Consider the following 57671-nt stretch of genomic DNA (forward strand, 5'->3'; position numbering starts at 1 on the left):
ATCTCTTACACCTTCTCTATCGTGCCAAACGCACTGGGTAAAGATGACGAAGTGCGTAAAGCTAACCTGGCAGGTCTGATGGATGGTTACTTCCATCACGAGGCGTCCATCGAAGGTGGTCAACATCTGAACGTGAACGTAATGAACCGCGAAATGCTGTTAGATGCGATGGAAAATCCGGAAAAATATCCGCAATTGACTATTCGTGTCTCTGGTTATGCCGTGCGTTTCAACGCGCTGACCAAAGAACAGCAGCAGGATGTCATTACTCGCACATTCACTCAGTCAATATAAGCTCTATGCCTTACAGGTATAACTAAAATAGATTAAACTAAAAGGCCTCACCTTCGTGGGGCCTTTATTTATCCAGTATTGGAGTAACCTGCAATGTCCGTACTTGGCCGCATTCACTCATTCGAATCCTGTGGCACCGTTGACGGCCCTGGTATTCGGTTTATCGTATTCTTCCAGGGGTGCTTAATGCGCTGCCTGTATTGCCACAACCGTGATACTTGGGACACCCACGGCGGTAAGGAAGTTACCGTTGAAGAATTGGTCAAAGAAGCCGTCACTTATCGCCATTTTATGAATGCTTCTGGCGGTGGTGTCACAGCCTCCGGTGGCGAAGCCATCTTACAGGCTGAGTTTGTCCGTGATTGGTTCCGTGCCTGCCACGAAGAAGGCATCCACACTTGCCTCGATACCAATGGTTTTGTGCGCCGTTATGATCCGGTGATTGATGAATTACTGGATGCCACCGATTTAGTGATGCTGGATTTAAAACAGATGGATGACAGCGTGCATCAGAATCTGGTGGGCGTCTCCAACCATCGTACTTTAGAGTTTGCCCGCTATCTGGCAAAACGTAACCAGAAAACCTGGATCCGTTATGTGGTGGTGCCAGGCTGGTCAGATGATAATAAATCCGCCCATATGCTGGGGGAATTTACTCAGAACATGACCAATATCGAGAAAATCGAATTGTTGCCTTACCATGAGTTGGGTAAGCACAAATGGGTGGCGATGGGTGAAGAATACAAACTGGATGGCGTTAAGCCACCCACTGCGGAGATTATGGACCGCGTGAAAGGTATTCTTGAAAGTTATGGTCACAAAGTCATGTATTGATAATCGTCAGTGAATCCGATAAATACCGCCATACTGGGTTACCCACTGGCGGTATTTTTTTGGCTCTTATACCGCCGCAAAGGGCGTTTGCTGTTTGTCGCCTTTGCGCAACAGCATCATCAAATAGACTAACGCCACACCGGCTATCATGATAAACAATAGGTTATCGGAATAACGCTGCATCAGCAGCGATGTCATGGTCGGGCCAGTCAAGCTGCCGATGGTATAACTCATCAACAAAGCCTGATTCATTGCCACCAGCTCATCGGCACTGGCTTTTTCACATGCCCATGCCATCGCGACCGGATAAAGAGTAAAACCGGCGCACCCCAAAATAAACAGTGCCGGTGCCAACGCATAGTTACCCAGAATGGCGATACTACCGAGAATTACCACGAACACCTGAATCCGCAACACTAACAAACGGCCATAGCGATCAGCCATTTTGCCGATCGGCCATTGACCAATAATCCCTGAACTCACCAGTAACGCCATCCACCACCCGACACTGGCATCACTCATTCCTTGATGGGATAAATACAACGGCAGCAGACCATAGAGCGAACCTAATAACACTCCGGAGATAATACAGCCATTAATACCCAAACGCGCACTACGGCGCTTGAGCATCGACCAAACGGCAATATGGGGTACGTCACTGCTCCCTTCATGGGAGAAATGCGCAAACAACAGTGGCAGCATGGCAGTAATCACCAACATGCTAACCCACGGGATAACATTCAGCAGTTGCGTTGATACCATGCCTAATAGCAACTGCCCGGTGACAGTGCCCAAATAGTAAACCATCATATAAGCTGCCAACAGTTGACCACGATTAGTTACCGTACCACTGCGCAGTAGCGCGCTTTCGACAATCACCCAAATTAACGCACAAGCCACACCGGCAAAAAAGCGCCAGCCCAACCAGCTCCAGAAATCAACCGACAGCATCAACCCGCACGTCGCCAACGCGAATAAAATACAGGAATAATGATAACTGCGATTAAAACCAAGCTGCTGGATAAATCGCCCGGCAATCAGCGTCCCGGCCAGATTCCCGCTAAAATACGATGAACTCACCATCCCCACTTGCCAGGTCGGCAATTGTTGATGAGATAACCATAAGGGAACCAAGGTATTTAAAACCGCGATAGAAATCGTAAACAGCAAAAGCCCACAGAGCAAAAGCAGCACCGGGCGAGAATATGCGGACATAATAAGATTGAAGCCGTCGGGACAAGAAAAGTGAGCGCATCATGCCACTGGTGATAAAAAAGTCAATTACATCACGAGAGTCGATAGCACAATATGTTGTTTGGTAAATCTCTGCGCGCTAAATTTTGTGTTTTCGCGGTAAGCCAAAAAAGAAAAAGCGCCCGTAGGCGCTTCAGACTGCTGACAAAACCCAACGACTCGATCTTGCAAGGTGAGGACAGGTAGAGGAGTAAAGCGTCCGCGCCGGGGATGGCGCGGCTCGAGCCTACAAGGATGTATTTACGGCGTCTTTACGATCTGCCTGTTTTCATCGCCACGGGCACTTTGTCATTAACCTCAAACGCCCGTAGGCGCTTTATAACTACTTGATAATCAAGCGAGACATATTGACTCGCTGTGACTAACCAATAAATTCCAAACCACCCATATAAGGGCGCAAAACTTCTGGTACCTGGATACGGCCATCAGCCTGCTGGTAGTTTTCCAGCACCGCTACCAAAGTACGCCCAACAGCCAGACCAGAACCATTCAGGGTATGAACCAAACGGGTTTTTCTGTCCGTTTTGTTGCGGCAGCGAGCTTGCATACGACGCGCCTGGAAATCCCACATGTTGGAACACGAAGAGATTTCACGGTAAGTATTCTGTGCTGGCAGCCACACTTCCAAGTCGTAAGTTTTGCTGGAACCAAAGCCCATATCACCAGTACACAACAGCATTTTACGGTATGGCAAATCCAGCAGTTGCAGCACTTTCTCTGCATGACCAGTTAACTCTTCCAGTGCCGCCATCGAATCTTCAGGGCGGGTTATCTGCACCATCTCAACTTTGTCGAATTGATGCATACGGATCAAGCCACGGGTATCACGGCCATAGGAACCCGCTTCAGAACGAAAGCATGGGGTATGGGCCGTCATTTTCAATGGCAGGGAATCTTCTTCCAGGATCTCGTCGCGCACCAGATTGGTCACCGGCACTTCTGCCGTTGGAATCAACGCGTAGTTGCTGCTGTCAGATTCTTCTTCTAGTGGTTTGGTATGGAAAAGATCGTCACCAAACTTAGGTAATTGACCTGTACCATAAAGGGTTGCATGGTTAACTAAATAAGGAACATAGGTTTCCAGATAACCGTGTTTTTCAGTGTGTAGGTCCAGCATGAACTGGGCCAAGGCGCGGTGCATACGCGCAATTTGCCCTTTCATCACCACAAAACGCGCGCCAGTGAGTTTTACTCCGGCTGCAAAATCAAGCCCTCCGGCCATTTCACCCAAGGAGACGTGATCTCTCACCTCAAAGTCATACTTACGCGGCTCACCCCAGCGACTCACTTCAAGATTATCGTTTTCATCTTTACCCACGGGTACAGAATCATCTGGCAAGTTAGGGATCGACAATGCCAGATCGCGGATTTCGTTTTGTAACTTGTCCAGCTCAGCCTTGGCTGCATCCAGCTTTTCACCCAACACGTTCACTTCCAGGCGTAATGGTTCGATATCTTCGCCACGCGCCTTGGCCGCACCAATCATTTTCGATCGGGCGTTACGTTCTGCTTGCAGACTTTCTGTTTCAACCTGTAAAACTTTGCGGCGCTCTTCTTGTTGGCGCAACATCTCAACATCAAGTTTAAAACCTCTGCGAGCCAGTCTTTCGGCGACTGCGTCTAGCTCATTGCGCAGCATATTGGGATCGAGCATGCTAGTCCTGTGCTTGTAGTTATGGTCATACCCTGTTATTTGAAATTGCAGCGTTGCTGGCAGCTCCAATGACTTGGGGTATAAAGGGTTATTAAAAAGAATTCAGCGACGCAAGCGGTATAATCAGCCACTTAGCAATCAGTATATAGCGCTAACCTTACCGCAACAGCAAGGCTAGCGGTAGCGTTTTATCGGGCTATTTTGATCCTGCTCAGCCAACCATGCCAGCTTTTCACCAATTTTACCTTCCAGACCTCTGGACGACGGTAAATAGTAGCGGGTTGAGGCCATTTCAGGCGGGAAGTAACTCTCACCAGCGGCATAGGCATGTTGTTCATCATGGGCATAGCGGTACTCAGCTCCCAGCCCCATCTCTTTCATTAACTTGGTTGGCGCATTGCGCAGATGTTCGGGGACATCAAAGTCTGGTTTATCACGCGCATCTTGCATTGCTGCTTTAAACGCCGAGTAAACCGCATTACTTTTCGGCGCACAAGCCAGATAAACAATCGCCTGAGCAATCGCTCGTTCACCTTCTGCCGGGCCAACACGGGTAAAACAGTCCCATGCTGATATCGCCACTTGCATCGCACGAGGATCGGCATTGCCAACGTCCTCCGACGCAATGGCTAATAAACGCCGGGCAACATAGAGTGGATCACCGCCTGCGGTGATAATGCGCGCGTACCAATACAGAGCGGCATCGGGTGCCGAGCCACGAATTGATTTATGCACCGCCGAGATGAGGTCGTAGTAGCGATCACCTTTATTATCAAAGCGCGCGCTACGCTCACCTGACACTTCTTTTAGCAAGTCAGAGGTTAAAATACGCACCCCGTTGGCATCTATTTCTGCCATATCAGCCATCATCTCAAGGCTATTCAATGCCCTGCGCGCATCGCCCCCTACCAGTTCTGACATCATGCGGCGGGTTTCATCAGGCAATTTAATATTCTGACCGCCATACCCACGGCTGCTATCAGACATTGCCTGATCAATCACCTTCTCAATATCTTCAGCCGTTAGCGCTTTGAGCAAATAGACGCGGGCTCGGGAGAGCAGAGCTGAGTTCAATTCGAAAGAGGGGTTCTCGGTAGTAGCACCAATAAAGGTTATCGTACCATCCTCAATATGCGGTAAAAATGCATCTTGCTGACTCTTATTGAAGCGATGGACTTCGTCAACAAACAAAATAGTACGCCGACCGGCATCGCGATTTTGCCGTGCGCGCTCAATAGCCTCGCGAATTTCTTTAATACCGGAGGTCACCGCAGAAATACGCTCAACATCAGCTTGACCATAACGACCAATAATTTCTGCCAACGTAGTTTTGCCAGTTCCCGGTGGCCCCCAGAGGATCATGGAGTGTAATTGCCCGGCGATGATTGCCCGCGGTAGCGGTTTACCCGGTGCCAGCAAGTGCTGCTGGCCAATGTATTGATCCAACGTCAAAGGCCGCATACGCGCGGCCAGAGGCTGAAACTCATTTTGGGAAAAGTCGAGGGACATATTACTCACGCAAACCTCACTGCCGCTGGTCGTCCAGCGTCACGCCTTTTGGTGGGGTAAATTTAAACTTGCTGGCATCTGCTGAACTATTCTGCTGCCCCTTCAGGGTGTAAGCACTGCGCTGACCATCTTGTTCAACCGCAGTGAAGCTTTTGATAGTGCCACTTGGCGTCACAGTGATCGCGAATTGTTTCAGATTACCGGTAGCAGTTTTAGGTGTCAGCTCAAAGTCATCGCCTTTCTGCTTAACATTATACTGTTTCCAGTCATCTGGATTATTACGGGTGATGAGCATAAAAGGCGTATTACCGGTGGCATTTTTCAACCAGGTAGCCGTTGCCTGTTCCACAAACGGGTTATAGAACCACAAGGTTTCGCCATCAGAAATTAACACACTCTCATCCGGTGAAGTCATGTGCCAGTTAAACAAGTTTGGCCGTTTCACCCAAAGTTCACCCTCGCCTTCCTGCACTGCCGCACCGTCAGCACTGGTAACATTTTGTGAGAAGCTGGCATGGAAGCTATTCACTTTGCTCAGACGACTTTGCAGGTCTTTACTGGCATCAGCCAGTGCTGATGCAGAAATCAAGCCGGATAACAGACAGCAAGCAACAAGCAGTTTTTTCATTATTCTAAATACCTTATAAGTTTCTGCATAAGGGCCGCAAAGCGGCCCTGTTTATGTTAAGAACTTCAGAGCAAAGTTTTACTCATGAGGCGGTGGTGCTAAAACTTCACGGTTACCATTATGGCCCGGCGTACTGACAATCTGCTGGGCTTCCATCTGCTCAATGATGCGTGCAGCACGGTTATAACCGATACGGAACTGGCGCTGAACACCAGAGATAGACGCACGGCGCTTCTCAAGGACAAAACTCACTGCCTGATCAAATAGCGGGTCCAGTTCTTCATCGCTATCAAGCCCCAAACTGCCACCTTCACCCTCTTCGCTACCACTGAGGATACTCTCGATATATTGTGGACGGCCACGGGCTTTCCAGTCATTGACCACCGCGTGAACTTCCTGATCGCGGACAAAGGCACCGTGGACGCGCACCGGTATTGAGGAGTTAGGTGCCATATACAGCATATCCCCCATACCCAGCAACGACTCTGCACCGCCCTGATCAAGGATGGTGCGTGAGTCAATCTTGCTAGATACCGTAAAAGCGATACGGGTTGGAATGTTAGCTTTAATCAAGCCGGTAATCACATCCACCGACGGTCGCTGTGTTGCCAATACCAGATGAATACCCGCAGCACGAGCCTTCTGCGCCAAACGAGCAATCAGTTCCTCAACTTTTTTGCCCACTGTCATCATCAGATCAGCAAACTCATCCACCATCACTACGATGTATGGCAATTTTACCAACATTGGTGGAGAGATATCCATGCTATCAGAGGGCTTCCAGAACGGATCTGGAATTGGCCGCCCCATCGCTTCAGCTTGTGCCACTCGCTCGTTGTAACCGGCAAGATTGCGCACGCCTAATGCCGACATCAGTTTATAGCGGCGCTCCATCTCACCGACACACCAGCGCAATGCATTCGCGGCATCCTTCATATCAGTAACCACACCGGTTAACAGGTGAGGAATGCCGTCATACACAGATAGCTCCAGCATTTTCGGGTCAATCATGATAAAGCGTACATCTTCCGGGGTGGCTTTATACAAGATACTCAGGATCATCGCATTGACCCCAACCGACTTACCTGAACCCGTAGTACCCGCCACCAGCAAGTGAGGCATTTTGGCTAAATCTGCCACCACTGGCTGCCCGGAAATATCTTTACCCAGTACGATAGCTAATGGTGATGGATTATCACGGAATTTTGCGCAATCAAGCACTTCGCGCAGATAAACTGTCTGGCGATGTTTGTTTGGTAATTCAAGGCCGACATAAGGTTTGCCCGGAATCACTTCCACCACACGAACAGCAATAGCTGACAGCGAGCGCGCCAAATCACGGGAAAGATTAGAAATACGTGAAGCTTTAACACCAGGAGCCAGATCCAATTCAAAACGAGTAATGACCGGCCCCGGAGAAATGCCAACAACTTCCGCTTTTACCCGATAATCACCTAACCGCGCTTCAACCAGACGCGCAGTTTGCTCCAAAGCAAACATATCTACCGGCTCTTCTTCCACTGGCGGAGAAGAAAGCAGATCAAGCGTTGGCAATGGTGTTGTCGGTTTGATTAGCGGTTGGTCATTACGCATCAAGAATGGATGAATCAAACTGTCCATTGCTGGCGTAGGCTGTGCTGGTACTGGTACTGGTACTGGTACTGGTACTGGTACTGGTACTGGTACTACCGATTGCACTGAAGCTGCCTGCTGTTGCGCCACCTGATTATAAGCGGTTGTCGGCGTTACTGGCAGTTGTACAGGTGCAGTCTGAACGGGCAAAGATTGCCCAGTGTGCGCTTGATACGGTGAAGGTTGATGGGTTGGACTCGGCTCAACATAACCCGACCTAAATTCTTCGTCTTCGGCCGCTGAAGGCGTAGTTTCTTCCGGATGCGGTGACAATGTAAACAGCGGCTCACGCACAGGCTCATCCACAAGGTCGGCAACCGGTGAAAAAGTGAATGCATTGCCGGTATCAACTGAACGCCTTTCACTCGCTGCATTTTGATTATCCACAGTACCATAGCGATGTTGCTGCTGTGCAGCAAAGGCTTGCCTCAACGCAGCTTCTTCCAAAGCCTGCTCATCTTCAGCATCGGGAATGCTCGTCGAAGAGAATGTTGTTTCAGCATTAGACTGCTGGTCATAACGTTCTGATTGCTGATCAGCAAAAGCCTGACGCAAAATAGCCTGCTGCAATGCATCATCATCTTCAGATGTAACCCCTGCATCCAGCTCAGATGCCTGGTATTGAGGCTGAACATCGTCCTCACCACGTTCGCGCTGTTCCTGTTCAGCCATACGCTGAGAGGGCAATTTGATACCGTAAGAGGCTAACTCGCGCCGCGTTGGAATACGCACAGGATTAGGGCGAGGTAACTCAGGGCCAATCCCCTGCTTAATCTGAGAACTGTTATCACTGGTCGCGGTAAAGGCTGGCATAAAGGTTGCAGCTACGGTGGTCGCGGCTGCAATACCAGCCCCCGACGACAGGGCGTTGTCAGGAATGGTTAATGGGTTATTTATAGAGCCAGAGGCTGCCAAACCATCAAGGCTGCGGCCAAAACCTGGGGCACTATACGAGGTATTATCAACCTGATCACTATGGCGCTGTGCAGCAGAAAAATCGAACGGTGAATGGTTGGCTGTGGATGGTGGTGTATCCCAACTCCCCATTTGCGGTTCAGGCCGTTCCAGTGTAGCGGCACGCGTCTGACCTGGTGACGGCGTATCTTGCGGAATTTCAAACGAATATAACGGTGGCGTTACCGATGTGTTAGCCGTCATCGGTGCTGCACTGTGACTGATTACCGGTTGTGCTGGCATAGCCGCAGGTGCAGAAGATAACGCGGCCTGATTATCATCATCTGTAGCACGCAAACTGCTCAATAATGGGTCGTAATTATCTTCTGTGTTAGCAGTCAATGATGGACTCTGTTCAATGCCATCGGTAGCCATTTCTGTTGCCGGTGGCGCTGAGAACAACACGTCGTCATCGGCATGAGCCGTTGATGCAGCAAGTGTGACCGCCGCGACAGCTTTATTTGCAGTAATACCCGGCGCTGACTCTTCACTCTCAATGTCACCAACACGATAGTCATCATCCTCATCGTCATAACGTTCTTTACGACGTGAGCGATTAGTCATAAATGTCACGGAACCGAGAACCACGCCTCCTATCTTCTCCGCAATGACCAACCATGACCAACCGGTAAATAGCGTCAGACCAACCGCCCAGATACAGAGCAAAGTCAGGGTTGCTCCCACACCATTAAACCACGGCAACATGGCGTTGCTGAACAAGCTGCCAATCACGCCACCAGAGGCAAAATAATAGAGATCGTCGAGGTTGAGCGCGGCAAGACCACATGAGGTCAAAATCAGGGCTAATGTGCCAATTAGACGCAATGAAAGCGCAAAATAGTCCACATGTTCATTGGCGTCACGCTGACGGAATGCAGCCCAGCACAATATCACCATAATAGGAGGGATCGCGTATGCCAAGACGCCAAAGGTGAAAAACAGCGTATCAGCCATCCACGCCCCAATACCCCCACCAAGATTGTGGATAGGTTCGTGCCATGCCGTCTGAGACCAGCTTGGGTCTGACGGATTAAAACTGAGCAGCGCAGCCATAAGGTATGCTGCCAAAATCGTCACCACAATCAAAACGGCTTCAAGCAAACGTCGCCCGCTGCTAAGTTTTTTCAAGGTAACTTCTTTATCTTCTGTATATTCCTGGCTCAAGAAAGGCTCTCCAGGTTCCTGTTGACTAGTATGAGCGACAACGCCGAGAACCCTCCCGGCGTTGAAACTGTATGAATAAACAGGAGTGTAACCAAATTACTCAGGTTTTGCACCTGCCTGTTTACCGCGTTTTAATTACCAAGCGGTTACTCTGCTTCACTTCTTCCATAACCACATAGGTACGGGTATCGTTGACACCCGGCAGGCGAAGCAAGGTTTCACCGAGTAAAGTACGGTACGCAGACATATCCGGTACACGGGTTTTCAACAAGTAGTCGAAATCGCCAGAAACCAGGTGACACTCTTGAATTTCCTCAAGATTTTTAACAGCGGCATTAAATTGCTCAAACACGTCCGGAGCGCCACGATTCAGAGTAATCTCAACAATAACCAGCAGTGACGCATCCAAATATTGTGGATTTAGCAACGCGGTATAGCCATGAATGAAGCCCTGTCGCTCTAAACGGCGCACACGTTCCAGGCATGGTGTTGGTGACAACCCGACTCGTTTTGAAAGCTCAACGTTAGAGATGCGCCCATCCTTTTGTAATTCATTCAGGATGTTACGATCTATACGGTCAAGCTCTTTCCCCGGGCGTTTTTTATTATCTATCATCTTATTAGTCTCTCTTATTTTCCTTAAGTCCACGACACGCTCTTAGTGATAAATACTTTCAGAACCTGTTGCAGACAACGACCCGCAGCCTTTTTATGCAAATATATCAACACGTTGTTATCTCACACCTTGTCTGTCCAACTGTATGCGAGGCACTCGAAGATTATTAGCGTTAGAAGAAGAGACAAACATCACAACAAACAACCGCAGATACATCCCCCCCTGTGGTTATTCGAGCATTTACTCCACATGCCATCCAGCATTAAGCGAAAACATTCCAGGGTTTTCGTTTGGTATCATTGATACCAAATCTGAAATTATGGCGCGCAGATAATTTCTTCTTCCATAGATGTTTTCGCAAATGCACAGCCGATTGTCAAAGTAAAAGAAGTTAAATCAGTAGAACGTGCCAGAATTAAAATCCCCAGGGTCATTCCTGACCTATTTTACCCCCCCTAAATTGCCATAAAATGGCGCAAAAAGGCTTACGGATAATCAGGCTATATTTTCAGCTATCGGCTCACAAGCCACATATTTTATGGGGTTTAAGTCAATTCGGACAATTTCAGCCATTACTTTAAGATATAATTCCAATAAATTTATTAATTGTTTTAATCCCTTGATTCGCTAACCGCCGATTCTTAATACATTTTGTCTATTAAATAGGCTTCACCTATCAAACTAATCGCTAACAACATTTTTGCCTGCTTTTTTTAATGCCATATTTTCCCTACAATCGTTAACATTGTCCGCCATTGTGGGAAAGAGGTATTCATGAGTACGGCTAAACATAACAAATTAATTATTCTGGGTTCTGGTCCTGCGGGTTATACCGCAGCGGTTTATGCTGCCCGCGCCAATCTAAAACCTGTATTGATTACCGGGATGGAACAAGGCGGTCAGTTGACCACCACAACCGATGTTGAGAACTGGCCCGGTGACGCTGAAGGCTTGACCGGCCCTGCGCTGATGGAACGGATGCGTGAACATGCAGAGAAATTCCAAACAGAGATTGTGTTCGACCATATTAACAGCGTCGACTTACAAAACCGCCCGTTCCGTCTGTTTGGTGACAGCCATGAGTACACCTGTGATGCCTTGATCATCGCAACTGGCGCATCGGCACGCTATCTGGGGATGGATTCAGAAGAAGCCTTTAAAGGGAAAGGGGTTTCAGCCTGTGCAACCTGTGATGGTTTCTTCTATCGCAATCAAAAAGTCGCGGTGGTCGGCGGCGGAAATACCGCAGTTGAAGAAGCATTGTATCTGGCCAATATCGCCGCTGAAGTTCATTTGATTCACCGCCGTGATAGCTTCCGCTCAGAAAAAATCTTGATCGACCGCCTGATGGAAAAAGTGGAAAACGGCAATATCGTATTGCACACTGACCGCACGCTGGACGAAGTTTTGGGTGATAACATGGGTGTCACCGGTGTGCGCCTGAAATCCACCAAAAACAGTGAAACACAAGAAATTGCTGTTGCTGGCGTTTTCATTGCGATTGGCCACAGCCCAAATACCGCCATCTTTGGTGACCAACTGGCGCTGGAAAACGGCTACATCAAAGTTCAGTCTGGTCTGCAAGGTAATGCCACACAGACCTCAATTCCGGGCGTGTTTGCTGCGGGCGATGTCATGGACCATATTTATCGTCAGGCAATCACCTCTGCCGGTACCGGTTGTATGGCTGCCCTGGATGCAGAACGTTATCTGGACGGGTTAGTGAACGATAAATAACATTTCGGCATACTGATTCAAATTTAATATAGCGGGTGGTTTGCGATAAGTGAGCTGCCCGTTTTCATTTCTGCTTTGTACTTAATTTCGTGCAGCGGCATGTCAATGAAAAACAGCAAATTATAGATATCGACTAATGCGGCGGCTATCACAAGCATTATGGTTTCACCTCATGGCATGACGAGGTAATATTGCCCCTCGCTGGTTTACCATCATCAATGATGGCAGACATTCATAGATTTCATACCCAATAGTAAGCAGACAAATTGCCTGATGAATAAAACAAGACAGTATGAGTTGATTCGTTGGCTGAAAAAACAGAGCGCCCCCGCGCAACGTTGGCTCCGCCTGTCCATGTTACTTGGCTTGCTCAGCGGGTTGTTGATTATCGCTCAAGCGTGGTTGTTGGCAACCTTGCTGCAAGCCCTGATTATTGACAAGCTCCCCCGCACAGCACTGACTGCTGATTTCTGGCTGCTGGCCGGAACCTTTGCCGCGCGAGCCGTGGTCAGCTGGCTACGTGAACGGGTAGGCTTCATTTGCGGTATGCGCGTACGTCAACAAATCCGCAAAGTAGTATTAGACCGCTTAGAGCAACTGGGGCCATCGTGGGTGAAGGGCAAACCTGCCGGGAGTTGGGCAACCATCATTCTCGAACAAATTGAAGATATGCAGGACTACTACTCCCGCTATCTGCCACAAATGTATCTGGCGGTCTTTATTCCCATCCTGATTCTGATAGCCATCTTCCCTATCAACTGGGCGGCAGGCTTGATCTTGTTTGTGACTGCACCACTGATACCGGTGTTTATGGCACTGGTCGGTATGGGCGCTGCCGATGCCAATCGCCGTAATTTTGTGGCACTGGCACGCTTAAGCGGTAATTTTCTTGATCGCTTGCGCGGGCTAGACACGCTAAGGTTATTTAATCGCGCCAAAGCTGAAACCGACCAAATTCGCGACTCTTCAGAAGATTTTCGCCGTCGCACTATGGAAGTACTGCGTATGGCGTTTCTCTCTTCGGCAGTATTAGAATTTTTCGCTGCCATATCCATTGCTATCGTTGCGGTCTATTTTGGTTTCTCTTATCTGGGTGAGCTTAATTTTGGCAGCTATGGTTTCGGCGTAACCCTATTTGCTGGCTTTTTGGTGCTGATTCTCGCTCCTGAGTTCTTCCAACCGTTACGTGATTTAGGTACGTTCTATCACGCAAAAGCCCAAGCAGTCGGCGCAGCAGAGTCATTAGTCACATTTTTGAGTAGTGAAAGCGAGTCTATCGGCCTGGGTGAAAAAGTGTTGGATGGTCAAGAGGCGGTGGCCCTTGAAGCTCACGAATTAGAAATTCTGGCACCGAGTGGTATTTGTCTCGCCGGGCCACTGACATTTTCACTACTCGCAGGCAAACGCGTAGCGGTGGTTGGGTTGAGTGGCGCGGGCAAGAGTTCGTTACTCAATTTGCTACTGGGCTTTTTACCTTATCGTGGCTCGCTAAAAGTTAACGGTGTCGAACTACGTGAGTTGGAGCCGCAACGCTGGCGCAGCCAATTAAGCTGGGTGGGCCAAAATCCACATTTGCCAGAACAAACACTGGCCACCAATATTTTACTGGGGCAGCCTGATGCCTCTGAAAGTCAATTACAGCAAGCGGTGGAACGTGCTTATATCAATGAATTCCTCGCTGACTTGCCGCAAGGGTTAAATACAGAGGTTGGTGATCATTCAGCGCGCCTATCTGTTGGCCAGGCGCAGCGCGTTGCTGTCGCCAGAGCGCTATTAAACCCATGTCGCTTATTGCTACTGGATGAACCAACCGCAAGCCTTGATGCCCATAGCGAGCAGTTGGTGATGAACGCGTTGGGGGACGCTTCACGTAGGCAGACGACGCTGCTGGTTACACATCAGTTAGAAGATACGCTGGGTTACGATCAAATCTGGGTTATGGATAAAGGTCTTCTAATTCAGCAAGGCGATTACGCCACCCTCAGCAAGTCTGACGGTTCATTTGCCAATCTGCTGTCCCACCGCAGTGAGGAGCTTTAATCATGCGCGTCCTACTTCCCTTCCTGGCATTGTATCGCCGCCATTGGTTCCTGATTTGTCTGGGTATTGTGCTGGCAATTATCACCTTGCTTTCCAGCATCGGATTGCTGACATTATCCGGGTGGTTTCTTGCAGGGACTGCCATCGTCGGCCCAGCAGGACTATACACGTTTAATTATCTACTACCGGCCGCTGGCGTTAGAGGCGCGGCGATAACTCGTACTGCGGGGCGCTATGCCGAGCGAGTTGTCAGTCACGATGCAACGTTCCGCGTACTGGCTCATCTGCGGGTATTTGCTTTTCAAAAAATCCTGCCGCTTTCACCTGCCGGTATTGCCCGATTTCGCCAAAGTGAATTGCTGAACCGTTTGGTTGCTGACGTCGATACCCTTGACCATCTCTATCTGCGAGTGATATCGCCGTTAGTGGCAGCTATTGTGATTATTGCTGCTGTGACTTTTGGGCTGAGCTATCTGGATGGCAACCTGGCGCTGACGCTGGGCACTATCCTGCTTAGTCTGCTGTTATCGATACCACTGATTTTCTACCGCGCCGGTAAGCCCATCGGCAGTGACCTTACTGACTTACGTGGCCGTTACCGCTCGCAACTGACCTCTTGGCTACAGGGGCAGGCCGAATTATTGGTCTTCGGTGCCCTACAGCGTTTTCGTCATTCGTTGGAAGAAATTGAATCGCGTTGGATGACCCGCCAAAAGCAGCAAGCATCGCTAGCTGGGTTAGCACAGGCGCTGATGATTCTAGCGTCCGGTCTGACCGTCACCCTCATTTTGTGGTTAGCAGCTCAAGGTGTCGGCGGTAATAGCCAGCCGGGTGCATTGCTGGCACTGTTTGTCTTCACTTCGTTGGCGGCATTTGAAGCGCTGCTCCCCGTAGCCGGTGCCTTTCAGCATTTGGGGCAGGTTATCGCCTCGGCGACACGAGTCAGGCAATTGATGGATCAAAGACCTGAAGTGACATTCCCAGTCAGTGGCCCGGCAGTGGCCTCGCAGGTAGCGCTGGAAGTGACAGGGTTGAGTTTTACTTACCCACAGCAACCCTTACCTGTTTTGCAAAACATATCGCTCTCACTGGCAGCAGGAGAGCATATTGCACTACTGGGCCGCACTGGCTGCGGCAAGTCTACTTTCCTGCAATTATTAACCCGTGCCTGGGATGCGACTGAAGGCACTATCACGCTGAATGGGCAACCCGTAGCCAATTATGATGAAACAGCGTTACGCCAGATGATGACCGTGGTCAGCCAGCGGGTGCATATATTCAGCAGTACCTTACGTGAAAATCTATTGATCGCCTGCCCTACCGCTTCAGATGCGCAACTGAAAGCTGTTTTGGAACAAGTAGGATTAGCTAATTTGCTCGATAACAGTGAGGGTCTGAATGCCTGGATGGGGGATGGTGGCCGCCCACTATCCGGTGGAGAACAGCGTCGGGTAGGGATTGCACGCGCCTTACTGCACTCTGCACCGTTACTGCTACTTGATGAACCTACAGAAGGGCTGGACGCCGAAACTGAACAACAGATTCTGGCACTACTGCGACAGCATTGTCAGCACAAGAGCGTGATCATTGTCACTCACCGCTTGTACGGACTGGAATATATGGACCGAATCTGCGTGATGGATGGTGGAAAGATTGTCGAACAAGGCTCTCACCAAAGCTTATTGCAGAGCAAAGGGCGCTATTATCAATTCCATCAGCGGCATTGATGCAGTGATTATATGTGAGCAAAGTAACTGAGCACGGGCTGATAATCAGTAGATTTATAGCTAATGTTAAGTAAACCTGCTGAAAATAAAGCAGTCTTATTTGTTATTGATGATACCCAGAATAATTAGAGTTGCAGCTGGGCAAAATAAACGAGCGATCGTTCCTGTATCGACTTGAACACAGATATAGCCACCCATAGGGTAAACCTCATGGATGAGGGCCATTAATCCCCAGCCGCTTACATCAGTAGGTGGATCGGGTGACTGAAGCCAGTCAACGCACATGCAACTTGAAGTATGACCAATATATGGGCCTGTAAGCATCACCAAGGGGATTTATGCGCATCACACAACTCTCTTCTCAATCATTTGCGTTCCCCTCCCCTGAGCTGGCCCTGCGCGAACCTAATGGTTTGCTGGCACTGGGGGGGGATTTATCGGCTCCACGTCTGCTAGCGGCTTACCAACGGGGGATATTCCCTTGGTTTAGCCCCGGAGAGATGATTCTATGGTGGTCACCGAACCCGCGTGCCGTGTTATTTCCTGAAGATTTGCACATCAGCCGTAGTATGCGACGTTTTCTGCGGCGCTGCCCTTACCGTTTCACCCTCAATCATGCGTTTGCTGATGTGGTCAATGCTTGCGCTTCACTACGTGATGAAGGAACCTGGATTGGCGATGATGTACAGCAAGCTTATTGCCAGTTACATGCGTTGGGCCACGCCCACTCAGTGGAAGTTTGGTTGGGAAATGAGCTAGTTGGTGGTTTGTATGGTATCACCGTCGGTAAGTTGTTTTGCGGAGAATCGATGTTTAGCCGTGCGGACAATGCCTCAAAAAGTGCATTAATGGTTTTTTGTCATCATTTTACCCGTCAGGGTGGAGAACTGATTGACTGTCAGGTCCTCAACGCTCACACTGCGTCGCTGGGTGCGATTGAGATCCCACGCGATTTTTTTATGCAGCAGTTGAGTCAACTCCAGTTTAGTCCACTACCGGCTGAATGCTGGTTACCGCAATCGTTGAATTTTTCATCCGCGATGCAGTAAAGATCAACCGTTGAGAATGTACCCCACATTAGGCTTTATCCCCTCTTACCGGCAGACTCTTTTTGCTGAAATGGTGTGATGACCGCCAACACTTCTTTACATAATGTGGGTTTTTCGGCATTATCTTGCCGGTTAAAAACTAAGGTAGTTACACCTAGAGGATTCGATGGCCAGAGAAGACGATATTGAAATGCAGGGCACCGTTCTTGATACGCTGCCGAACACCATGTTCCGTGTTGAATTGGAAAACGGGCACGTGGTAACCGCTCATATCTCAGGTAAAATGCGTAAAAACTATATCCGCATCCTGACGGGTGACAAAGTCACTGTAGCGCTGACCCCGTATGACCTGAGCAAAGGCCGCATTATCTTCCGTGCCCGTTAATAGGCTAATCTGTCGCCAGTCCATGACTTGCGAACGTTGAGGATATAGCCCCCTCCGACGCCCTTCCAACTTATGGCAAGGGTGTTTTGCGTTTTCTTTTGTTTACCGATTTAGCGCTACTTACTAAGTGTAAAAAACAAAAGTGACATGCAAAAGTCATAATTGTGGGAAATAAAAAGGGCGGTAAGCTTATTAATATTAGCTTACCGCCCTTTACTTTAATTATTATCTAATTAATAACCCACTAACTTAATGCACTGCGCCTTCAGTTTTGCGTTTTTGCGCACTCTGAAACTCATAAGCCAGTTGTTGTTTCTCTTTATCAAGCCCAACAGTCACTGAACCACCGTCGACCAGCGAACCGAACAACAGCTCGTTTGCTAGCGGTTTTTTCAGATTTTCCTGGATAACACGAACCATTGGTCGTGCTCCCATCGCTTTGTCATAACCTTTTTCAGATAACCAATCGCGTGCCTCGTCGCTGACTTCCAGTGACACACCTTTGGCATCCAACTGTGCTTGCAACTCAACAATAAACTTATCGACGACCTGCTGGATAACCGCAGGAGATAAGTGGTTGAACCAAATAATGTTATCCAACCGGTTACGGAATTCCGGTGTGAATATTTTTTTGATCTCCTCCAGCGCATCGGTACTGTTGTCTTGCTGTTTGAAACCAATCGACGTCCGTTGTGTTTCTCGTACACCGGCATTGGTGGTCATGACCAAAATGACATTGCGGAAATCCGCTTTACGGCCATTGTTATCGGTCAGAGTACCATTATCCATCACTTGCAATAACAGGTTGAATACATCCGGATGGGCTTTCTCAATTTCATCGAGCAGCAGTACGGCATGAGGATGTTTGATAACCGCATCCGTCAACAACCCCCCCTGATCGTAACCAACATAGCCCGGAGGCGCACCAATCAAGCGGCTGACTGTGTGACGTTCCATATATTCAGACATATCAAAGCGCAGTAGCTCTATATCCAGAGCCTTGGCCAATTGCACTGTAACTTCGGTTTTCCCGACACCGGTAGGCCCGGCAAACAGGAATGAACCAACAGGTTTATGGTCATGCCCTAACCCTGCACGACTCATTTTGATTGCCTCGGATAGAGCATCGATAGCTTTATCTTGACCAAATACCAACATATTCAGGCGGCTACTTAAGTTTCTCAACACATCACGGTCGCTGGCAGAAACTGTTTTTTCCGGAATACGAGCGATACGAGCAACCACCGACTCAATATCAGACACATTAACGGTTTTCTTGCGTTTGTTGATTGGCATAAGACGGCTACGCGCACCGGCTTCATCAATCACATCAATGGCTTTATCCGGTAAATGGCGGTCATTAATATATTTGACCGATAACTCCACTGCCGCACGGATCGCTTTCGCGGTGTAACGCACGTCATGATGCGCTTCATATTTTGGTTTTAGGCCATTAATAATCTGAACCGTTTCTTCCGGCGTCGGTTCAGTGATATCTATCTTCTGGAAGCGACGTGCCAGGGCGCGATCTTTTTCAAAGATATTGCTGAACTCCTGATACGTGGTTGAACCAATGACTCGAATTTTACCACTGGAAAGTAGCGGCTTAATCAAGTTAGCGGCATCGACTTGCCCACCAGAGGCAGCTCCGGCACCGATAATGGTATGAATTTCATCGATAAACAGAATGCTATCTTTGTCGTTTTCTAACTGTTTCAGCAACGCCTTGAAGCGTTTTTCAAAGTCACCACGGTATTTGGTGCCAGCCAACAGCGAGCCGATATCCAGTGAATATAATGTGCATTCGGACATCACTTCCGGAACGTCACCCTGCACGATACGCCAGGCCAACCCTTCGGCAATAGCCGTTTTACCGACACCGGATTCCCCGACCAACAGTGGGTTATTTTTACGCCGGCGGCACAGAACCTGAATAGCACGTTCCAGCTCTTTATCGCGGCCAATGAGAGGGTCAATGCCACCCACGCGGGCCAGTTGGTTCAGATTGGTGGTGAAGTTCTCCATACGGTCTTCCCCTCCAGCCTGCTCTTCATTCACTGGGTTTTCTGCATTCGGAGCCTGGCCCGGTTCGTCCTTACGAGCACCGTGGGAAATAAAGTTCACCACATCCAAACGGCTGACATCATGCTTACGCAACAGGTAGGCCGCCTGAGACTCTTGTTCACTGAAAATGGCGACCAATACGTTTGCACCCGAGACTTCGTTGCGCCCCGAGGATTGAACGTGGAATACCGCACGTTGCAACACGCGTTGGAAACTGAGCGTAGGCTGGGTGTCACGCTCTTCTTCACTGACAGGTAATGTCGGCGTGGTTTGTTCGATAAAAGCTTCCAATTCCTGGCGTAGGGCTACCAGGTCAACTGTACATGCCTCCAGCGCTTCCCGCGCGGCTGGATTGCTCAGCAATGCCAGCAACAGGTGCTCCACTGTCATAAACTCGTGTCTGTGCTCACGCGCTCTGGCGAAAGCCATGTTGAGACTGAGTTCAAGTTCTTGATTGAGCATAGGCACCTCCCAATAATTGCCTTAATCAGGCTTTTTCCAGCGTACAAAGCAACGGATGCTCGTTCTCCCTGGCGTATTGATTTACATGTGCGACTTTTGTCTCTGCCACTTCGGCAGTAAAGACACCGCAAATCGCCTTTCCTTGATAATGCACATTGAGCATCAATTGTGTTGCACGTTCAATATCATAAGAAAAGAACTTTTGCAGAACGTCAATCACAAATTCCATCGGTGTGTAATCGTCGTTGTTTAATATAACTTTATACATAGATGGCGGTTTTAGCGCCTCTTTATACTTATCTTTGACTAAATATTCAAAATTCAGCCAATCATTGTTGTTACCCATTGCTTGCCCATCGCTATACTGAACCACACAAGAGCAATACCTCACTCCGGTTATAAGACCATTTGATGCAGATATCTATTATTATTTTAACATCACTCATGCCATAACGCCGCCAGAGAAAAAAGTAGGGGTAATAATCGCAATAACGGCGAAATTGTATTCAAGTAAACGTAATAGCGTTAGCTGCATCAAACTTTGAAGAACTCGCTCTACCAGATAAAAGCCGCCCCTTGACGTTAAGGCCATTTCCACTAGAGTGTACTTTCGTGAGCTGTTGGAGTTTTAACCAATTCGCGCTCACTTTAACCAGTTATTACCTCATCTCAAACTAGAATAGCCTTGCGAGGGACGTAGAAGTATGGAGACGGGTACTGTTAAATGGTTCAACAATGCCAAAGGTTTTGGCTTTATTTGCCCTGAGGGCGGCGGCGAAGATATCTTCGCTCACTATTCAACTATCCAGATGGATGGATACCGAACATTAAAAGCCGGTCAGATGGTTAATTTTGATGTTCATCAGGGGCCAAAAGGAAACCACGCCAGCCTGATTGTTCCACTTGTATTGGATGTAATATCACCTGAAGCCGCGCTACAGGAACTCTCTGCTTTAGCCTGACGCCGTGCGTTGTTCCGCCCAGTCATTACTGGCAGGCCACTATCGCAGATATTCTGACGTCAAAGCATTTTCCAGGCAGCTAATTACGATGCAACATCAATTATGTTTCAAAATGCCAGCCATCATTAATGGGCTGGCATTTTTATTTTTCATACCTCTAATATGCGGCCATATAATTCAGGATCAACCTTCTGGCACCTGCCCCCCTTTTATTCACGAGCCAAGGCATCAATAGGGTTAAGCCGCGCTGCGCTGCGAGCGGGTAGGTAGCCAAACACCACACCAATCACAGTTGAACACAAGAACGCACTGAATAAGGCCAGCGGTGGGAAAGCGATCTGCCAGTTAGGTAAGAACATTTCCACAATCAAGCCGATGGCGAAAGATAAACTAATACCAAGCGCCCCGCCCACCAGACAGACCAGAATCGCCTCGATTAAAAACTGCTGCATGACATCACTGGAACGCGCACCAACGGCCATGCGTATCCCTATTTCGCGGGTCCGTTCGGTCACCGATACCAACATGATATTCATAACACCAATCCCCCCCACCACCAGCGAGATAACCGCCACCAAAGTGAGAAACAATTGCATGGTACGAGTGGTCTTTTCGGCGGTTTGCAGCAAACTATCCATATTGTATGTGAATATATCTTTCTTGCCGTGGCGCATGGTTAATAACCGGACCAACTGCTGTTCAGCCTCTTTACTGCTATAACCTTCTTTGATCCGAACAGTGATCGAATCAAAATAAGAGCGCCCCATTAGACGGCTGGCCATTGTGCTATAAGGCACCCATACCCGCAGCGCTTTACTACTACCAAACATAGATTGTTTCTCTTCCACCACCCCTACCACGGTGGCGGGCATATTACCAATCAATATCACCTGCCCGACCACATCTTGCATGTTAGGGAATAGACGACGCTGGGTATTACGGTCAATCACTACTGTCTGCGACTGCCGTTCTACTTGCTCGTGGGTAATGGCGGTTCCTTGTTCAAGCTTCATCCCGTAGACTTTAAAATACTGTTCACTAACGCCTGATACACTGCCGGCCACGTCAATATTGCCGCGACGCAGCCGTATAGTACTGGTAATCGAGGGGGAGACGGCGCTAACGTAAGGCTGAGCCTGCAAAGCCGCCATATCGTCATAGACCAGAGCCTGCCGGGTGCTGGGATCGTCGTCGCCAAAATCCTTACCCGGATAAATATCAATAGTATTAGTACCAATCGCACGGATATCCGCCAGAACAAGCTGTTTGGCCGCATCCCCCACCACCAGGATGGAAACCACCGAGGCGATACCAATAATGATCCCCAACATGGTCAGAGCGGTACGCATTTTGTTAGCTGACATAGCGCGCCAGGCCATTAACAGCGCCTCACGAAAACGGCCAACCAACTGCTGCCATGACGGGGCTGGTGGTGTCAGACTCATCGGTTCAGATGTCACGATATTTGGCACTGTTTTCGAACCGGAATCCGCCATAATACGGCCATCTTTTATTTCGATTATCCGTTCAGCCTGCGCCGCAACGTTAGGGTCATGGGTAACAATAATTACCGTATGTCCCTGCTGCTGAAGTTGCTTGAGGATAGCCATAACCTCAACGCTGGAGTGACTATCTAATGCGCCTGTCGGCTCATCAGCAAGAATCACCTGGCCGCCATTCATCAAGGCTCTGGCGATACTGACTCGTTGCTGCTGACCACCGGATAACTGATTGGGCTGATAACTCACCCGCTCACCCAGCCCCAAGCGGGTTAACAGCATGTTTGCCCGCTCCCGGCGCTCATTTTTGCCTAAACCGGCGTAAACCGCAGGCACTTCCACATTGTGAGCCGCACTGAGATGCGGCAGCAGATGATAACGCTGGAAAATAAAACCAAAATGCTCACGACGCAGGGCGGCCAGTGCATCGCTGTCCAGCTCTGCGACATCTTGCCCTGCGACACGGTAGACACCCGCACTGGGTTTATCCAGACACCCCAAAATGTTCATCAGCGTCGATTTACCCGAGCCGGAGGCTCCGATAATCGCGACCAACTCACCGGCATTAATTGTCAGCGAGACGTCCTGCAACACATCAACGGTTTCTTCGCCGGACTGATAGCTACGACGAATGCCTTTTAACTCAAGCAATACCGTCATTACGCATCCTCCGTGCCACCGCGACTAACGATGACGTCCTCACCGACATTGAGACCGGAAATCACCTGTGCATCAACATTATTACGGATACCAATAGTGACCTCACGTTTCTCTTCTTTTCCGTCCTTCAAAACAGTTACCTGATAGCGATTGGTATCGAGCGCCTCACCTAATGCAGACAATGGGATCACTATCGCCTGCTGAACATTAGCCAATTGAATTGATACTTGCGCAGTCATTTGCAGGCGCAATAACCTGTCAGGATTTGGCACTTCAAAACGGGCCGAGTAGAAAATAGCATCGTTCACTTTTTCTGGTGTCGGCTGAATATCTTTCAACACGCCATCAAAGCGTTTACCGGGGTCACCCAATACCGTGAATGACGCTTTCATCCCCGGTTTCAGGTGGATAACATCCGCTTCCGATACTTTTGCATTCACCAGCATGGTGCTCATATCAGCCAATGTCAGAATATTCGGAGCCTGTTGTGCGGCAATCACCGTCTGGCCTTGCAAAGTGGTAATTTGTACCACATCGCCATCCATCGGCGCAGAAATTTGGGTGTAATCCAGATTGATTTTGGCCGTATCCAGACTGGCTTTGGTCTTGTTGATTTGCGCTTTGATCGTCTCAATCTGCGCATTTTTTACCGCCAGTGTGGTACTGGCCTGGTCCAAGTCCTGACGTGACACCGCCTGCAATTTCGCCAGTTCCTGCTGGCGACGCAGCGTGACCGCAGCCAGTTGCGCTTCGGCTTTTGCCTGCGCTAACTGGGCGTTCAAATCCTGCAATGTCGCCTCCACTTCTTTGATCTGGTTTTGTGCTGCTTGCGGATCGATCATCGCCAGCAATTGCCCCTGTTTAACCTGATCACCGATTTCTACATACAGTTTTTCCAGTTGGCCGCTTACCTGCGCTCCGACATCCACTTTTCGTACCGCATCCAGTTTACCGGTTGCCAGTACATTTTGTTGCAGGTCACGGTTGGCAACTTTAACCGTTTGGTATTGCACCGGTTCGGGTGCCATCAAGTGCCTGATAATGAAAAAACCGCTAATAATCAATACGGCAATTGCACTAAACCATCGGCGTTGGCTTCTACTGAACTGCATCAACTAAGTTACCTTCCTTATTATTTACAAACTTATTAAACAACTAAAAATAGCAGTGACGGCCACTACCAGAAAACATATCAGCTAAAAATAGCATCAGAAACTCTCATTTAATTAAACCAACTATCAATATTCGCCGTACCACTGCAGGGATCTAAGATGCATTTACGTACCGTTTAGTTCCCGTTTGGTTCAATAGCGTTGTAAATAAATAGAACGATGAAAACGGACTTAATCATGCATAAGATCGATAACACCGCGCCAGTCCCTGATAATATTAATCGTTGGGGGTTAATAGCCTTATTATTCCAAGGTCATCAAGCTTTGGGTGGCTCATGGCAAGAATTACGGTTTCGACTTAAATTTCTGCTCAGAACGCTCATCAGCCCCCAACTGACACTTGACTTTCTTGGCACTTTAGCTCAACAGCCCTTTATAAACAGCATGTTACAAGCGCAGCCCGACCTGCCTTGTAAATTGCATCGCCCCTATCTGGCAAATACTTTCAATAACCGACAAAAGCTAGGTGTATTGCAGGATCATTTTGAGCTAATAAATCAATGTATCCCGGAGTCATTACGTCAGGGTTACTTGCACCGGTCACCTTATAAACTGACTGAACTTATCGGCAAGAATGGCGAAAAATATTCGCTTTATTTGGGCGTTATTCCAAAACTCAATAAAGAAGGCGAAATTACGCTGATGCTGACTAATGAGCAACAACAAGATCTGGCACTGCTCACTTTCAGTCTATTTTATTACCAGCAACAAAAAACGTTATTTATTGGTGGGTTACAAGGTGCGGACACTGACACTCCCCATAGCGAGATTCATCTCAGCACCAAAGCTTGTCACGGCCTGTTCCCAAAACGCCTGGTATTGGAGGCAGCCTGCAATCTGGCTGAGTTGATGGGAATTACTCAAATTATTGCCGTAGGGAATGCCACGCATATTTATCAGAACTGGCGCTACCGGGCTAAAAAGAAAGATAAATTACATGCCGATTACGATAGCTTCTGGCTTTCACTTGGCGCAAAACAGTGTGCTGAGGGTCACTTCAACTTGCCGTGCCGGATTGCACGTAAACCTATCGAAGATATTGCGAGTAAAAAACGGGCCGAATATCGTCGCCGCTATCAGCTACTTGAGCAGTTAGACTGTGGGCTAGCCGCGCATTTCCACACGGCTGGAGTCAATCAAGTACACTAATCCGCTCGCCCTCTTGCCAGCCAGACAACACGAGAGAACATTTTTTTCAGCAATGGAGGGATTGACTCCGTTCCCCAGTCTCTGGCCTGATTGGTCACTTCAATGGCTAAATCTGGTTTGGAGGTGCGGTGTATGGCTTTTTCAATCACCCTACGAGGCTGCATTTTGGCATTCGGTGGGATCATTGAAATACGGTGATAGACCTTATCAAAACCCGCGCGGTACAAAAAGTGCTCCATATCCGGCGCGGGTAAGATAGTGAGGCGGTTCCGCTCGTAGTCGCGCTCACTCTCCGCCATATTGCGCACTGTGGCGGCGTATTTTTTACCCGCATCATCACCGTCAGTCAGGACATGCCACTGTATCCCCATCCGGTTGGCAAATTTCAATAACGGGCGTAAACCACTTTGTGCAAACTCAATGACCTTTACCCCTTCGGCCTCAAAATGATAACCACACTGGCGCGCTAATTCATTCAGCAGCCATATTTCTGTCTCACCTTCAACCAGCAGCCAACAGCGGGCAAAGAAGGCTGAGGGGCGGTTGAGGCGGATATGGAAAGCAATTCGGCGGCTGTCTTCAGAACTCATGCCGCGCGGGCCAATACGGTAGGTGGCGACTTTGGCCGATTCACGCACCAGCCGGCAAATGCTTTCAATCGGAACTAACGACACTAGTTCGCCAGAATTAGTGGTGGTGATGCGCTGAAGTGGCAACTGACTGAGTAGCCCCCAAGCGACAGACAACATAATTGGGTGTAGGCGGGTTTCCGGGTCTTCTACCAACAACAGCGGGCGGGCGTGAGGATCAAGGCTTAATGACCCTTTTGCTTGCAGCAACGTAGAAAACATCCCAAGTAGAATCAAACGCATACTCCGACTATTAGGCTCAGCCACCATGCGGTTGATGTTATCTAAAGCCTGCCAGGCTTCACGATCGGGTTGCTGCCGGTAACGGTGGTTATGCAGACCCGGTGATTGCGTTCCAAGCTCGGCAAAGTAGTGCTCCAATAGTTGACGCATCGCCTCCAGCCCCTGGCGCAACTCGGTGTTGGTCAGTTTTTGCGGGTTACGAACCAACTGGCGGCTGAGCTGATCTAACTGCTGGTTCAAGGCGGCTTTATCTGGTTTCTGGCTATTTTCAGCGGTCGAACTGCGTAGGCGACGCATGAAACGGGCATCTCGCAAGCGTAGAACCGGGTGGATGCGAATAACCGCACGCGCCAATTTTTCAATATCATGTAATGCCAGCGGTAGCCCTGCTATATCAAGGAAGGTTCGCCAGGTACACACGGTATCATCATCTGCCAATTCACCTTCAACACGATAATAAATACGATGCAGGCCATCATCACTTTGGCTCCATAACGGGGCCAATTGCCGATAACGCGGAGCACGCCAATGACCGATGTCTTTCTCGCAAAAAGTAAAAATAACCTGTAGATGACGCTCCTTAGCACGCTCATCCCCTGCCGGATAATAAAAATCCTGTGCCGTAAAATGATAAAGCTGAGGTTCGGGGGACAAAAGCAGAGTGAGGGCATCTAATAAACTGGATTTACCCCAAGCGTTCTCACCGATTAATACGGTATTGTCGTCAAGGCTCAATGAAATACGATTAATACCGCGAAAACCGACAATATCTACGCGTTCAAGATACATGTTATGCCTCCAATGCTATACCCAAAGTCATTGAAGTTGCAGGTAGGCTGCCAGCAACGGGTTTAGTGATTCGGTAAGTGCGCGCAGCTAGCAACCCTACAGCTTCAAGGGCGAAGGGTATAATTCATTCATACTGCTACTACAGATAACACTGTTGAGTCAGCAATCATAGTCGATTGTCTTGAAGCCAAAGGGAAAAAACCTTATGGCTCAAGTAGCGTGACACCCGCGAGCTACTTTACTCTTACCTTGATTTTAGATAGCTTATTGCGCCACAGCCCATTATTCATCTGCTTATGATCCCCAACGTTATTGACGTTACAGCCAGGCAGCAAACGCATGACAAATTGGTTATAAACCATTTTTGAACGTTGTTTGCACCGAGTAACAAGTGCCGCTAACACAGCAGCCACGTCAATGACGAAGGGTATAGGACGGTACAACTCGTGTATTCAGGATTGCTGATCATTCTTTTGCCGTTAATTATTGGTTATCTAATTCCACTTAGCCGCAAATCACTCATTCAATTGATCAATCGCTTACTTAGCTGGATGGTCTACGTTATTTTATTTTTTATGGGCATCAGCCTGGCATTTCTGGAAAACCTCAGCGCTAACCTGCTACTTATTTTTCAGTATACCGGCGTCTTTTTTCTGTGTATTTTTTGCGCCAATTTGTTGGCCTTATTTTTACTCGAACGCAAAATTCCGTGGAAGAACACCCATCGTCAGGAAGCATTGCCGTCTCGGGTGCATATGGCGCTGGAATCACTGAAACTGTGCGGCGTAGTCATTGTGGGCTTTCTGTTGGGCTTAACCCAGTGGGAGTGGTTACAATTTGCGGCGAAAGGCAGTGAAATGGCACTGATTTTCCTGCTATTTTTAGTCGGTATTCAATTACGTAACAGCGGCATGACACTGCGCCAGATAGTATTAAATCGCCGTGGTACCATTGTGGCCTTTGTGGTAGCACTCAGTGCGCTGGCTGGCGGTGTGCTCGCCGCTGTATTGATCGGGTTACCGGTTAAAACCGGGCTGGCGATGGCTTCAGGCTTTGGCTGGTATTCGCTGTCAGGTATTTTATTAACCGATGCATTCGGGCCAATTATTGGTAGCGCAGCATTCTTCAATGATTTAGCCCGTGAATTAGTCGCAATCATGCTCATTCCCACACTGGTTCGCAGCAGCCGCTCAACCGCACTGGGCTTATGTGGCGCGACCTCAATGGACTTCACCCTGCCGGTATTGCAACGCAGTGGTGGGTTAGAGATGGTTCCTGCGGCTATTGTGCATGGCTTCTTATTGAGTTTGTTGGCTCCGGTATTGATCGCATTCTTCTCCTAAATATCTCATATCGCAGTGAGCTGACCGGCTCGCTGCCCTCCCCTTTGCCAAAACTGAATAAATTCTCATTCGCAGCGAAACTTGCGCCAAATCAAAACAAGTTAAAATTGCATTAGAAAAGCCTTTTTAAACCCATCACGCGCCTCTATGCTCTTAAACAAGCATTATAAATGCAACTTTAAAAAGGAAATAATTATGTTCTGTGTGCAATGTGAACAAACCATCCGAACTCCTGCTGGCAACGGCTGCTCTTATGCGCAGGGAATGTGCGGAAAAACCGCCGAAACCTCCGATTTGCAAGACTTACTGGTCGCCGTGTTGCAGGGCCTTTCGGCCTGGGCATTGACCGCCCGCGAGTTGGGTATTGTCGATCACCAAATTGATAGCTTTGCACCCAGAGCTTTTTTCTCGACGCTGACCAATGTGAACTTCGATTCTGATCGTATCGTCGGTTATGCCAAAGAAGCCATTTTGCTGCGTCAGTCGCTGGCTATTCGCTGTCGCTTGCTCGATAGCACCATCACGGTCGCTCACCCGTTGGCTGAACTGCAATTGCAGTCCGATGACATCTCTATCCTGCAACAACAGTCACAGCAGTTTGCACTCAATAGCGATAAAGCTGACGTTGGCGATGATATTCATGGCCTGCGCATGTTGTGTTTGTATGGCCTGAAAGGGGCTGCGGCCTATATGGAACATGCCCATGTGCTGGGCCAGTTTGATGAGCAGATTTATGCCGATTATCACGCATACATGGCCTGGCTGGGTACGCAACCGCGTGACGTTGATACATTGCTCAACAACGCGATGGGTATCGGCAAAATGAACTTCAATGTGATGGCCATTCTGGACCACGGCGAAACCCAAGCCTATGGTGACCCACAACCGACAGCGGTTAATGTGCGCCCGGTCGCAGGTAAAGCTATTCTGATTTCCGGCCATGACCTGAAAGATTTACACATGCTGCTGGAGCAGACTCAGGACAGTGGCATCAATATTTATACTCACGGCGAAATGTTACCTGCTCACGGCTATCCTGAATTGAAGCGCTACCCGCATCTGGTGGGTAACTATGGCAGTGGCTGGCAAAACCAGCAAACTGAATTCGCCAAATTCCCCGGCCCGATCCTGATGACATCTAACTGCATTATTGATCCCAACGTAGGCAATTACGGCGACCGCATCTGGACTCGCAGTATTGTTGGCTGGCCGGGCGTTAATCACTTGGACGGTGAAGATTTCGCGCCCGTGATTGAGCAAGCATTGGGGATGGCGGGCTTCCCGTACAACGAACTGGAACATCTGATTACCGTCGGTTTTGGGTGTCAGACACTGCTGAATGCGGCAGACACGGTGATTGATTTGGTCGCCAGCAAAAAACTGCGCCATGTCTTTCTGGTGGGGGGGTGTGATGGCAGCCGCACAGAACGTAGCTATTTCACCGATTTTGCCCGCAGTGTGCCGCAAGATTGCATCATCATGACACTGGCTTGTGGCAAATACCGCTTCAATAAACTGGATTTCGGTACTTTGGAAGGTTTGCCACGACTGCTGGATGTCGGCCAATGTAATGATGCCTACGCGGCCATTATGCTGGCGGTAAAATTGTCTGAGAAACTGGGTTGTAGCGTTAATGACTTGCCGCTGAGCTTGGTGTTGTCGTGGTTTGAGCAAAAAGCCATCGTCATTCTGCTCACGCTGCTGTCATTAGGGGTGAAAAATATTTATACCGGCCCGACAGCGCCGGGCTTCCTGACCGACAACCTGATGAACATTCTGTATGAGAAATTTGGGATGCGGCCAATCACCACGGTAGAGCAGGATATCAACGCAATTTTGGGTAATTAATTCATCTGATACTGCTATTTTTCACTTATTGCCGCCCGGCGAAAACGGCGTTTTGCTGCCAGCCGGGCTTTTATCGCGATGTTTACCCATGACAAATTCAGAGAATGACCTGATTCATTGTGAGGCTTTGATGACTGATTTTATCCCAACCGACTGCCCTACCGCGCTGTGCCCTAACCGAATGCAAGTTCACTCCATTGTGCAAGAAACGCCGGATGTCTGGAGTCTGCGGCTGATTAATCATGATTTTTACCCTTATCTGCCAGGGCAATACGCGCTGGTTAGTATTCGTAACAGTGATGAAACACTGCGAGCTTATACGCTTTCCTCCACTCCGGGCTTAAGCCCTTTTATCCAACTGACGGTACGCTGTTTAGCCGATGGCGAAGGATCACGCTGGCTCACTCAGCAAGTCAAGGTGGGCGACTATCTGTGGCTTTCTGCGGCTCAAGGCGAGTTTACCTGCGCGGCTGCCGATGACGACCGCTACCTGATGCTGGCCGCCGGTTGTGGTGTAACGCCAATCATGTCGATGTGCCGCGCCTTATTAGCACAGCGCCCACAGGCTGATATTCGGGTGATATTTAATGTGCGCACGCCCTCGGATGTGATTTTTGCAGCGGTTTGGCAAAACTTGTTGCAGCGCTATCCACAACAATTGCAGCTCACATTGATGGCAGAATCAGAGGCAACTGACGGGTTTACCGCAGGTAGAATTAATGACCAGATAATGCAGCACGTCGCGCCAGACATTGCCCAGCGCCGGGTGATGACCTGTGGCCCGGCCCCTTATATGAATTGGGTGGAGGAATATTGCCGTGAGCAATCAGTTCCAGCAACTCATTTCCAAAAAGAACAGTTCCGCACCGCAGATGAAACCATTGATACCAGTAATGAATTAACAATGACCATCAGCCGCCCGTTGCGCAGCGTCAAAGTCCCGGTAGGTACGTCACTGCTATTTGCCTTAGAACAACACAAAGTGCCCGTGATGGCTGCCTGCCGCGCAGGGGTTTGCGGCTCGTGCAAAACCCGCATTTTGCACGGTGAGTACACCACCACCAGCACCATGACGCTCAGCGCCGAAGAAATCGCGCAGGGCTATGTTCTGGCCTGTAGCTGCCAGCTTCAGGGTGATGTGCAGTTAGCTTGATGACGTTTTATCGCCCCATAACGAGCAATGGGGCAATTATCATCAAACCCGCCATACTTTGACCTCATAGAATAATAAATCACCATTAATCCTTGAGGGAACAATCATGAAGCAAACTGTGGCAACATTGGTCGCAAAAACGTTGGAGCAAGCAGGCGTCAAACGTATTTGGGGAGTCACCGGTGACTCACTCAATGGCCTGAGTGATAGCTTGCATCGAATGGCTACCATCGCATGGATGGGTACCCGCCATGAAGAAGTTGCGGCGTTTGCCGCAGGTGCTGAAGCACAGCTCACCGGGCAGTTGGCGGTATGCGCCGGTTCTTGCGGCCCCGGTAACCTGCATTTAATCAACGGCTTATTTGATTGCCACCGTAACCATGTTCCGGTGCTGGCCATTGCCGCACATATTCCCTCCAGTGAGATTGGCAGTGGTTATTTTCAGGAAACCCATCCGCAGGAGCTATTTCGCGAATGTAGCCACTATTGCGAGTTAGTCTCCAATCCTGAACAGTTACCGCGCGTGCTGGAAATCGCCATGCGCAAAGCGATTCTTAACCGTGGCGTTTCGGTGATAGTCCTGCCGGGTGATGTGGCGTTACAAGCCGCGCCTGAAGATGCCGGTATCCTGTGGCAGACGCCGAAATTGCCGTTAATTCAGCCCATAATGAGTGAGCTGAATGTATTGGCTGAAACGCTGAATAAAGCCAAAAACATCACGCTGATGTGTGGTAGCGGCTGTGCTGATGCCCATGATGAAGTGGTGAAACTGGCAGAAATCCTGCAAGCCCCAGTGGTACATGCCCTGCGCGGCAAAGAACATATTGAGTGGGATAATCCTTACAGCGTTGGCATGACCGGGCTGATTGGTTTTGCCTCCGGTTATCATGCGATGATGAATGCCGACACGCTGATTTTGTTAGGAACCCAATTCCCTTACCGTGCCTTTTATCCGACTCACGCCAATATCATTCAAATTGATATCAATCCCGGCAGTCTCGGTGCTCACTGCGCAGTGAATATGGCACTGGTAGGCGATATCAAAACCACTCTCAGCGCATTACTGCCGCAACTGGCGGCCAAAACTGACAATACATTTTTGCAAAAAGCGCTCGATCATTATCGAACGACGCGCAAAGATCTGGATGGATTAGCCACGGCAAATGATAACCAGCCCATCCATCCACAATATCTGGCACAACAAATCAGCCGCCACGCCACAGATGATGCCATTTTCACCTGCGATGTCGGTACGCCAACGGTGTGGGCCGCCCGCTATCTGGAAATGAACGGCAAGCGCCGTCTATTGGGATCGTTCAATCATGGTTCGATGGCTAATGCCATGCCACAAGCCATTGGTGCGCAGGCAACCGCACCGGAGCGGCAAGTTATCGCCTTATGTGGTGATGGCGGTTTCACCATGCTGATGGGGGATTTTCTCACCCTGGCGCAGCTAAAATTGCCGGTGAAAATTGTGGTGTTTAATAACAGCGTGCTGGGATTTGTCGCGATGGAAATGAAGGCAGGCGGTTATCTGACTGATGGCACTGATTTACATAATCCGGATTTTGCCGCTATCGCCAATGCCGCGGGTATCAAAGGGATTCGGGTAGAAAAAGCCTCTGAGTTGGACGCGGCACTGGAAAGCGCATTTGCTCATCCAGGGCCGGTATTGGTGGATGTGATCACCGCCAAACAAGAGCTGTCAATGCCGCCACAAATTAAGTTTGAACAAGCTAAAGGATTCAGCCTGTATATGCTCCGAGCTATTATCAATGGTCGAGGTGATGAAGTAGTTGAACTGGCAAAAACTAACTGGTTGCGCTGATAGCAAATACACTATCAATGACCAGATATGAGTAATGAAAGTGGTGAGTTGGCCATTTTCATTGTTTCTTCCCCTACGCGGCTTGGAATGCAATTAGCCACACTAATTATGTGGTATAGGCGGCATTTTATACTGACCAGGCAGCCAAATATAAAATAGGCGCGTAGAGTTATTATTGACTGATTATCATCATCGTGGTGCCTCCATGACAAAACAAGCCAAACCAGGGTTTTCAGCAACCGCAGAATTAACCTGTTTACTCAGAGCAAAATCCTATGGTGAAAAAAGGCCATTATTTAAAACTGACGACTATGTGGCCGTGATTCTGAGTCAGTCGTTCCACTCCCCTTTCTCCCTGCAGCAAAAAGCCTTTCTGCTGGGCGACGAGAGTGCTAATTTCGCCACGGCACCCGGTATTTATGAATATATCGTGGCCCGAACCCGATTTATTGATGATATTGTCAAGAAGACCGCTGGGCGCTTTAGCAAAATATTTATTCTGGGTGCGGGATATGACTCGCGGGCTATTCGTTTTTACCCTGCTCTGCAACACAGCCTGGTTTATGAAATTGACCGGCCCCTGATGCAGCAGCATAAAATAAAAAAACTTGCCGAATGCGATATCACCCCACCCAGCAATTTACGATTTTTACCCATTGACTTTAACCAGCAAAATCTGTCGGATGCACTCGCGCAGATCCCGTTGCAAACTGGTGATAAATGCCTGTTTTTACTGGAAGGGTTGCTGATGTATCTGGAACCCGCACACGTTAAAAACCTGTTTAACGCGATAAGTGACTATAGCAGTGACGGCAGCCAAATTATCTTTGATTTTGTTAATCAGCATGCGCTCACTGAAGAGATACTATTTGGCGGCGATGAGGCTGGCTATGGCGTAAAAGAGAGTGTTGATTGCGTGCGCAGGATTGGTGAAAAATGGACTTTCGGTATCGCCGCCACAGAGGTGGAAAAAGTCTTACAACAATATGGCTTCGCCTTACTGGATTACGCCGATGCCAGCAAATTGGCAGCACGCTTCTTTGCCGATGAGCGAGGAAGATGTCAGGGGAAAATTAACGCGGCTCCTGCTTTAGTTTATGCCAGTCGAGAAAAGTCCTAATAAATCAGTCAATAATCGTACTCTTTATTTATTATCGATTAACAAGATAGATATTATTCGCCATATACATAAATAATATCTCTCACGCCTTTCTTGTTTTACCAATCTGGTTATGATGAATAATCTCTTCTTATTCTGATCATGAGAAAACTATGCTGATTGACTTACGCAGTGACACAGTAACCCAACCCTGCGCTGCAATGCGCAACGCTATGGCCAATGCCGATGTCGGCGACGATGTGTACGGTGATGATCCTACGGTTAACCAACTGGAAGCTGAAGCTGCAAGGCTATCAGGGAAAGCGGCGGCATTGTTCCTGCCAAGCGGTACCCAGGCCAATCTGGTGGCACTGTTGACCCACTGCCAACGTGGTGAAGAATATATTGTCGGCCAGAAAGCGCATAATTATCTGTATGAAGCCGGCGGTGCCGCTGTACTTGGTAGCATCCAACCACAACCTATTGATGCCAATGATGATGGCACCCTGCCACTGGATAAAGTGCTGGCCGCCATCAAACCCGATGATATTCATTTCGCACAAACACGCTTGTTAAGCCTGGAAAATACCCACAGTGGCAAAGTGTTACCACTGAGTTATTTACAGCAGGCGTGGGCATTGACCCGCGAGAAGAAACTGGCGCTACATATTGATGGCGCACGTATTTTCAATGCGGCGGTAGCGCTGAATGTCCCGTTGAGCGAGATAAGCCAATATTGCGACACCCTGACAATTTGCCTCTCTAAGGGGTTAGGCGCGCCGGTAGGCTCCCTGTTGTGTGGCAGCGCTGAATACATCCAACGCGCCCGTCGCTGGCGCAAAATGACCGGTGGCGGTATGCGTCAGGCCGGTATTCTGGCGGCAGCCGGGCTATATGCGTTGCAAAACAATGTCACGCGGCTGAAAGACGATCACGACAACGCCTTATGGCTGGAGGCGCAATTACGCGCACTGGATATCGAGATAGTGGCTCCGGGGGCGCAAACTAACGTGTTGTATATTAAGCAATCGGCTGAAAATGCAGCCAAACTTGGCCCGTGGATGCAACAACACGGGATACTTATCAGCGCCGGCCCGATCACCCGCATATTGACTCACATGAATATCAGCCGCCAGAGCCTGGAAAAAGTGGTGGCGCTATGGCGTGAGTTTTTGATAGAGCAACGCTCATGACACCGCAACGGATACTGGTATTAGGTGCCAGTGGTTATATCGGCCAACACCTGGTCCCGCTGTTAAGTCAGCAAGGCCATCATGTCACTGCCGCCGCACGCCGTATCGAGTGGCTGCAAGAGCAGCAGTGGCCAGATGTCACCTGCCGCTTTGCCGATCTTTATCAGCCCGCGACCCTCAGTGCCGCTTTGCAGGACATTGATGTCGTTTATTATCTGGTACACGGCATGGGGGAAGGCCAAGATTTAATTGAGCAAGAGCGCATTGCTGCCAACAATATGAAAGCCGCGCTGGCACAAATTGCCGCCACCGAGCCGTCATCACTAAAACAGATTATTTATCTTGGCGCATTACAGCCAACCGATAGCAGCTCATCGCATCTGATTGCGCGCAAGCTAACGGGTGAACTGCTGCGTCAAAGCGGTATTCCGGTAACGGAACTGCGCGCCAGTATTATCGTCGGCCCCGGTTCTGCCGCGTTTGAAGTGATGCGTGACATGGTTTATAACCTGCCAATCCTGACACCGCCCCGCTGGGTGCGCTCTAAATCCTCACCGGTGGCACTGGAAAATCTGCTGGTTTATCTGACTGAAATACTCAACCATCCAGCGCCAGATCATCGGGTTTTTGATGTCGCGGGGCCAGAGTATATTAGCTATCAAACGATGTTTGAACGCTTTATCGCGATCAGTGGCAAGCGGCGCTGGTTGATCCCCATCCCACTGCCAACGCGCTTCATCTCGGTCTATTTCATCAATATGGTCACCTCGGTGCCCACGCCGATTGCCAGCGCACTGATTGAAGGTCTAAATCACGATTTGCCTGCCGATGGCCAACCACTACAAGCGCTTATTCCACAAACGCTGATCAGTTTTGACGATGCCGTTAAAGAAACGCTGCGCCGTGAAGATGAAGTGGTGGACTCCGCTGACTGGGGTTATGACCCTGAGGCACGCGCGCGCTGGCGGCCCGGTTACGGCTTCTATCCGAAACAGGCCGGTTGCCAGCTCTCAACTGCGGCCTCCAGCGAAGCGCTGTGGCATGTGGTGCAGCAAATAGGCGGTAAAGAAGGTTACTTCTACGGTAATGCACTGTGGAAAACCCGCGCCTGGATGGATGATATCGCCGGTGGTGGCGTGGTATATGGCCGTCCAGAGCGCGAAAACCTTGAGTTGGGTGACCTGATTGATGGCTGGAAAGTGATTACCATCAAACCGTTACGCCAACTGGCAATGATGTTTGGCATGAAAGCACCTGGCTTGGGCCGCTTAACCTTTACCATCACCGAGCTGGGCGGCTGTCGCCGCTTAGACGTGCGAGCCTGGTGGCATCCTGCTGGTTTCAGCGGGTTGCTATATTGGTTTGTGATGATGCCAGCACATCTGTTTATTTTCCGGGGTATGGCGAAACGCATCGCCACACTGGCGGTACAATATGACCGTGAGCGCGCTCATAAGAATGATGAATAACGCGGCAAATTCACCTAAGCAGGGGATTCTGATTGCATAGCGAATCATTTCACGGAAGAATGGCATATTATTTGCTGAGCGAATGATTACAGGCGCTAGCATTCTGATTTTTGGTGGGAACCGAATTCGCTATGAAGGTATTGGTCACCGGCGCAACCAGTGGATTAGGCCGTAATGCCGTTGAATATCTCCGTCGTCGGGAGATCAAAGTGATCGCCGCAGGTCGTAATCAGGCGATGGGCGCATTATTGACGAAAATAGGCGCTGAATTTGTTCATGCGGATCTGACGAATCTGGTTTCCTCACAAGCAAAAGCCATGTTGATGGATGTCGATACCTTATGGCATTGCTCCAGTTTCACCTCACCGTGGGGGACCGAACTGGCGTTTGATCAGGCAAACGTGCGTGCTACCCGCCGCTTAGGAGAATGGGCGGCGGCCTATGGCGTGGAGAATTTCATTCATATCTCCTCACCGGCTATTTATTTTGATTATCACCACCATCGTAATATTCAGGAAGATTTCCGGCCGGCGCGCTTTGCCAATGAATTTGCCCGCAGCAAAGCGGCGGGTGAAGAAGTCATTCATCAACTGGCATTATCAAACCCACAAACACATTTCACTATTCTGCGCCCGCAGGGCCTGTTCGGTCCCCATGACAAAGTGATGCTACCGCGCCTGCTCCAGATGATTAAATATTATGGCACCCTGCTGCTGCCGCGCGGCGGTAATGCACTGGTGGATATGACTTATCTGGAAAATGCGGTACATGCCATGTGGCTGGCAACGCAGAGCCAGAATACACCATCGGGCCGCGCTTATAACATTACCAACCAGCAGCCCCGTCCGTTACGCACTATCGTGCAGCATCTGCTCGACGAGCTGGGTATGCCTTGTCGTATTCGCTCAGTCCCCTATCCGATGATGGATATTATGGCCCGCGCGATGGAAAAGCTGAGCAATAAAGCGGAAAAAGAGCCGGTACTGACGCATTATGGCGTGGCTAAACTCAATTTTGATCTGACACTGGATACCCGCCGCGCCGAGCAAGAATTAGGTTATCGCCCAATAGTTTCATTAGATGAAGGTATTATCCGCACCGCGCGTTGGCTGAAAGAGCACGGTAAGCTTTGTGCGAAGTAAAACAGAATTATAAGTAAGAATAGAGGTGCCAAGTATAATTAGCAGAAATGGTTTATTTACTGACCGACTGCAACTCTGATGACTTCGGGTATATACTGAAATAACTTTCATGGCAGATTCCTTTAAGGTCATCATATGAAAAAGAAAAATATTGCCTTGGCACTTCCTCTCGTATTTCTTCTTAGCGCCTGTACCAGCACTGTCGATCCCGCTTTTAAGGATATCGGGACACGTAGTGGCCCCTGTATTGAAGGTGGCCCGGATACTGTCGCGCAAAAATTCTATGACTTACGGATTCAACAGATTGGCGGTTTGAATGGCTTACCCGATGACAATCTGTCAGCCCAATTTCGGCCTTATCTGAGCCAGGCGCTGTATCAAGATATTCAGGCCGCCAGAAAACAGGCCAGCGCACCTAATCAGGTGAATAAAACTAAAATGATCAACGGTGATATCTTCACCAGCCTGCGTGAAGGCAGTACCAGTGCCGATGTTGCCAGCGCTTCAACCATTCCTAATACCGATGCGCGCAATATTCCACTACGCGTCAATCTGACTCATCAGAGCGCTGGCGGTCAGGCGGTGATGTGGCAGGATGAAGTGGTCATGGTGCGTGAAGGCACCTGCTGGGTCGTGGATGACATCCGCTTTATGGGGGTTTCCGCCCCTGCCAATAGCCTGCGCCAGCTATTGAGTGCTCACTAACGCACACCTACGATTTGAAAAATGACGGATATGTACCGGTTTTGTTCCAGTAAACCGGTACTCTTTGATTTACAAACAGATTCTCTTTTTGGTTGTTTTTTAACCCATTACTGCGATTGCTCTGTCAGATTAATTCATCGCATGACAAATTCCCTCTGATAGTATTCAAATCCAAATGTTATGCTGTTTTTTGCAACCGATGCGGGTTATTAATAAATTTTAACGCACAAAGATTGCATAAGTATGCCGCGGAAGTTACCATTCACCGCATCATTGGCTATTCAGATTTGGCGCATGAGTATTCAACTTAACGGAATTAACTGTTACTACGGCGTACATCAGGCGCTGTTCGACATTACATTAGACTGTCCGGCTGGCGAAACCTTAGTATTATTAGGGCCAAGCGGCGCGGGTAAAAGCTCATTGCTACGCGTGCTTAACCTCCTGGAAATGCCCCGTTCAGGGACATTGCAAATAGCGGGTAATCACTTTGATTTTACTCAAGCTCCGGGCGCAAAGGCGATTCGTGAATTGCGCCAAAACGTGGGGATGGTCTTCCAGCAATATAATCTTTGGCCGCATCTGTCGGTGGTACAAAATCTGATTGAAGCCCCTTGCCGCGTGCTGGGTCTGTCAAAAGATGAAGCGATGGCGCGTGCGCAGAAACTGCTAACGCGTCTGCGTTTAACTGATTTTGCGGATCGTTTTCCTCTACATCTTTCCGGGGGCCAACAACAACGCGTGGCGATTGCCAGGGCATTGATGATGGAGCCTCAGGTTCTATTATTTGATGAACCGACCGCGGCACTTGACCCGGAAATTACCGCACAAATCGTCAGTATTATCCGCGAGTTGGCCGGTACGGGTATCACGCAGGTCATTGTTACTCATGAGGTTGAAGTCGCCCGTAAGACGGCCAGCCGTGTGGTTTACATGGAGAACGGTCATGTGGTGGAACAAGGCGACGCGAGTCACTTTACCCACCCCACAACCGAGGCTTTTGCCAGCTATCTGTCACATTGATATCTATTTTGGGAATTCGCGATGAAAAAATTAATAATTGCTGCACTCCTCGCTACGGTTAGTTTGTCCGCATCTGCCGCTGAAACACTTCGTTTCGCCGCCGAAGCCACTTATCCACCATTTGAATTTATCGATGCCAATAATAAAATGCAGGGCTTTGATATCGATCTGGCCAATGCGTTATGTAAAGAGATGCAAGCGGAATGTACCTTTACCAATCAGGCTTTTGACAGCCTGATCCCAAGCCTGAAATTCAAGCGGTTTGATGCCGTTATCTCCGGAATGGACATCACCCCGGAGCGCTTAAAGCAAGTGGCTTTCACCCAGCCTTACTATGAAAACTCCGCACTGTTTGTTGCTGAAAAGGGCAAAGTGGCTGATTTGGCTGCGCTGAAAGGCAAACGTGTCGGGATGCAGAATGGTTCTACCCATCAAAAATATCTGATGGAGCAACACCCTGAAATTACCGCAGTGCCTTATGACAGCTACCAGAATGCCATTCTTGACCTGAAAAATGGCCGTCTGGACGCAGTATTTGGTGATACCGCGGTGGTTAATGAATGGTTGAAGCAAAATGACCAATTGGTGGCTGTTGGCGACAAAGTGACTGACGCTAACTACTTCGGTACCGGTTTAGGTATTGCGGTACGCCAGAACAACACCGAGTTACAGGGTAAGTTAGATGCTGCGCTGACGAAAATTAAGGCAGATGGCACCTATCAGACAATTTATAAAAAATGGTTCCAGCAGTAATCTAAGCACCCATGAATGAATTTCAACCTTTAGCAAGCGCCGCCGGTATGACCGTCGGCCTTGCCGTTTGTGCATTGGCCCTCGGTTTGGTTCTGGCGATGCTATTTGCCGTCGGCGAATCATCACGCTGGAAAATGGTCAGTTATCTGACTACCGGCTGGGTCACTATCTTGCGCGGGCTACCCGAAATATTGGTGGTCCTGTTTATCTATTTTGGCTCCTCCGAGTTGTTGATGAGACTGTCGGACGGCTTCACGTTGAATCTCTATCTGTTTGAGCTACCGATTAAGCTCAATATTGATAATTTCGAGGTTAGCCCGTTCCTGTGCGGTGTTATCGCCCTCGCCCTGCTCTACTCCGCTTATGCGTCACAAACCTTGCGTGGTGCATTGAAAGCAGTGCCTGTCGGGCAGTGGGAATCGGGTCAGGCATTGGGTTTGAGTACCACGGCGATTTTCTTGCGTTTGATCATGCCGCAGATGTGGCGTCATGCCTTGCCGGGCCTGGGTAACCAATGGTTAGTCTTGCTGAAAGATACCGCGTTGGTGTCACTGATCAGTGTTAACGATCTGATGTTGCAAACCAAAAGTATTGCAACGCGCACGCAAGAACCCTTCACTTGGTATGTGATTGCCGCAGCAATCTATCTGGTGGTAACCCTGTTGAGCCAGTATGTGCTCAAATGGATTGAACTCCGTACCACCCGCTTTGAACGGAACCCATCCTGATGCTGGAATACTTACCCGAAATCCTGAAAGGGTTGCATACCAGCCTGACGCTGACTGTCGCGTCTTTACTGGTCGCTTTGGTGTTGTCACTGCTATTTACCATCGTGCTGACGCTGAAAACTCCCGTTATCACCCCGCTGGTCAAAATTTACATCACACTGTTTACCGGCACGCCGCTTCTGGTGCAGATCTTTTTGATCTACTACGGGCCGGGGCAGTTTCCGTCAATCCGTGAGTATCCGTGGTTGTGGAGCTTACTGTCACAACCTTGGTTGTGCGCTATGATTGCGCTGGCATTAAACAGCGCGGCTTATACCACTCAGTTGTTTTACGGGGCGGTTAGAGCCATTCCATCAGGTCAGTGGCAATCTTGTGAAGCGCTGGGGATGTCAAAAGCCCAGTCGTTACGCATCCTGCTGCCATTCGCCTTTAAACGCGCATTGTCATCTTATTCCAACGAAGTGGTGCTGGTGTTCAAAAGTACCTCACTGGCTTACACCATCACATTGATGGAGGTTATGGGTTACACCCAACTGATGTATGGCCGTACCTATGACGTCATGGTATTTGGTGCTGCGGGTATTGTTTACCTGGGTGTAAATGGCTTGCTGACACTGTTTATGCGGGTGGTGGAGCGCAGAGCATTGGCGTTTGAGCGGCGGAATTAAAATGCGTTTTATCACTTGGTAATTTAGTGATCGGGGTCGGCTGATTGCTGATTGGATGATCCGGCTCGGTTGTTAGAGCACCGAGTTACCATAATCTCCGATGAACCAACCGCCAAAGGGTGCGGGCATGAACGCCCGCGAAAAGCGCGCTTGGGCAGGCTCGATGAGGCCAACGGCTGCCGGAGGGGACTGCGAATAGCAGTAATATTTCGCGCAAGCCGCAAGTGCAGGAGGGCCGGCTTGCCCTCCTGCTCGGTTGAGGCTGCGGAGGCCAAATAAGTACAAAACGAATATCAACCGAAATCCAAACCAAACCAAACCAAACCAAACCAAATACCATTTCCTCGCTTTATCTCTTAAAAATAAAAACTAAATTTTTAATCACATTACTTGCATATAAATTCATAAAATGGCAATGTAAACTCCATCAGTTATCCGAACGAACTCCGATATAAAGTCATTAGACACAATAAAATCAATAACTAACAATTCAATTTATTAAAAATAATCAGACAGGAGCTTACGCATGAAAAAGTTACTATTGGCGACCCTTTTAAGTGGCATGGTTTTCAGCGCAACTGCCGCACAGACGATTCGTTTTGCTGCCTCAGCTACCTATCCGCCATTTGAATTTATGGATGCCAATAACGAAATTGTTGGTTTTGATATGGATCTGGCAAAAGCATTATGTAAGCAAATGGACGCTAACTGTACGTTCACTAATCAGGCGTTTGACAGCTTGATCCCGGCGCTAAAATTCAAACGCTATGACGCAGTGATTTCCGGTATGGACATCACGCCAGAGCGTAGTAAGCAAGTGACATTCACCCAGCCTTACTATGCGAACTCTGCGATTGTGATTGCACCGAAAGGCAAATTCAGCTCTTTTGCTGACCTGAAAGGCAAGAAGATCGGCATGGAAAATGGCACCACGCACCAAAAATATTTGCAGGATTTGCATCCTGAAATCAAAACCGTGGCTTATGACAGCTACCAGAATGCCATTATTGACTTGAAAAATGGACGTATCGACGGGGTGTTTGGTGATACAGCCGTTGTGAATGAGTGGCTGAAAACCAATCCAGATCTGGCATCAGTTGGCGAACATGTGACCGATCCGCAATACTTCGGCACCGGCCTTGGCATTGCCGTACGCCCGGATAATAGTGCCTTGCTGGAAAAACTGAATAAAGCCATTGATGCCATTAAAGCTGACGGGACATACAAAACCATCAATGATAAGTGGTTCCCTCAGTAATATCCTTCGTACTTGGCGTTGCAGGGGTGTTCGTACAACGCCAAGTACGAAGGGTTTAGCGCTTAATGAGTAAGGTTAAAGCCTCATAGTGCGCAGTATGTGGAAACATATCAAACAACTGCACCCGCTCAATGCGGTAATCTACTAACAAACTGATGTCTTTCGCCATTGTTTCGGCGTTACAGCTTGAGTAAAGAATGTATTCAGGTGCCATATTACTTAGATAGTCACATAGCTCTGTACCAATGCCACGCCGCGGTGGGTTAACTAACACTAATTGCGGTACTTGGGCTGTTGAAGTGGCGAAACGAGTGGAGTCCAGCGCGGCAAAGCTGACATTCTGTAACCCCAGTTGAACCGCTGACTGACGCGCACAGGCAATGGCTTGCGCGCTAATTTCAATACCGGTAAGTTGCGTCTGTGCGGTGGCACAATGCAGACCAAAACCGCCAACCCCGCAGAACAAATCCCACATACTGCTGATATTTAGCTCTCGAACCCATTGCCGCGCCGTCGCATACAGTGAAGCGGCGACCTGAGGATTAGTCTGAAAGAAGCTCTGTGGGCGAATAAACAGTGGCACCTGATTAAAAATCTCTGGCAACGCCTGCTGTTGTGTCAGCGGGATCTCCTGTTCACCTTCCAAAATTGCCATATGCACCGGCTGAATATTGGCCGAGATAACCGCCAGTTGCGGCAATTGCTGCTGCAACCAGGGTAATGCCGCTTGTAACTGCGCCAGCTTGGTTTCAGAGCGCAACACAAAGCGCAGCATCAACTCACCGCGGTAAGTGCTTTCAGTCAGTAACAGGTATTTAAGTTCGCCACGCTTGCGCGCCACGTTATAGGGGGTCAAACCTGCTCTGGCAATAAAGGTTTTCAATACAGCAAAAACCACTGTAAAGCTAGCCGGATACAACGGACATGCGCATAAATCAACAGCGGTACCGTCGCGATGCAACATTCCTAAAAGCGGCCGCTCGACACTGCCGCTCACCACCATTTTGGCTTTATTGCGAAAAGCGCTTTCACGGCCAAAAACCGGCGTTAACCACTGAGCCACGGTATGGCCCGCTAGCAGCGTTTCCAGATGATGCTGTTTATCAGCCAGTTGTTGCGGATAAGGTTTTTCCAGCCACTGGCAGGAACGGCAGCTCGCCGCCGTATACTGTGCGCAATGCATTAATATTGACCGTTATAATCAGAAACGTTAAATGATTTGCAGCCGAAGCTGTTTATGGCGCGGATTGTAGCACTCTACAGGGCTAAACACTCATTTTGACTGAGGGAAATAGTGATGCCAGGGGAAAAAGAGCAAGCTGAGAATCACCACATCAGGGATTTTGTGTAGCAGTAAACTATGTAAAATTTCGCAACCGCTATCCCCCTCAATGCGAAAAATATCTAAATACAACCAATCCAGTGACGCCATCAATAAATAAACAACAACGATAACCTGACACGCCAGATAGCACCAGCGCGCCCAGTTCTTGCGATAACACACCGCGACACCACAGACCATTTCTAACAGCAGTAGCACCACACTGGCAAAAAAGACTAAACCAAAATCCCAGCTTTGTAGGCTCTCACTGATAAATGCGCCGGTTCCCGCCCAGCCCAATGTTGCGACCAATAGCAATACGCTAAGGATGCGGGTGGCAATAATGGCTGTGCCTGCGATGAGAACCGGAACAGGCGTGGTGTTGGCTGATAAAAACGCTACCGATGAAAATAATGATCTCATACTGCCCTGTTGGCTTTTGGCTCGGAGTGATGCAACCTAATGTTATCCCTGACAATAACGCCACGGGTGTGCGGCGTTAGAGGAGAATGAAAGCCTAACAGTTTTAGGGCTAATCAGCCATTTATTATCAATCAACTACGGGCAGCTTTGCGTAATTCACGCAACCGCTGCTTTTCCGCACGAGACATAAACCACCAGGCGATTAAACCGATAACCCCGACCACCAGCAATATCAGTGTTGCCAGCGCATTAATCTCTGGATTGACGCCCATACGGACGCTAGAGAACACCAGCATCGGCAACGTTGTGGCGCCCGGCCCGGCAACAAAACTGGCTATCACTAAATCGTCCAATGATAAAGTGAAGGCCAATAACCAGCCTGAAATAAGCGCCGGAGCTATCATCGGCACGGTAATCACAAAAAACACTTTCAGCGGCGTCGCACCCAAATCCATTGCGGCTTCTTCGATAGACCGATCCAATTCGCGCAGGCGGGAACTGATCACCACCGTCACATACGCCGTACAGAAAGTGACGTGTGCCAGCCAGATGGTGAACATACCGCGCTCTGCGGGCCAGCCAATGGCGTGCCCCATTGCGACAAACAACAGCAGCAACGACAAGCCGGTTATCACATCAGGCATCACCAGCGGGGCTGTCAGCATAAAAGCAAAGCCGGTTGAACCACGGAAACGACCAAAACGCACCATCACCACCGCAGCGATAGTCCCTAACACCACCGCCATCGTAGCGGAAGCGGCCGCAATTGTCAGGCTCAGCCCAACGGCAGATATCATCGCCGAATCATTAAATAACGCGATATACCAGCGGATTGACCACCCCGCCCACACCGTAACCAGCTTTGAGCTGTTAAATGAGTAGATAACCAACATTAGCATTGGCGCATACAAGAAGGTATACCCGACAATCAAGATAACGCGCCGCCACACGGAGCGTACTTCCGGTAAGTGATTCATACCGCGCCTCCTGGGGCTTTATTTTGGTGTTTATGGAACCAAAGTATCGGCGCAATCAGCAACACCAACATCACCGTGGCCACCGCTGAGGCTACCGGCCAGTCTCGGTTATTAAAGAACTCCTGCCACAGAATACGGCCAATCATGATGCTATCTGGCCCGCCGAGCAGTTCAGGGATGACAAACTCGCCAACCGCTGGAATAAATACCAGCATCGAGCCGGCGACAATGCCCCCTTTAGTCAAAGGTACAATCACACTGACAAAGGTTTTAAATGGCCGGGCACCCAGATCCAGTGCCGCTTCCACCAATGAGTAATCCAACCGGGTCAGCGCGGTATAGATTGGCAACACCATAAAGGGCAGATAGGAATACACCACACCGATATAGACCGCCAGATTCGTGTGCAAAATGATTAGAGGCTGATCGATAACCCCAGCCCACATCAGGAAATTATTTAGAATACCGTTGTTTTTCAGAATCCCCATCCAGGCATAAACCCGGATCAGGAATGAGGTCCACGATGGCAGGATCACTAACAGCAACAAGATATTGCGCGTGGATGACTTGCTGTGAGCTATCGCCCATGCCAATGGATAACCGATAATCAGGCAGCACAAAGTGGATACCGCCGCCACTTGCAATGATTGCAGGTAAGCATCGATATACAGTGGATCATCAAGCAGTTGCAGATAATTGCCAAGATTAAGCGAAATATCCAGCTTGCCGTCCAGCCACGTCATCAGGTCAGTATAAGGCGGAACTGCGCGTGCCATCTCAGCCAGACTGATTTTGAATACAATCAAAAATGGCAGCATGAATAACAAGAACAGCCACAAATAGGGCATGGCAATGACCAGCTTACGGCCATGTGCCATTTGGCAACGCTGGATTACCGCCTTAATCGGCCCGACAGTGTCGGTCGCTGGTTTTGCTGCCCCACCGGTAGATTCTGGTATCACGATATTAACTCCCCAAGGCGCTTAATTAGCCAAAACTACGCAACTGTCAGCATCCCAACATAATTGCACTTCATCGCCCCAGGTCGGCATCCCTTTACGGTAGCGATGACCATTTTGTAGCTGCGCGCTGATCATCTGGCCGCTATGCAATTTCACATGATAAATGGACAAATCCCCCAGATAGGCGATATGCACCACTTCTCCAACAGCGAAATTACAGCCATCGGATGGCACCTGCTCGCACAGCATCACTTTCTCTGGCCGTAAGGCAACAAACACCGGTACGCCGTCAACCACTGAGGCATCAGAATCCACTTTCAGCGGATGGCGCAAACCAGGGCTGTCGATAACCAGCGCGTCATCCAGTCGCGCTTTGAGCACCCCTTCAAACACATTCACCGAGCCGATAAATTCAGCGCTGAATCTACTGTTCGGATGCTCATAAATCTCTTCCGGTTCGCCAATTTGCACAAACTTGCCACGGTTCATAATGGCAATGCGCCCGGCCATCGTCATAGCTTCTTCCTGGTCGTGGGTCACCATTACGCAAGTCGCCCCCACGCGTTCCAGAATATCCACCACTTCCAGTTGCATCCGGTCACGCAGTTTTTTATCCAACGCCCCCATCGGTTCATCCAGCAGTAACAGTTTTGGCCGTTTGGCAAGGCTGCGGGCCAGTGCCACGCGCTGGCGCTGACCACCGGATAACTGATGCGGTTTGCGTTTGGCAAACTCTTGCATATGTACCAGCGTCAACATTTCAGCCACCCGATGTTTAATTTCCTCCGACGGCAATTTATCCTGTTTCAAGCCAAAGGCGATATTTTGCTCCACGGTCATGTGCGGAAATAGAGCATAAGACTGGAACATCATATTGATCGGGCGTTGATAAGGCGGCACATGGGACAAGTCCTGCCCATCGAGCACGATCTGCCCCTGTGTCGGTTGTTCAAAACCGGCCAACATTCGCAATAGGGTGGATTTACCGCAACCTGATGCTCCCAGCAGCGCAAAAATCTCGCCTTTGTAGATGGTCAAATTGACATCATCGACTGCGGCCTGACCGTCAAATGATTTGGTTAAGTTGCGGATCTCCAGCAAGGGGGTAAACACCTTCTGGGATTTTGGCTGCGGGCGGGTAATGACATCATTCACTCAGTGCGCTCTCCATAAAAGCAGAACAGGCCGCATTCAAGCTGCGGCGCAATAAAAAAACAGGAACAGGAAGATACGCTCCCTGCCCCTACCGTGATTTTCACCCACCATCCGGCGTTTATCAGCAACAGGTTGACGCCCGATGACTGATTCCCCGCAATGGGCTATTTACCGCTTTTCACTTTTGTCCAGGCTCGGGTGATCACGCGATCAATTTTCGGGTCTTGGACTTTTAATGTGAACATTTTCGCCCGCACATCTGCTGGCGGATAAATACCTGGATTATCACGCACCTCGGCATTTACCAGCGGCGTGGCTGCCTTGTTGGCATTAGCATAGAAGACGTGATTACTCACATTTGCAATCACCTCAGGGCGCATCAGATAATTCAGGAACTGATAGGCTTCATCCTGATTTTTAGCATCAGATGGCATTGCAAACACGTCAAAGAACGCCAATGCGCCCTCTTTCGGAATGCTGTAGGCCACATTGACGCCATTTTTCGCTTCTTTAGCACGATTAGAAGCCTGCATGATGTCACCTGCCCAACCGACAGCGACGCAGATATCACCGTTAGCCAGATCATTAATATATTGTGACGAGTGGAAGTAACGAATATTTGGCCGTAATTTCAATAACAACTCGGTAGCAGGCCCCGTGTAGTCCGTGGCCTGAATACTGTTGGGATCTTTGCCCAAGTAATTGAGCACAGTGGCAAAAATCTCGCTCGGCGCATCAAGGAAGGAGACGCCGCAGCTTTTCAGCTTCTCTAGATTTTCTGGTTTTAGCACTAAATCCCAGCTATTTACCGGTGCATCTTGACCCAGAACAGCTTTCACTTTCTCGACGTTATAGCCGATACCGGTCGTCGCCCACAGATAAGGGATAGCAAATTTATTGTCCGGATCGTGCTTACTGACCAATGCCAGCAGCTCTGTATCTAGATTTTTGTAATTGGATAATTTGCTTTTATCCAGCGGCTTAAATACACCGGCCGACAATTGGCGCTCAAGGAAACTGGCTGACGGCACCACCAAATCAAATCCGGTGCTGCCGGCCATTAATTTGCCCTCCAACACCTCGTTGGAGTCAAACACATCATAAACAACCTTAATGCCGGTCTCCTTTTGGAAATTAGCCAGCGTATCCGGTGCGATATAATCGGACCAGTTGTAAACGTGCAGTGTTTTTTCTTCAGCAGATGCTGAAACGGAAGCAGCCATTAACAGGCCAGCAGCAACACCCGATAACCACTTTTTACGTTGGGTGAACATCCGTAAACTCCTCAAAACAGGGGGTGAAGTCGTGCGCTAAATTTGTATCCGATGAGATACAACACCTCTGCTTCCTTGAGCGTAATCCCCCCAAAAGCACCGAGTGCATGGGTATGCATCGTGAGTGATTATTAACCTGACAATAATAATCACTCATTTGGTGGGGAATACTATGCCCGTTGCAGAAACAGCAGCATAACCGCAGTTCGCAATCTGTACCAGCCTCTAGGGTAAAAAACGCCTTTTATCGATTTTTTATGCATATTCTATCTATGTAATGCGCCATTAATGGCATAAACGTCGACAAATATCTGGCAAAGGAGGGTAAAAAGCAGAATATCTTATGGTTTACCGAGGAAATAGCAGTGTGCCACTGGTTTCAGCGGCACTTTTCACGCGAGACATGACTGATTAATAACGAGGTATCAATGGATGATGGGGTAGGCTGTCGCGGTTTGTGGCGATTCATCGTCATCACTGTTGCCAATAAACAGTAAATCGTTGGCGCGCGCTTCCAGAACTATCATCGAGATTTGCTCTTCACATTGCTGCATGAAATAGCCAAACTGAGCGAATGTCACCCCAACTTCTACCGTCAATGACTGACAGACGATCAATTTAGGCAGATTATCATCCTGAATATCAATAAATGCTTTTACTGTCAGTGAACTGGCGTTGATTTGGCTAAGATCCGCCACGAGCGGAATAAGTGCTGTTGGCCTGATTTCAGCCAGTGCAGAGAACAAGATAATGTTATCGACCAAATCAACTTTGGCATCAAACACACCTTCAAAATTTTGCATGTGTGGTAGATGCAACGCCTGACAGGAGTCGCACTCAAAAAATGAGATACCGAGCTGATCCAGCCAACGCCGTAATAAGGCTAAATCCGGGACGATGAGTGAATCCATAACTACTTACCTCACGATTCTCATAATACGAAAAGTGGCATAGCTTACGGAATATTGGCCAACAGCGCCACTTCAATCCCGACTAATTTAATGCCCTAATTATTCTTTTCTGACTGTTTGACTTTTTTAGCCCGATCCGCATCGACTTCTTTCTGCGACTGGGGCCGTGATATTCTATCGGCGCTCCCCAGTAACGGGCCAAAACCACTAACCACACGCCAAACAATGTACGCTGCGGCCGGTATCATCAAAGCAATACCGATAAATATCATTATAATCGCTGCTGTTGTGGTTCCCATTATGCCAGGCAATGACAAATAATCATTGATACTCAAATAGGCAATAACCAGTAACAGCATCCCCAAGGCTTCTGAAATAAGCACAGTGCGGGGCATATCTCCTAACGAGCGCATTTTTACCTCCGATAGGCTCTGCGAAAGCGTCCATCCAGTGTATTGAATCCCCACAACTTGTAACAGTACCGATAAGCAAATAGGCAGGATTAATCAAATTAACAGGCGATACCTACTTTTTTTTCATGTCACCAACGGGCATAGTAGACCCCAGTGAGAGTGAGTAATACGCACAAGTCATTTTATTGGCAAAGTGATTACCTCAAATTAATCAAGGAGTTTTACATGTTTGCTGTGATTTTCGGGCGTCCTGGATGTCCTTATTGTGTCCGTGCCAAAGAACTGGCAGAGAAACTGGAGACTGAGCGTGACGATTTTAAATTCCGTTATATCGACATTCACGCCGAAGGCATTACCAAAGCTGATCTGGAAAAAACCGTCGGTAAGCCAGTAGAAACCGTGCCTCAAATCTTTGTTGATGAGAAGCACATTGGCGGCTGCACTGATTTTGAAGCCTACGCCAAAGAAAACCTGAGCCTGTTTCAGTAATCAGGCCCATAAACAGCGCTACTTTCTCAAACAAATGCACTTTATCAGAAATAATATCGCTGTTTGTCCGAAAAAGGGTGCTAAGGCACCTTTTTTAATACCAATGAGTTAAATCACCGCTAACAAAACCCTAAGCAAAAAACCTCCAACAGCATAGATCAATAGCAGATAGCCCCATTGAAAAGCCATAATCAAGTACATCCCTCTGGCGATGCCAAACTTCCTGCTTACTACTGGCTGTCTGGCAGCAGACCGATTAGAATAAGCGTGCTATTGCCTACATTTATGGATTGTATGGCGGTAAGCTTTCCGAGTTTAAGGAAATGTGTCGTTCTACTATTAACTGGCAGAACGGATATGCAGTGAATCATTCAGGCTTAATAGAAAGTCATACTCTGTGAATATAAACGTCGCAAATTTATTAAACGGCAACTATATCTTGCTGTTATTCGTGGTTTTAGCTCTGGGGTTATGCCTGGGCAAACTGCGGCTCGGCCCTATCCAATTAGGCAATGCTATTGGTGTTTTGGTGGTATCCCTGTTGCTTGGGCAGCAGCACTTCACTATCAATACTGAAGCATTGAATCTGGGCTTCATGCTATTTATCTTTTGTGTCGGCGTCGAAGCCGGGCCTAACTTCTTCTCTATCTTTTTCCGCGACGGCAAAAACTACCTCATGCTCGCACTGGTGATGGTGAGCAGCGCAATGATTCTGGCGTTGGGGTTGGGCAAACTATTCGGCTGGGACATCGGTTTGACCGCTGGGATGCTGGCAGGATCAATGACCTCGACACCGGTTCTGGTGGGAGCAGGAGACACCTTACGCAGTACCATTGGTAATAATCCGGCACTGCAACATGCGCAGGATAACCTGAGTCTCGGTTACGCGCTGACCTATCTTATCGGGCTGGTCAGCCTGATTTTAGGTGCCCGCTACCTACCCAAACTGCAACACCAGGACTTACCGACCAGTGCCCAACAAATCGCTCGTGAGCGTGGGCTGGATACGGACAGCCAGCGCAAAGTGTATCTGCCGGTGATTCGCGCCTATCGGGTGGGGCCGGAACTCGTCGCGTGGGCTGATGGTAAAAACTTACGTGAATTAGGTATTTATCGTCAAACCGGTTGCTATATTGAGCGCATTCGCCGCAATGGTATTTTGGCGAATCCAGACGGTGATGCGGTGTTACAGGTGGGCGATGAGATATCCCTGGTAGGATACCCGGATGCCCACTCCCGCCTTGATCCCAGCTTCCGTAATGGCAAAGAAGTCTTTGACCGCGACCTGCTCGATATGCGCATCGTGACGGAAGAAATTGTGGTCAAAAACAGCAATGCTGTAGGCAAACGCCTGAGCCACTTGAAACTTACCGACCACGGCTGTTTCCTTAATCGGGTGATCCGCAGCCAGATTGAAATGCCTATTGATGACAATGTGGTATTGAATAAAGGTGATGTGTTGCAGGTTAGCGGTGATGCACGCCGCGTTAAAAGCGTGGCCGAGAAGATTGGTTTTATCTCAATCCATAGTCAGGTCACTGATTTACTGGCTTTCTGCGCATTCTTTATTTTAGGGTTGATGATTGGCCTAATCACCTTCCAGTTCAGTAATTTCAGTTTCGGTATCGGAAATGCCGCGGGCTTATTGTTGGCCGGTATCATGCTGGGGTTCTTGCGTGCCAACCACCCTACCTTTGGCTATATCCCGCAAGGTGCGTTGAATATGGTGAAAGAGTTTGGGTTAATGGTCTTTATGGCCGGTGTCGGGCTGAGTGCCGGGGGCGGAATTAATAGCAGCCTCGGTGCCGTGGGTGGGCAAATGCTAATTTCTGGCCTGATTGTCAGCCTGGTACCTGTCGTTATCTGCTTTATCTTTGGCGCTTATGTATTACGCATGAACCGTGCGCTGCTTTTCGGAGCCATTATGGGTGCTCGTACCTGTGCGCCCGCGATGGATATCATCAGCGATACCGCCCGCAGTAATATTCCCGCACTAGGCTACGCGGGGACCTACGCCATTGCGAACGTTTTACTGACGTTGGCCGGTTCGCTAATTGTTATTATCTGGCCGGGAATACTCGGATAGCGCTTTAACAGAGGAATTCGCGGCAAAGCTAAACATTATTTTAACCTTTTTTCATTTTACCAGAACTTTCTTACTGGGCTGGGGTCTGAATTAGTGCCACTGCTTTTCTTTGATATCCCCATATTGAGGAGCCCGATAGTCCCGCCTTCTTAGGTTCAAGACTATCGGGGTTTTTCTTGCCTGAAAATCAAGCCCTTACCTATCAATAGCTTAAGCCCACTTCGCATAGTCATTGGCGATGAAATGGCGGCAGAGGTGCATTTATCCGTAAGTTATAACTTTTTGAATCCTTTCGTTAGCTGTTCATCAAATCGTTTCTTAGCAATCTCTGTAAGAGCAGCAACCTGCAAATCATGCCAATTATCATAGGTCGTATGGGCAGAAATAAACTTATCCCACTCATGATCAGGGATAGCTGCAAAATCCTCTGCCGTCTCTATTTTAAAACCTGATTTAGATAACATGTCATCTAAAGAGGTAAAACTAGAACACCTAGATAAGAACTCAGGGTTTATGCTCTCATCCAAGGTTACTTGCATAGGCTTTTTCTCAAGTTCTTTCATATTCTTTTCAAGCTGTGGCATATTGCTTTTGATCGTAAGTTTACTCTTCATATTATCTCCATATACTTGTGTTTAGGTTTAGAATTACCACACAAAGAGTAGTCTATTTTTTCAGTTCAACGCCCCAATTTGCAGATAGATAACTTATTAATTAATATCGTATTAGTTTTATTTTTGAGCGAACCCACTTCAAAAATTTTTATTGTAAAACCCACGTAATTTAAATAATCCCCTTTAAATTCAATGCACTAACATTTTTACGCGATCCACTACGAGATCCAAATACTGAAAAACACTGAAATTCTTTTCAACCTTTTCAGTTGGCATAACGCTGCAAAGCCCCAGCCACGGCGCGGGCTGGCGGGGTGTTTTGTAGAAAACTAAAACTGAAAAAACTTTATAACGCAAAGTGTGCAGGCGGGTGCGGTGTAGTGCCGTTTCCGTCATGATTACGTTTCTTTAGTGGCAGGTTCTGCTACGTGTGTGGGGTGTGGCTGGCGTGATCCATTTCGGGTGTTGCGGTGTGATGGTGGGTTTATTACGGGCCGTGTTGGGCCGCTGGCAGTGCTTTTAGATGGGCGTAAAAAAGCCCGCGCGTGGCGGACTACTGTAGACTACATACTTAACATATGCGCCGGTGAGACTCTCTTATGCTTTTGAACTGAATAGTAACCGCGATAACACTGCATATAATCCAGTCGAAACCGCGAGCAGAAATATTAAAACCAAAAGAAGCTCATTCCAGCTCCCTTCACTGTCAGCACCGCCGATATAGCTATCAACGATTCGCGAAAGTGAATAGATGAAGGGTTTAACTTGATCAATATTCTTAAATATAAAAAAACTGCTCATAAAACAGGTAATGAACAGCAGTATTTTTTTAGCGAAGCTTACATTGCGCAAAGTTTCTACTCCCTGTGACGTCCACCCGTCCGTAAGCCATAAGACCTGTGCTGCCCGGCACCCTAAATTTTTTAGCCTTAAGTATCCTGTCCCTGACAACCGCATAATCACTAACCTGAAAGAATGTAATACATCCCCAAGAGGTACCACTGCCATCAGGCCGCAACGGATGCAGCCGAAACTGGCCTCGCTTCACGCCGTTAACATATAAATTATCGTTCATTGTCTCGTGGCTAAATAGACCAAACCACTCATCATGGTTGGTACCATTCCACAAATCCAAACCTGTGTTACGAACTTGATTACCCAAACTACCAACAGGGCGATCTACAATCCAGTATTGTCCGGGAGGTAATGCGGAATGCGGAATATCTGAACATTCAGGCATATTGCTATAAGGCTGGTCACCAGAAAATACGTCAAAAGTTCCTAATCCATAACAATGAAACGTGGCCTTTGCGCCGTTATTGGTCAGCCGATTATAATCCATCCTACAGATTTGCATTTTTTTGAATTCCCTCTCATTTGTATGTATCCATCATAATTAACCTGACTTTAACATAAATTTCACGGACAACAAAAACTCACTATAATGCGAATTACTCCGATAATCCTCCGTTACAGACGATTTAATACTCAGATTACTTCACTCCGATCACAGGGGCGTATTTACTGCGTAATCCGTCTGACTTGGCCCCGGTGGAGGTGATGCTCCCGGCGTTTAGCGGGCCGCCGGTATTGGTATGGCTATGTGCTGCGGTCAACTGCGCCAGCTCTTTCACCACATCCAGCGTATCCAGCATGAGGGACATCACGTTAATCTGCTGGCTACCAATCCACACCACCGGCGCAATCACATCCTGCCGGGCGGCGGCGATGCTGCTGCGGATATTGCCAATCTTCTCTATCAAGTCCTGCCCCACATCGGTGGTTAAGGTTTTGCCCACTTTGGCCATGTAACTGGCTTGGGTGGCCAGACTGTAATCCCCCTCACTAATATGCTGGATAGCACCGGCCAGTAAGGTCGCCGTCCCCAGTACCGTGGTTTTATCGGTAGCCTGAACGGTGGTTTCGCGGGCCACCAGTGTGCGGGTTTCATCATCGGCAGTAATCACCCGGCTCATGGATTCCTCACGGATCACCTGATCGGTTTTGCGCTCCCAGTCCCCTGCCACCGTAACCCGCTGCGATACTCCGTCGCGCTGTTGTTGTAGTTGCTCACCCGGCTGCACGGTGGGCAGGTTATTGCCCTGTGATAGCGTCTGACGCACAAACGGCTTATCGGGCCTGCCGCCGGTAAAGCCCACTTCCACCAAAGTACCCGCCGGAGGAAACTGGAACATGCCCGACTCCGCACCGGCCATCGGCAAGGGTAACGGCACCGCAGGGTAAACCGGCGTATCTGCTGCTGCCTTGCCATCATCATCCAGCAATTGCAGATTTACGGCATAGCGGGGCCGGAACGGATCGGCCATATCACCGCTGGTTACTGCTTCGCTCGGCCCCTCCACACGGGCCATTTTCGGGGGAGTGGACACTGCCCTTAAGGCTTTCTTAAGACAGAATTATTACAGTACGCACATTCCCTATTTCCGCTTCAGGTTACACCGTGAAGACCAGCAAAAGCGCCAGCCAAACCGATATCGCAACGCCAACATTAAATAATAACTCAACAGCGCTGATAATTAGGACAAACTCCCTTTACTCATTGCCCTTATCCTTCTATTTTTGGCAGGCTTGCGGGCTGATAATCAGTGGATTGCTATTTTTATGGCTATCACGCAATGAGCAACTGGATTGGCTTATCAGTAATTATTGGTTTGATCCCGTCAGCCAGAGCTTTCCGTGGGAACATAATTACTGGTTAGATTTACTCAACCATCGGCTGTTGAAGATAACCCTGATCAGCACCGCGGTAGCAGGGCTGTTATGGGGTATTTATCGCCGTAATAGTCGTTTGATTACCACTATGCTGCTGTTTGGCGTCGGTCCTTTGGTTATCGGTATTTTAAAAGCCACCAGTGCGCATTCATGCCCCTGGGACTTAGTTGAGTATGGCGGTAAAGCCCTTGGTTATGTATTGATGGGAACGGCGCAGGGCCGGGGCATTGCTTCCCCGGCGGTCATGCCTCCAGCGGTTTTGCCATTATGGCACTATTTTTCCTGTTTTACCCAGAACAACCACGGTTGGCGACATGGTGCTGGTTGGCCGCTATAAGCCTTGGCATGTTGATGGGGTTGGGTCAAATCATGCGTGGGGCACATTTTCTTACTCATAACCTGTGGGCAGGTTGGTGGGTTTGGCTCAGTCAATTGGCTGTGTTTGGGATAATTAGCGGTTATTACAATCGCGATAAAGGTACAAGTTAATGGAACAAATGAATTATTTTTTCTTTTCCATGATCAATGCGACTCCGGCATCGTCACCGTGGATAATTTCTTTGGCAACATTTATTGCCCGCGACCTGATCATGATTGTTCCCCTTTTGTTGATCGGACTTTGGTTGTGGGGGCCGCAAAACAGTATGGATGCGCAACGAGCGGTGATTGTTAAAGCCGCGATTGCTCTGGCTTTCTCTATGCTGTCAGCCGCCTGTATAGGGATGCTTATTCCGCATGATCGGCCTTTTGTCGTCGGTTTTGGCTATAATTTTTTGAATCATGCCCCTGATAGCTCCTTCCCCAGTAATCATGGCACCGTGGCCTTTACCTTTGCTCTGGCTTTCGTGTTCTGGCACCACTTATGGTCCGGTATCAGTCTGATGATTGCAGCGATTGCCATTGCCTGGTCGCGAATTTACCTCGGCGTTCATTGGCCATTAGATATGGTTGGTGCTTTCCTGCTAGGGATTGTCGGTTGTCTGTTTGCACAATTGCT

General features: G+C 48.8%; 49 protein-coding genes and 3 pseudogenes (2 of these 52 running past the window's edge). 28 read left to right on the forward strand and 24 right to left on the reverse strand.

What is annotated here, in order from left to right; translation table 11 throughout:
- Window positions 1-294, forward strand: partial view of a formate C-acetyltransferase gene (gene pflB / locus AT01_RS04825; protein ID WP_042546291.1) — the end only. The gene continues 1989 nt to the left of window position 1, outside the view; only the last 294 of its 2283 coding nucleotides appear in the window; its start codon lies off the left edge, out of view; its stop codon occupies window positions 292-294.
- A 93-nt stretch (window positions 295-387) separates the two neighbouring features.
- Entirely contained in the window at window positions 388-1128 is a 741-nt protein-coding gene (gene pflA, locus AT01_RS04830) for a pyruvate formate lyase 1-activating protein (RefSeq protein ID WP_004699997.1), read from the forward strand.
- Between the two features lie 66 nt (window positions 1129-1194).
- On the opposite strand, the gene AT01_RS04835 is transcribed toward pflA, so the two are convergent.
- Window positions 1195-2343, reverse strand: a complete 1149-nt coding sequence (locus tag AT01_RS04835) for an MFS transporter (protein WP_042546292.1) — start codon at window positions 2341-2343, stop codon at window positions 1195-1197.
- 272 nt (window positions 2344-2615) lie between these two features.
- Here AT01_RS04835 and AT01_RS22030 point away from each other — a divergent pair.
- Window positions 2616-2681 (forward strand): annotated as a pseudogene (locus AT01_RS22030) (gluconate 5-dehydrogenase); the annotation flags it as partial.
- A 62-nt stretch (window positions 2682-2743) separates the two neighbouring features.
- Here the strand turns inward: AT01_RS22030 and serS are convergent.
- From serS to lrp, 5 genes are all read right to left on the reverse strand, one after another.
- Window positions 2744-4036 (reverse strand): serine--tRNA ligase, encoded by a 1293-nt coding sequence (serS, locus tag AT01_RS04840; protein WP_042546293.1) that lies wholly within the window; start codon window positions 4034-4036, stop codon window positions 2744-2746.
- A 174-nt stretch (window positions 4037-4210) separates the two neighbouring features.
- Window positions 4211-5554 (reverse strand): replication-associated recombination protein A, encoded by a 1344-nt coding sequence (locus tag AT01_RS04845; RefSeq protein WP_042546294.1) that lies wholly within the window; start codon window positions 5552-5554, stop codon window positions 4211-4213.
- Between the two features lie 7 nt (window positions 5555-5561).
- Complete coding sequence (gene lolA / locus AT01_RS04850; protein WP_004699989.1) at window positions 5562-6173, reverse strand: outer membrane lipoprotein chaperone LolA; 612 nt, start codon at window positions 6171-6173, stop codon at window positions 5562-5564.
- 78 nt (window positions 6174-6251) lie between these two features.
- The gene (locus AT01_RS04855) at window positions 6252-9923 is read right to left on the reverse strand and encodes a DNA translocase FtsK 4TM domain-containing protein (protein WP_042546295.1); all 3672 of its coding nucleotides are present in this window, start codon (window positions 9921-9923) and stop codon (window positions 6252-6254) included.
- A 121-nt stretch (window positions 9924-10044) separates the two neighbouring features.
- Window positions 10045-10539 carry a leucine-responsive transcriptional regulator Lrp gene (gene lrp, locus AT01_RS04860; RefSeq protein WP_002211340.1) on the reverse strand — a complete coding sequence of 165 codons (495 nt, stop codon included), beginning with the start codon at window positions 10537-10539 and terminating at the stop codon, window positions 10045-10047.
- A 774-nt stretch (window positions 10540-11313) separates the two neighbouring features.
- On the opposite strand from lrp, the gene trxB reads away from it, so the two are divergent.
- Window positions 11314-12276 (forward strand): thioredoxin-disulfide reductase, encoded by a 963-nt coding sequence (gene trxB, locus AT01_RS04865; protein ID WP_042546296.1) that lies wholly within the window; start codon window positions 11314-11316, stop codon window positions 12274-12276.
- A 23-nt stretch (window positions 12277-12299) separates the two neighbouring features.
- On the opposite strand, the gene AT01_RS22435 is transcribed toward trxB, so the two are convergent.
- Window positions 12300-12434: a hypothetical protein gene (locus AT01_RS22435; protein WP_268748253.1), complete on the reverse strand. Its 135-nt coding sequence runs from the start codon at window positions 12432-12434 to the stop codon at window positions 12300-12302.
- 115 nt (window positions 12435-12549) lie between these two features.
- On the opposite strand from AT01_RS22435, the gene cydD reads away from it, so the two are divergent.
- From cydD to infA, 4 genes are all read left to right on the forward strand, one after another.
- The gene (cydD, locus tag AT01_RS04870; protein ID WP_042546297.1) at window positions 12550-14316 is read left to right on the forward strand and encodes a heme ABC transporter permease/ATP-binding protein CydD; all 1767 of its coding nucleotides are present in this window, start codon (window positions 12550-12552) and stop codon (window positions 14314-14316) included.
- A 2-nt stretch (window positions 14317-14318) separates the two neighbouring features.
- Entirely contained in the window at window positions 14319-16043 is a 1725-nt protein-coding gene (cydC, locus tag AT01_RS04875) for a heme ABC transporter ATP-binding protein/permease CydC (RefSeq protein WP_042546298.1), read from the forward strand.
- 338 nt (window positions 16044-16381) lie between these two features.
- On the forward strand, window positions 16382-17092 hold the full coding sequence (gene aat, locus AT01_RS04880) for a leucyl/phenylalanyl-tRNA--protein transferase (protein ID WP_042546299.1): 711 nt from the start codon (window positions 16382-16384) through the stop codon (window positions 17090-17092).
- A gap of 166 nt (window positions 17093-17258) precedes the next feature.
- Complete coding sequence (gene infA / locus AT01_RS04885) at window positions 17259-17477, forward strand: translation initiation factor IF-1 (protein ID WP_004699974.1); 219 nt, start codon at window positions 17259-17261, stop codon at window positions 17475-17477.
- Between the two features lie 249 nt (window positions 17478-17726).
- Here the strand turns inward: infA and clpA are convergent, their stop codons facing one another.
- Complete coding sequence (gene clpA, locus AT01_RS04890) at window positions 17727-20003, reverse strand: ATP-dependent Clp protease ATP-binding subunit ClpA (protein ID WP_042546300.1); 2277 nt, start codon at window positions 20001-20003, stop codon at window positions 17727-17729.
- A gap of 25 nt (window positions 20004-20028) precedes the next feature.
- A complete protein-coding gene (gene clpS, locus AT01_RS04895) occupies window positions 20029-20349 on the reverse strand; it encodes an ATP-dependent Clp protease adapter ClpS (protein WP_042546301.1) in 321 nt (106 codons plus the stop codon).
- Between the two features lie 358 nt (window positions 20350-20707).
- On the opposite strand from clpS, the gene cspD reads away from it, so the two are divergent.
- Window positions 20708-20965, forward strand: coding sequence for a cold shock-like protein CspD (gene cspD / locus AT01_RS04900; RefSeq protein WP_004699966.1), 258 nt, complete (start codon window positions 20708-20710; stop codon window positions 20963-20965).
- A 209-nt stretch (window positions 20966-21174) separates the two neighbouring features.
- Here the strand turns inward: cspD and macB are convergent, their stop codons facing one another.
- Complete coding sequence (gene macB, locus AT01_RS04905) at window positions 21175-23124, reverse strand: macrolide ABC transporter ATP-binding protein/permease MacB (RefSeq protein WP_042546302.1); 1950 nt, start codon at window positions 23122-23124, stop codon at window positions 21175-21177.
- Complete coding sequence (gene macA, locus AT01_RS04910; RefSeq protein WP_042546303.1) at window positions 23124-24236, reverse strand: macrolide transporter subunit MacA; 1113 nt, start codon at window positions 24234-24236, stop codon at window positions 23124-23126. The genes macB and macA overlap by 1 nt, the downstream gene beginning before the upstream one ends.
- Before the next feature lie 237 nt (window positions 24237-24473).
- Here macA and AT01_RS04915 point away from each other — a divergent pair, with 237 nt between their 5' ends.
- A complete protein-coding gene (locus AT01_RS04915) occupies window positions 24474-25445 on the forward strand; it encodes a VirK/YbjX family protein (protein ID WP_042546304.1) in 972 nt (323 codons plus the stop codon).
- On the opposite strand, the gene AT01_RS04920 is transcribed toward AT01_RS04915, so the two are convergent.
- Entirely contained in the window at window positions 25442-27106 is a 1665-nt protein-coding gene (locus AT01_RS04920; RefSeq protein ID WP_042546305.1) for an ATP-dependent endonuclease, read from the reverse strand. The genes AT01_RS04915 and AT01_RS04920 overlap by 4 nt on opposite strands.
- 446 nt (window positions 27107-27552) lie before the next feature.
- Between AT01_RS04920 and AT01_RS04925 the strand changes: the two genes are divergently transcribed.
- The 14 genes from AT01_RS04925 (at window position 27553) to artJ (AT01_RS04990) (ending at window position 43316) form a co-directional block, all read left to right on the forward strand.
- Window positions 27553-28449, forward strand: a complete 897-nt coding sequence (locus AT01_RS04925) for a lysine exporter LysO family protein (RefSeq protein ID WP_042546306.1) — start codon at window positions 27553-27555, stop codon at window positions 28447-28449.
- Window positions 28450-28644: 195 nt separating this feature from the next.
- Window positions 28645-30297 carry a hydroxylamine reductase gene (gene hcp / locus AT01_RS04930; RefSeq protein ID WP_042546307.1) on the forward strand — a complete coding sequence of 551 codons (1653 nt, stop codon included), beginning with the start codon at window positions 28645-28647 and terminating at the stop codon, window positions 30295-30297.
- Between the two features lie 130 nt (window positions 30298-30427).
- A complete protein-coding gene (gene hcr, locus AT01_RS04935; RefSeq protein WP_042548499.1) occupies window positions 30428-31450 on the forward strand; it encodes an NADH oxidoreductase in 1023 nt (340 codons plus the stop codon).
- Between the two features lie 106 nt (window positions 31451-31556).
- Window positions 31557-33278 (forward strand): ubiquinone-dependent pyruvate dehydrogenase, encoded by a 1722-nt coding sequence (gene poxB, locus AT01_RS04940; protein WP_042546308.1) that lies wholly within the window; start codon window positions 31557-31559, stop codon window positions 33276-33278.
- 205 nt (window positions 33279-33483) lie between these two features.
- Window positions 33484-34398, forward strand: coding sequence for a class I SAM-dependent methyltransferase (locus AT01_RS04945; protein ID WP_042546309.1), 915 nt, complete (start codon window positions 33484-33486; stop codon window positions 34396-34398).
- A 152-nt stretch (window positions 34399-34550) separates the two neighbouring features.
- A complete protein-coding gene (gene ltaE / locus AT01_RS04950) occupies window positions 34551-35570 on the forward strand; it encodes a low-specificity L-threonine aldolase (protein WP_042546310.1) in 1020 nt (339 codons plus the stop codon).
- Window positions 35567-37039, forward strand: coding sequence for a DUF2867 domain-containing protein (locus AT01_RS04955; RefSeq protein ID WP_042546311.1), 1473 nt, complete (start codon window positions 35567-35569; stop codon window positions 37037-37039). Before ltaE ends, AT01_RS04955 begins: the two co-directional genes overlap by 4 nt.
- 131 nt (window positions 37040-37170) lie before the next feature.
- Window positions 37171-38181, forward strand: a complete 1011-nt coding sequence (locus tag AT01_RS04960) for an NAD-dependent epimerase/dehydratase family protein (RefSeq protein ID WP_042546312.1) — start codon at window positions 37171-37173, stop codon at window positions 38179-38181.
- A 135-nt stretch (window positions 38182-38316) separates the two neighbouring features.
- Window positions 38317-38886: a lipoprotein gene (locus tag AT01_RS04965; protein WP_042546313.1), complete on the forward strand. Its 570-nt coding sequence runs from the start codon at window positions 38317-38319 to the stop codon at window positions 38884-38886.
- 294 nt (window positions 38887-39180) lie between these two features.
- On the forward strand, window positions 39181-39909 hold the full coding sequence (artP, locus tag AT01_RS04970; protein WP_071841564.1) for an arginine ABC transporter ATP-binding protein ArtP: 729 nt from the start codon (window positions 39181-39183) through the stop codon (window positions 39907-39909).
- Between the two features lie 21 nt (window positions 39910-39930).
- Window positions 39931-40662 carry an arginine ABC transporter substrate-binding protein gene (artJ, locus tag AT01_RS04975; RefSeq protein WP_042546314.1) on the forward strand — a complete coding sequence of 244 codons (732 nt, stop codon included), beginning with the start codon at window positions 39931-39933 and terminating at the stop codon, window positions 40660-40662.
- Between the two features lie 11 nt (window positions 40663-40673).
- On the forward strand, window positions 40674-41390 hold the full coding sequence (gene artQ / locus AT01_RS04980; RefSeq protein WP_042546315.1) for an arginine ABC transporter permease ArtQ: 717 nt from the start codon (window positions 40674-40676) through the stop codon (window positions 41388-41390).
- Window positions 41390-42058 carry an arginine ABC transporter permease ArtM gene (gene artM / locus AT01_RS04985; protein WP_042546316.1) on the forward strand — a complete coding sequence of 223 codons (669 nt, stop codon included), beginning with the start codon at window positions 41390-41392 and terminating at the stop codon, window positions 42056-42058. Before artQ ends, artM begins: the two co-directional genes overlap by 1 nt.
- A gap of 526 nt (window positions 42059-42584) precedes the next feature.
- Window positions 42585-43316 (forward strand): arginine ABC transporter substrate-binding protein, encoded by a 732-nt coding sequence (artJ, locus tag AT01_RS04990; protein ID WP_042546317.1) that lies wholly within the window; start codon window positions 42585-42587, stop codon window positions 43314-43316.
- A gap of 55 nt (window positions 43317-43371) precedes the next feature.
- Here the strand turns inward: artJ (AT01_RS04990) and rlmC are convergent, their stop codons facing one another.
- From rlmC to AT01_RS05030, 8 genes are all read right to left on the reverse strand, one after another.
- A complete protein-coding gene (gene rlmC / locus AT01_RS04995; protein WP_042546318.1) occupies window positions 43372-44499 on the reverse strand; it encodes a 23S rRNA (uracil(747)-C(5))-methyltransferase RlmC in 1128 nt (375 codons plus the stop codon).
- 90 nt (window positions 44500-44589) lie between these two features.
- The gene (locus AT01_RS05000) at window positions 44590-45060 is read right to left on the reverse strand and encodes a YbjO family protein (protein WP_042546319.1); all 471 of its coding nucleotides are present in this window, start codon (window positions 45058-45060) and stop codon (window positions 44590-44592) included.
- A 131-nt stretch (window positions 45061-45191) separates the two neighbouring features.
- A complete protein-coding gene (gene potI / locus AT01_RS05005; protein ID WP_042546320.1) occupies window positions 45192-46037 on the reverse strand; it encodes a putrescine ABC transporter permease PotI in 846 nt (281 codons plus the stop codon).
- Window positions 46034-46999: a putrescine ABC transporter permease PotH gene (potH, locus tag AT01_RS05010; RefSeq protein WP_042546321.1), complete on the reverse strand. Its 966-nt coding sequence runs from the start codon at window positions 46997-46999 to the stop codon at window positions 46034-46036. The genes potI and potH overlap by 4 nt, the downstream gene beginning before the upstream one ends.
- A 21-nt stretch (window positions 47000-47020) precedes the next feature.
- Window positions 47021-48154, reverse strand: a complete 1134-nt coding sequence (gene potG, locus AT01_RS05015) for a putrescine ABC transporter ATP-binding subunit PotG (protein WP_042546322.1) — start codon at window positions 48152-48154, stop codon at window positions 47021-47023.
- Window positions 48155-48318: 164 nt separating this feature from the next.
- Entirely contained in the window at window positions 48319-49428 is a 1110-nt protein-coding gene (gene potF / locus AT01_RS05020) for a spermidine/putrescine ABC transporter substrate-binding protein PotF (RefSeq protein WP_042546323.1), read from the reverse strand.
- Window positions 49429-49853: 425 nt separating this feature from the next.
- On the reverse strand, window positions 49854-50339 hold the full coding sequence (locus AT01_RS05025; protein WP_004700641.1) for a type III secretion system chaperone family protein: 486 nt from the start codon (window positions 50337-50339) through the stop codon (window positions 49854-49856).
- A gap of 95 nt (window positions 50340-50434) precedes the next feature.
- The gene (locus AT01_RS05030; protein WP_042546324.1) at window positions 50435-50752 is read right to left on the reverse strand and encodes a YbjC family protein; all 318 of its coding nucleotides are present in this window, start codon (window positions 50750-50752) and stop codon (window positions 50435-50437) included.
- A gap of 225 nt (window positions 50753-50977) precedes the next feature.
- Here AT01_RS05030 and AT01_RS05035 point away from each other — a divergent pair, with 225 nt between their 5' ends.
- Together AT01_RS05035 and AT01_RS05040 are read left to right on the forward strand one after the other, a co-directional pair.
- Window positions 50978-51241: a GrxA family glutaredoxin gene (locus AT01_RS05035; protein WP_004700636.1), complete on the forward strand. Its 264-nt coding sequence runs from the start codon at window positions 50978-50980 to the stop codon at window positions 51239-51241.
- A gap of 397 nt (window positions 51242-51638) precedes the next feature.
- A complete protein-coding gene (locus tag AT01_RS05040) occupies window positions 51639-53327 on the forward strand; it encodes an aspartate:alanine antiporter (protein ID WP_004700635.1) in 1689 nt (562 codons plus the stop codon).
- 272 nt (window positions 53328-53599) lie between these two features.
- Here the strand turns inward: AT01_RS05040 and AT01_RS05045 are convergent, their stop codons facing one another.
- The 4 genes and pseudogenes from AT01_RS05045 to AT01_RS05065 all read right to left on the reverse strand — a co-directional run.
- The gene (locus tag AT01_RS05045; protein ID WP_042546325.1) at window positions 53600-53941 is read right to left on the reverse strand and encodes a hypothetical protein; all 342 of its coding nucleotides are present in this window, start codon (window positions 53939-53941) and stop codon (window positions 53600-53602) included.
- A 189-nt stretch (window positions 53942-54130) separates the two neighbouring features.
- Window positions 54131-54337: a hypothetical protein gene (locus AT01_RS05050; RefSeq protein ID WP_042546326.1), complete on the reverse strand. Its 207-nt coding sequence runs from the start codon at window positions 54335-54337 to the stop codon at window positions 54131-54133.
- A gap of 433 nt (window positions 54338-54770) precedes the next feature.
- Window positions 54771-55283, reverse strand: coding sequence for a DUF2778 domain-containing protein (locus AT01_RS05060; RefSeq protein ID WP_082039701.1), 513 nt, complete (start codon window positions 55281-55283; stop codon window positions 54771-54773).
- A gap of 151 nt (window positions 55284-55434) precedes the next feature.
- Window positions 55435-56319: pseudogene (locus AT01_RS05065) on the reverse strand (hypothetical protein); the annotation flags it as partial.
- Window positions 56320-56501: 182 nt separating this feature from the next.
- Here AT01_RS05065 and AT01_RS05070 point away from each other — a divergent pair.
- Both AT01_RS05070 and ybjG read left to right on the forward strand, forming a co-directional pair.
- Window positions 56502-57163: pseudogene (locus tag AT01_RS05070) on the forward strand (phosphatase PAP2 family protein).
- Window positions 57163-57671, forward strand: partial view of an undecaprenyl-diphosphate phosphatase gene (ybjG, locus tag AT01_RS05075; RefSeq protein ID WP_042546329.1) — the 5' portion only. 97 nt of this gene lie beyond the right edge of the window; 509 of the gene's 606 nt are visible here — the first part of the coding sequence; its start codon is at window positions 57163-57165; its stop codon lies beyond the right edge, outside the window. Before AT01_RS05070 ends, ybjG begins: the two are co-directional and overlap by 1 nt.

The sequence above is a fragment of the Yersinia aldovae 670-83 genome, from assembly GCF_000834395.1.
Taxonomy (GTDB): Bacteria; Pseudomonadota; Gammaproteobacteria; order Enterobacterales; family Enterobacteriaceae; genus Yersinia; species Yersinia aldovae.

Excerpts from the sequence above, each read along its gene's own strand:
- aat (WP_042546299.1), top strand. The coding sequence starts at position 16,382 with ATGCGCATCACACAACTCTCTTCTCAATCATTTGCGTTCCCCTCCCCT.
- trxB (WP_042546296.1), top strand. The coding sequence starts at position 11,314 with ATGAGTACGGCTAAACATAACAAATTAATTATTCTGGGTTCTGGTCCT.
- clpA (WP_042546300.1), bottom strand. The coding sequence starts at position 20,003 with ATGCTCAATCAAGAACTTGAACTCAGTCTCAACATGGCTTTCGCCAGA.
- AT01_RS05025 (WP_004700641.1), bottom strand. The coding sequence starts at position 50,339 with ATGGATTCACTCATCGTCCCGGATTTAGCCTTATTACGGCGTTGGCTG.
- artM (WP_042546316.1), top strand. The coding sequence starts at position 41,390 with ATGCTGGAATACTTACCCGAAATCCTGAAAGGGTTGCATACCAGCCTG.
- potI (WP_042546320.1), bottom strand. The coding sequence starts at position 46,037 with ATGAATCACTTACCGGAAGTACGCTCCGTGTGGCGGCGCGTTATCTTG.
- clpS (WP_042546301.1), bottom strand. The coding sequence starts at position 20,349 with ATGGGTAACAACAATGATTGGCTGAATTTTGAATATTTAGTCAAAGAT.
- rlmC (WP_042546318.1), bottom strand. The coding sequence starts at position 44,499 with ATGCATTGCGCACAGTATACGGCGGCGAGCTGCCGTTCCTGCCAGTGG.
- potF (WP_042546323.1), bottom strand. The coding sequence starts at position 49,428 with ATGTTCACCCAACGTAAAAAGTGGTTATCGGGTGTTGCTGCTGGCCTG.
- AT01_RS22435 (WP_268748253.1), bottom strand. The coding sequence starts at position 12,434 with ATGCTTGTGATAGCCGCCGCATTAGTCGATATCTATAATTTGCTGTTT.
- AT01_RS05030 (WP_042546324.1), bottom strand. The coding sequence starts at position 50,752 with ATGCGCTCGTTAGGAGATATGCCCCGCACTGTGCTTATTTCAGAAGCC.
- lrp (WP_002211340.1), bottom strand. The coding sequence starts at position 10,539 with ATGATAGATAATAAAAAACGCCCGGGGAAAGAGCTTGACCGTATAGAT.
- AT01_RS04960 (WP_042546312.1), top strand. The coding sequence starts at position 37,171 with ATGAAGGTATTGGTCACCGGCGCAACCAGTGGATTAGGCCGTAATGCC.
- hcp (WP_042546307.1), top strand. The coding sequence starts at position 28,645 with ATGTTCTGTGTGCAATGTGAACAAACCATCCGAACTCCTGCTGGCAAC.
- artQ (WP_042546315.1), top strand. The coding sequence starts at position 40,674 with ATGAATGAATTTCAACCTTTAGCAAGCGCCGCCGGTATGACCGTCGGC.
- cydD (WP_042546297.1), top strand. The coding sequence starts at position 12,550 with ATGAATAAAACAAGACAGTATGAGTTGATTCGTTGGCTGAAAAAACAG.
- ltaE (WP_042546310.1), top strand. The coding sequence starts at position 34,551 with ATGCTGATTGACTTACGCAGTGACACAGTAACCCAACCCTGCGCTGCA.
- cydC (WP_042546298.1), top strand. The coding sequence starts at position 14,319 with ATGCGCGTCCTACTTCCCTTCCTGGCATTGTATCGCCGCCATTGGTTC.
- infA (WP_004699974.1), top strand. The coding sequence starts at position 17,259 with ATGGCCAGAGAAGACGATATTGAAATGCAGGGCACCGTTCTTGATACG.
- AT01_RS04965 (WP_042546313.1), top strand. The coding sequence starts at position 38,317 with ATGAAAAAGAAAAATATTGCCTTGGCACTTCCTCTCGTATTTCTTCTT.
- AT01_RS05060 (WP_082039701.1), bottom strand. The coding sequence starts at position 55,283 with ATGGATTATAATCGGCTGACCAATAACGGCGCAAAGGCCACGTTTCAT.
- AT01_RS05000 (WP_042546319.1), bottom strand. The coding sequence starts at position 45,060 with ATGAGATCATTATTTTCATCGGTAGCGTTTTTATCAGCCAACACCACG.
- artJ (WP_042546314.1), top strand. The coding sequence starts at position 39,931 with ATGAAAAAATTAATAATTGCTGCACTCCTCGCTACGGTTAGTTTGTCC.
- AT01_RS04920 (WP_042546305.1), bottom strand. The coding sequence starts at position 27,106 with ATGTATCTTGAACGCGTAGATATTGTCGGTTTTCGCGGTATTAATCGT.
- AT01_RS04915 (WP_042546304.1), top strand. The coding sequence starts at position 24,474 with ATGCATAAGATCGATAACACCGCGCCAGTCCCTGATAATATTAATCGT.
- serS (WP_042546293.1), bottom strand. The coding sequence starts at position 4,036 with ATGCTCGATCCCAATATGCTGCGCAATGAGCTAGACGCAGTCGCCGAA.
- AT01_RS05045 (WP_042546325.1), bottom strand. The coding sequence starts at position 53,941 with ATGAAGAGTAAACTTACGATCAAAAGCAATATGCCACAGCTTGAAAAG.
- artP (WP_071841564.1), top strand. The coding sequence starts at position 39,181 with ATGAGTATTCAACTTAACGGAATTAACTGTTACTACGGCGTACATCAG.
- poxB (WP_042546308.1), top strand. The coding sequence starts at position 31,557 with ATGAAGCAAACTGTGGCAACATTGGTCGCAAAAACGTTGGAGCAAGCA.
- macB (WP_042546302.1), bottom strand. The coding sequence starts at position 23,124 with ATGACGGTATTGCTTGAGTTAAAAGGCATTCGTCGTAGCTATCAGTCC.
- pflA (WP_004699997.1), top strand. The coding sequence starts at position 388 with ATGTCCGTACTTGGCCGCATTCACTCATTCGAATCCTGTGGCACCGTT.
- AT01_RS04835 (WP_042546292.1), bottom strand. The coding sequence starts at position 2,343 with ATGTCCGCATATTCTCGCCCGGTGCTGCTTTTGCTCTGTGGGCTTTTG.
- macA (WP_042546303.1), bottom strand. The coding sequence starts at position 24,236 with ATGCAGTTCAGTAGAAGCCAACGCCGATGGTTTAGTGCAATTGCCGTA.
- lolA (WP_004699989.1), bottom strand. The coding sequence starts at position 6,173 with ATGAAAAAACTGCTTGTTGCTTGCTGTCTGTTATCCGGCTTGATTTCT.
- AT01_RS04955 (WP_042546311.1), top strand. The coding sequence starts at position 35,567 with ATGACACCGCAACGGATACTGGTATTAGGTGCCAGTGGTTATATCGGC.
- artJ (WP_042546317.1), top strand. The coding sequence starts at position 42,585 with ATGAAAAAGTTACTATTGGCGACCCTTTTAAGTGGCATGGTTTTCAGC.
- AT01_RS05035 (WP_004700636.1), top strand. The coding sequence starts at position 50,978 with ATGTTTGCTGTGATTTTCGGGCGTCCTGGATGTCCTTATTGTGTCCGT.
- AT01_RS04945 (WP_042546309.1), top strand. The coding sequence starts at position 33,484 with ATGACAAAACAAGCCAAACCAGGGTTTTCAGCAACCGCAGAATTAACC.
- hcr (WP_042548499.1), top strand. The coding sequence starts at position 30,428 with ATGACTGATTTTATCCCAACCGACTGCCCTACCGCGCTGTGCCCTAAC.
- cspD (WP_004699966.1), top strand. The coding sequence starts at position 20,708 with ATGGAGACGGGTACTGTTAAATGGTTCAACAATGCCAAAGGTTTTGGC.
- AT01_RS05050 (WP_042546326.1), bottom strand. The coding sequence starts at position 54,337 with ATGACGGAAACGGCACTACACCGCACCCGCCTGCACACTTTGCGTTAT.